At 69.9% G+C, this 56,556-nt stretch carries 51 protein-coding genes and 5 pseudogenes (2 of these 56 running past the window's edge); 24 read left to right on the plus strand and 32 right to left on the minus strand.

What is annotated here, in order from left to right; genetic code table 11:
* The 4 genes from OG878_RS10645 to OG878_RS10660 form a co-directional block, all read left to right on the plus strand.
* A protein-coding gene (locus OG878_RS10645; RefSeq protein WP_328886562.1) for an NAD-binding protein crosses the window boundary here: on the plus strand, positions 1-469 show its 3' end. Its footprint begins 1,442 nt before the window's first position; the window shows 469 of its 1,911 coding nt (coding positions 1,443-1,911); the start codon falls outside the window, past its left edge; it ends in the stop codon at positions 467-469.
* A gap of 229 nt (positions 470-698) precedes the next feature.
* Positions 699-1,391, plus strand: a complete 693-nt coding sequence (locus tag OG878_RS10650; protein ID WP_328886563.1) for a glycosyltransferase family 2 protein — start codon at positions 699-701, stop codon at positions 1,389-1,391.
* Complete coding sequence (locus tag OG878_RS10655; RefSeq protein ID WP_328886564.1) at positions 1,388-2,008, plus strand: TIGR04282 family arsenosugar biosynthesis glycosyltransferase; 621 nt, start codon at positions 1,388-1,390, stop codon at positions 2,006-2,008. Before OG878_RS10650 ends, OG878_RS10655 begins: the two co-directional genes overlap by 4 nt.
* Positions 2,005-2,745: a class I SAM-dependent methyltransferase gene (locus OG878_RS10660; RefSeq protein ID WP_328886565.1), complete on the plus strand. Its 741-nt coding sequence runs from the start codon at positions 2,005-2,007 to the stop codon at positions 2,743-2,745. The genes OG878_RS10655 and OG878_RS10660 overlap by 4 nt, the downstream gene beginning before the upstream one ends.
* 313 nt (positions 2,746-3,058) lie before the next feature.
* Here OG878_RS10660 and OG878_RS10665 read toward each other — a convergent pair whose 3' ends face one another.
* Positions 3,059-4,288: a molybdopterin-dependent oxidoreductase gene (locus tag OG878_RS10665; RefSeq protein ID WP_328886566.1), complete on the minus strand. Its 1,230-nt coding sequence runs from the start codon at positions 4,286-4,288 to the stop codon at positions 3,059-3,061.
* Positions 4,289-4,476: 188 nt separating this feature from the next.
* On the opposite strand from OG878_RS10665, the gene OG878_RS10670 reads away from it, so the two are divergent.
* Positions 4,477-5,817, plus strand: coding sequence for a hypothetical protein (locus tag OG878_RS10670; protein ID WP_328891203.1), 1,341 nt, complete (start codon positions 4,477-4,479; stop codon positions 5,815-5,817).
* Between the two features lie 311 nt (positions 5,818-6,128).
* Here the strand turns inward: OG878_RS10670 and OG878_RS10675 are convergent.
* Positions 6,129-6,353, minus strand: a pseudogene (locus OG878_RS10675) (VapC toxin family PIN domain ribonuclease); the annotation flags it as partial.
* A 31-nt stretch (positions 6,354-6,384) separates the two neighbouring features.
* On the opposite strand from OG878_RS10675, the gene OG878_RS42245 reads away from it, so the two are divergent.
* From OG878_RS42245 to OG878_RS10700, 4 genes are all read left to right on the plus strand, one after another.
* A complete protein-coding gene (locus OG878_RS42245; RefSeq protein ID WP_443049250.1) occupies positions 6,385-6,900 on the plus strand; it encodes a hypothetical protein in 516 nt (171 codons plus the stop codon).
* Between the two features lie 501 nt (positions 6,901-7,401).
* Positions 7,402-8,706, plus strand: coding sequence for a molybdopterin-dependent oxidoreductase (locus OG878_RS10690; protein ID WP_443049090.1), 1,305 nt, complete (start codon positions 7,402-7,404; stop codon positions 8,704-8,706).
* Entirely contained in the window at positions 8,703-9,356 is a 654-nt protein-coding gene (locus OG878_RS10695) for a hypothetical protein (RefSeq protein WP_328886568.1), read from the plus strand. Before OG878_RS10690 ends, OG878_RS10695 begins: the two co-directional genes overlap by 4 nt.
* 61 nt (positions 9,357-9,417) lie before the next feature.
* The gene (locus OG878_RS10700) at positions 9,418-11,271 is read left to right on the plus strand and encodes a glycoside hydrolase family 15 protein (protein ID WP_328886569.1); all 1,854 of its coding nucleotides are present in this window, start codon (positions 9,418-9,420) and stop codon (positions 11,269-11,271) included.
* An 899-nt stretch (positions 11,272-12,170) separates the two neighbouring features.
* Here OG878_RS10700 and OG878_RS10705 read toward each other — a convergent pair.
* The 3 genes from OG878_RS10705 to OG878_RS10715 form a co-directional block, all read right to left on the minus strand.
* Positions 12,171-13,262: an IS630 family transposase gene (locus OG878_RS10705; RefSeq protein ID WP_328885146.1), complete on the minus strand. Its 1,092-nt coding sequence runs from the start codon at positions 13,260-13,262 to the stop codon at positions 12,171-12,173.
* A gap of 291 nt (positions 13,263-13,553) precedes the next feature.
* Positions 13,554-13,844 (minus strand): hypothetical protein, encoded by a 291-nt coding sequence (locus OG878_RS10710; protein ID WP_328886570.1) that lies wholly within the window; start codon positions 13,842-13,844, stop codon positions 13,554-13,556.
* A 29-nt stretch (positions 13,845-13,873) separates the two neighbouring features.
* Positions 13,874-14,524, minus strand: a complete 651-nt coding sequence (locus tag OG878_RS10715; RefSeq protein WP_328886571.1) for a peroxiredoxin-like family protein — start codon at positions 14,522-14,524, stop codon at positions 13,874-13,876.
* Between the two features lie 106 nt (positions 14,525-14,630).
* Here OG878_RS10715 and OG878_RS10720 point away from each other — a divergent pair, with 106 nt between their 5' ends.
* Positions 14,631-15,218: a TetR/AcrR family transcriptional regulator gene (locus tag OG878_RS10720; protein ID WP_328886572.1), complete on the plus strand. Its 588-nt coding sequence runs from the start codon at positions 14,631-14,633 to the stop codon at positions 15,216-15,218.
* A gap of 107 nt (positions 15,219-15,325) precedes the next feature.
* A complete protein-coding gene (locus OG878_RS10725) occupies positions 15,326-15,481 on the plus strand; it encodes a hypothetical protein (RefSeq protein ID WP_328886573.1) in 156 nt (51 codons plus the stop codon).
* Between the two features lie 162 nt (positions 15,482-15,643).
* Here OG878_RS10725 and OG878_RS10730 read toward each other — a convergent pair whose 3' ends face one another.
* The 3 genes from OG878_RS10730 to OG878_RS10740 all read right to left on the minus strand — a co-directional run bounded on the left by OG878_RS10730 (position 15,644) and on the right by OG878_RS10740 (position 17,017).
* On the minus strand, positions 15,644-16,318 hold the full coding sequence (locus OG878_RS10730; RefSeq protein WP_328886574.1) for a hypothetical protein: 675 nt from the start codon (positions 16,316-16,318) through the stop codon (positions 15,644-15,646).
* Positions 16,319-16,433: 115 nt separating this feature from the next.
* Positions 16,434-16,826, minus strand: coding sequence for a type II toxin-antitoxin system death-on-curing family toxin (locus tag OG878_RS10735; RefSeq protein WP_328886575.1), 393 nt, complete (start codon positions 16,824-16,826; stop codon positions 16,434-16,436).
* Positions 16,823-17,017, minus strand: a complete 195-nt coding sequence (locus tag OG878_RS10740; protein WP_328886576.1) for a ribbon-helix-helix protein, CopG family — start codon at positions 17,015-17,017, stop codon at positions 16,823-16,825. The genes OG878_RS10735 and OG878_RS10740 overlap by 4 nt, the downstream gene beginning before the upstream one ends.
* A 757-nt stretch (positions 17,018-17,774) precedes the next feature.
* Between OG878_RS10740 and OG878_RS10745 the strand changes: the two genes are divergently transcribed.
* From OG878_RS10745 to OG878_RS10770, 6 genes and pseudogenes are all read left to right on the plus strand, one after another.
* A complete protein-coding gene (locus OG878_RS10745; protein WP_328886577.1) occupies positions 17,775-18,977 on the plus strand; it encodes an IS110 family transposase in 1,203 nt (400 codons plus the stop codon).
* A gap of 349 nt (positions 18,978-19,326) precedes the next feature.
* A pseudogene (locus OG878_RS10750) lies at positions 19,327-19,539 on the plus strand (cryptochrome/photolyase family protein); the annotation flags it as partial.
* Positions 19,540-19,675: 136 nt separating this feature from the next.
* Positions 19,676-20,818, plus strand: coding sequence for a polyprenyl synthetase family protein (locus OG878_RS10755; protein WP_328886578.1), 1,143 nt, complete (start codon positions 19,676-19,678; stop codon positions 20,816-20,818).
* Positions 20,815-22,386 carry a phytoene desaturase family protein gene (crtI, locus tag OG878_RS10760; RefSeq protein ID WP_328886579.1) on the plus strand — a complete coding sequence of 524 codons (1,572 nt, stop codon included), beginning with the start codon at positions 20,815-20,817 and terminating at the stop codon, positions 22,384-22,386. The genes OG878_RS10755 and crtI overlap by 4 nt, the downstream gene beginning before the upstream one ends.
* Complete coding sequence (locus OG878_RS10765; protein ID WP_328886580.1) at positions 22,373-23,368, plus strand: phytoene/squalene synthase family protein; 996 nt, start codon at positions 22,373-22,375, stop codon at positions 23,366-23,368. Before crtI ends, OG878_RS10765 begins: the two co-directional genes overlap by 14 nt.
* Positions 23,365-24,375 carry a DUF5914 domain-containing protein gene (locus OG878_RS10770; RefSeq protein WP_328886581.1) on the plus strand — a complete coding sequence of 337 codons (1,011 nt, stop codon included), beginning with the start codon at positions 23,365-23,367 and terminating at the stop codon, positions 24,373-24,375. The genes OG878_RS10765 and OG878_RS10770 overlap by 4 nt, the downstream gene beginning before the upstream one ends.
* A gap of 11 nt (positions 24,376-24,386) precedes the next feature.
* On the opposite strand, the gene OG878_RS10775 is transcribed toward OG878_RS10770, so the two are convergent.
* The 6 genes from OG878_RS10775 to OG878_RS10800 form a co-directional block, all read right to left on the minus strand.
* Complete coding sequence (locus OG878_RS10775) at positions 24,387-25,955, minus strand: FAD-dependent oxidoreductase (protein WP_328886582.1); 1,569 nt, start codon at positions 25,953-25,955, stop codon at positions 24,387-24,389.
* On the minus strand, positions 25,952-26,698 hold the full coding sequence (locus OG878_RS10780) for a methyltransferase domain-containing protein (RefSeq protein WP_328886583.1): 747 nt from the start codon (positions 26,696-26,698) through the stop codon (positions 25,952-25,954). The genes OG878_RS10775 and OG878_RS10780 overlap by 4 nt, the downstream gene beginning before the upstream one ends.
* The gene (locus OG878_RS10785) at positions 26,695-27,909 is read right to left on the minus strand and encodes a lycopene cyclase family protein (protein WP_328886584.1); all 1,215 of its coding nucleotides are present in this window, start codon (positions 27,907-27,909) and stop codon (positions 26,695-26,697) included. The genes OG878_RS10780 and OG878_RS10785 overlap by 4 nt, the downstream gene beginning before the upstream one ends.
* The gene (locus tag OG878_RS10790; protein WP_328886585.1) at positions 27,906-28,613 is read right to left on the minus strand and encodes an SDR family NAD(P)-dependent oxidoreductase; all 708 of its coding nucleotides are present in this window, start codon (positions 28,611-28,613) and stop codon (positions 27,906-27,908) included. Before OG878_RS10790 ends, OG878_RS10785 begins: the two co-directional genes overlap by 4 nt.
* Positions 28,614-28,699: 86 nt before the next feature.
* Entirely contained in the window at positions 28,700-29,962 is a 1,263-nt protein-coding gene (locus tag OG878_RS10795) for an NAD(P)/FAD-dependent oxidoreductase (RefSeq protein ID WP_328886586.1), read from the minus strand.
* A 232-nt stretch (positions 29,963-30,194) separates the two neighbouring features.
* Positions 30,195-31,211: a MerR family transcriptional regulator gene (locus OG878_RS10800; protein ID WP_328886587.1), complete on the minus strand. Its 1,017-nt coding sequence runs from the start codon at positions 31,209-31,211 to the stop codon at positions 30,195-30,197.
* A gap of 147 nt (positions 31,212-31,358) precedes the next feature.
* On the opposite strand from OG878_RS10800, the gene OG878_RS10805 reads away from it, so the two are divergent.
* Positions 31,359-31,967, plus strand: a complete 609-nt coding sequence (locus tag OG878_RS10805) for an RNA polymerase sigma factor (protein WP_328886588.1) — start codon at positions 31,359-31,361, stop codon at positions 31,965-31,967.
* A gap of 211 nt (positions 31,968-32,178) precedes the next feature.
* On the opposite strand, the pseudogene OG878_RS10810 reads toward OG878_RS10805, so the two are convergent.
* Positions 32,179-32,377: pseudogene (locus OG878_RS10810) on the minus strand (DNA starvation/stationary phase protection protein); the annotation flags it as partial.
* A 32-nt stretch (positions 32,378-32,409) separates the two neighbouring features.
* Between OG878_RS10810 and OG878_RS10815 the strand changes: the two are divergent.
* The gene (locus tag OG878_RS10815; protein ID WP_328886589.1) at positions 32,410-32,922 is read left to right on the plus strand and encodes a TspO/MBR family protein; all 513 of its coding nucleotides are present in this window, start codon (positions 32,410-32,412) and stop codon (positions 32,920-32,922) included.
* Between the two features lie 37 nt (positions 32,923-32,959).
* Positions 32,960-33,124, plus strand: coding sequence for a hypothetical protein (locus OG878_RS10820; protein ID WP_328886590.1), 165 nt, complete (start codon positions 32,960-32,962; stop codon positions 33,122-33,124).
* A 1,887-nt stretch (positions 33,125-35,011) separates the two neighbouring features.
* On the opposite strand, the gene OG878_RS10825 is transcribed toward OG878_RS10820, so the two are convergent.
* Together OG878_RS10825 and OG878_RS10830 are read right to left on the minus strand one after the other, a co-directional pair.
* The gene (locus OG878_RS10825) at positions 35,012-35,215 is read right to left on the minus strand and encodes a cold-shock protein (RefSeq protein ID WP_008734837.1); all 204 of its coding nucleotides are present in this window, start codon (positions 35,213-35,215) and stop codon (positions 35,012-35,014) included.
* A 244-nt stretch (positions 35,216-35,459) separates the two neighbouring features.
* Positions 35,460-35,798 carry a MerR family transcriptional regulator gene (locus tag OG878_RS10830; RefSeq protein ID WP_328886591.1) on the minus strand — a complete coding sequence of 113 codons (339 nt, stop codon included), beginning with the start codon at positions 35,796-35,798 and terminating at the stop codon, positions 35,460-35,462.
* A gap of 1,335 nt (positions 35,799-37,133) precedes the next feature.
* Here OG878_RS10830 and OG878_RS10835 point away from each other — a divergent pair.
* Positions 37,134-37,526 (plus strand): annotated as a pseudogene (locus OG878_RS10835) (ATP-binding protein).
* A gap of 46 nt (positions 37,527-37,572) precedes the next feature.
* Positions 37,573-37,932 (plus strand): hypothetical protein, encoded by a 360-nt coding sequence (locus OG878_RS10840; protein ID WP_328886592.1) that lies wholly within the window; start codon positions 37,573-37,575, stop codon positions 37,930-37,932.
* 103 nt (positions 37,933-38,035) lie between these two features.
* Here the strand turns inward: OG878_RS10840 and OG878_RS10845 are convergent, their stop codons facing one another.
* From OG878_RS10845 to OG878_RS10870, 6 genes and pseudogenes are all read right to left on the minus strand, one after another.
* Positions 38,036-38,344 (minus strand): SCO5918 family protein, encoded by a 309-nt coding sequence (locus tag OG878_RS10845; RefSeq protein WP_030980872.1) that lies wholly within the window; start codon positions 38,342-38,344, stop codon positions 38,036-38,038.
* Positions 38,345-38,394: 50 nt separating this feature from the next.
* On the minus strand, positions 38,395-38,799 hold the full coding sequence (locus OG878_RS10850) for a CBS domain-containing protein (RefSeq protein ID WP_328886593.1): 405 nt from the start codon (positions 38,797-38,799) through the stop codon (positions 38,395-38,397).
* Positions 38,800-38,845: 46 nt separating this feature from the next.
* Positions 38,846-40,366 (minus strand): DEAD/DEAH box helicase, encoded by a 1,521-nt coding sequence (locus tag OG878_RS10855; protein ID WP_328886594.1) that lies wholly within the window; start codon positions 40,364-40,366, stop codon positions 38,846-38,848.
* 320 nt (positions 40,367-40,686) lie between these two features.
* Positions 40,687-40,890: a cold-shock protein gene (locus OG878_RS10860; RefSeq protein ID WP_030980875.1), complete on the minus strand. Its 204-nt coding sequence runs from the start codon at positions 40,888-40,890 to the stop codon at positions 40,687-40,689.
* 496 nt (positions 40,891-41,386) lie between these two features.
* Positions 41,387-41,555 (minus strand): annotated as a pseudogene (locus OG878_RS10865) (cold-shock protein); the annotation flags it as partial.
* A gap of 238 nt (positions 41,556-41,793) precedes the next feature.
* Positions 41,794-42,132, minus strand: a complete 339-nt coding sequence (locus OG878_RS10870; protein ID WP_328886595.1) for a MerR family transcriptional regulator — start codon at positions 42,130-42,132, stop codon at positions 41,794-41,796.
* 713 nt (positions 42,133-42,845) lie between these two features.
* On the opposite strand from OG878_RS10870, the gene OG878_RS10875 reads away from it, so the two are divergent.
* Positions 42,846-43,385, plus strand: coding sequence for an HdeD family acid-resistance protein (locus tag OG878_RS10875; protein WP_328886596.1), 540 nt, complete (start codon positions 42,846-42,848; stop codon positions 43,383-43,385).
* Between the two features lie 232 nt (positions 43,386-43,617).
* Here OG878_RS10875 and OG878_RS42250 read toward each other — a convergent pair whose 3' ends face one another.
* Entirely contained in the window at positions 43,618-43,875 is a 258-nt protein-coding gene (locus OG878_RS42250) for a hypothetical protein (protein ID WP_443049091.1), read from the minus strand.
* A gap of 361 nt (positions 43,876-44,236) precedes the next feature.
* Between OG878_RS42250 and OG878_RS10885 the strand changes: the two genes are divergently transcribed.
* A complete protein-coding gene (locus OG878_RS10885; RefSeq protein ID WP_328886597.1) occupies positions 44,237-44,593 on the plus strand; it encodes a hypothetical protein in 357 nt (118 codons plus the stop codon).
* A gap of 183 nt (positions 44,594-44,776) precedes the next feature.
* On the opposite strand, the gene OG878_RS10890 is transcribed toward OG878_RS10885, so the two are convergent.
* From OG878_RS10890 to OG878_RS10925, 8 genes are all read right to left on the minus strand, one after another.
* Entirely contained in the window at positions 44,777-48,349 is a 3,573-nt protein-coding gene (locus OG878_RS10890; RefSeq protein ID WP_328886598.1) for a glycoside hydrolase family 32 protein, read from the minus strand.
* 82 nt (positions 48,350-48,431) lie between these two features.
* Entirely contained in the window at positions 48,432-49,943 is a 1,512-nt protein-coding gene (locus tag OG878_RS10895) for a glycoside hydrolase family 32 protein (protein ID WP_328886599.1), read from the minus strand.
* Positions 49,940-50,992, minus strand: coding sequence for an ATP-binding cassette domain-containing protein (locus OG878_RS10900; protein WP_328886600.1), 1,053 nt, complete (start codon positions 50,990-50,992; stop codon positions 49,940-49,942). The genes OG878_RS10895 and OG878_RS10900 overlap by 4 nt, the downstream gene beginning before the upstream one ends.
* Entirely contained in the window at positions 50,989-51,954 is a 966-nt protein-coding gene (locus tag OG878_RS10905) for an ABC transporter ATP-binding protein (protein ID WP_328886601.1), read from the minus strand. The genes OG878_RS10900 and OG878_RS10905 overlap by 4 nt, the downstream gene beginning before the upstream one ends.
* A gap of 3 nt (positions 51,955-51,957) precedes the next feature.
* Entirely contained in the window at positions 51,958-52,878 is a 921-nt protein-coding gene (locus tag OG878_RS10910; RefSeq protein WP_328886602.1) for an ABC transporter permease, read from the minus strand.
* 14 nt (positions 52,879-52,892) lie between these two features.
* Positions 52,893-53,870: an ABC transporter permease gene (locus tag OG878_RS10915; RefSeq protein ID WP_267006452.1), complete on the minus strand. Its 978-nt coding sequence runs from the start codon at positions 53,868-53,870 to the stop codon at positions 52,893-52,895.
* Positions 53,871-53,956: 86 nt separating this feature from the next.
* Complete coding sequence (locus OG878_RS10920) at positions 53,957-55,639, minus strand: ABC transporter substrate-binding protein (RefSeq protein WP_328886603.1); 1,683 nt, start codon at positions 55,637-55,639, stop codon at positions 53,957-53,959.
* Positions 55,640-55,714: 75 nt separating this feature from the next.
* Positions 55,715-56,556 carry the 3' portion of a LacI family DNA-binding transcriptional regulator gene (locus OG878_RS10925; RefSeq protein ID WP_328891204.1) on the minus strand. The gene runs 151 nt beyond the window's last position, so 842 of the gene's 993 nt are visible here — the last part of the coding sequence; the start codon falls outside the window, past its right edge; the stop codon is at positions 55,715-55,717.

Genomic DNA, 56,556 nt, shown 5'->3' on the forward strand with positions numbered 1-56,556 from the left:
CGTAGCACTGCGCCTGTACGACGACGACTTCGCGACCGCCGTCTACCGCACCCTGCGCACCGCGCACCCCGAGGCCCTCACCCGTAGCCGCAGCGTCACCCACCTCGCCGCGCCCGCCTTCGCCGGCGCCATGATGGGCCGCCAGATCCTCGGCGCCATCCCCGTCGAACGCAAGATCCTCGTTTTCGCGGCCCTCCCCGTTGCGGGCCACCCCCAGTTCGAAGGACGTACTGTCTCCGAAGCGTTCCGCCCCGGCGCCTGGCGCATCCTCGCTCTCGACACGTCCGCGCCCGCCGCTCGCCGCCCCGACCTTGCCTCCGCACACCGCGACGGCGAACACCCCCAGCTGCTGTGGGACCTCCACCCCGGCTACGCCCTGCGCCCCGAGGACCGCGTCGTCATCGCCGCGACGCGCGGCGGCCTCGCCGATCTTCTCGGCCGAGGAACCGCACCGAGGAGCACCTGCTAGTCACCGGATCTCGTGGGTCCCGCAAGGAGGCTGCGACGAGGACCTGCGAGGAGGCGGGTCCACCGAGCCCCGGCTTGTGCCCCCAGGGGCGCTCGTACGGCTGTTGCATGCCTCCAGCCCTGCACCACGCCGTTCCCGGTGCCGCCCCTCACCCTCGCCGACCCCGGCGTCCGCGTTTCGTAAGGACCGCATGCCCGAAATGCCTGATTAGCGCTCGTAGGGTGAAGACGTGACCTCACCACCAGACGTCGACGTCGTCCTCCCCTGCCTGAACGAGGCCGACGCACTGCCCTGGGTGCTCGCGCGGATCCCGGACGGCTGGCGTGCCCTGGTCGTCGACAACGGCTCCACCGACGGCTCGGCGGAGATCGCCCGCGCGCTCGGCGCCACCATCGTGCACGAGCCGCGCCGGGGCTTCGGCGCCGCCTGCCACAGCGGACTGGCCGCCGCCGGCGCCGACATCGTCTGCTTCTGCGACTGCGACGCCTCTCTCGACCCCGTGCTGCTCGTGCCCTTCGTAGACGAGATCCGCTCCGGCGAGGCCGACCTGGTTCTCGGGAGGCGCAGTCCCCGAACCCGGAGCGCCTGGCCCGCGCAGGCCCACGCGGGCAAGCTGGCACTCGCGCGCATGCTTCGCCGCCGCACCGGGCTGCGCCTGCACGACCTCGGCCCCTTGCGCGCCGCCCGCCGCGACCCGCTGCTCGCCCTCGGCCTCACCGACCGGCGCAGCGGCTACCCCCTACAGATGGTCGTTCGGGCCGCCGACGCCGGCTGGCGGATCGTCGAGCACGACGTGCCGTACCTGCCGCGCACCGGCGCCTCGAAGGTGACGGGCACCTGGCGCGGCACCTGGCAGGCGGTACGGGACATGAGCCGCGTCCTGCACGAGACCCCCACACCTGCGGGAGGAACCGCACGGTGACCACGCTTCTCGTCATCGCCAAGGAACCCCGGCCCGGGCGCGTCAAGACGCGGCTCACCCCGCCCTTCACCCCCGAGGAAGCCGCGGAACTCGCGGAGGCGGCCCTCGCCGACACTCTGTGCACCGTGGCCGCCGCGCCCGCGTCGCGGCGGATCCTCGTCCTCGACGGCGCCCCCGGCCCGTGGCTGCCGCCCGGCTTCGACGTCGTACCGCAGTGCTCGGGCGGGCTGGACGAGCGGCTGGCGGACGCGTTCGCGCGCTGCACCGGCCCGGCCCTGCTCATCGGCATGGACACCCCGCAGGTGACGCCGGAGATGCTGACCGTGGACTTCACGCGTTGCGACGGGTACTTCGGTTTGGCGGAGGACGGTGGATTCTGGGCGCTCGGCGTGGCCCGCCCCGATCCGGCCCTGTTGCGAGGCGTGCCCATGTCGACGCCGGTGACCGGGGCCGTGCAGCGGGAGCGGCTGGTCGCCGCCGGGCTGCGGGTGCGCGACCTGCCGTGCCTGCGGGACGTCGACACCGCTGCCGACGCCCACGCGGTCGCCGCCCTGGCCCCGCACGGCCGGTTCGCCGTGCGGCTGGCCCGGTGCGCGACGGCGGCGGGCTGCCGATGAGCACCACCGTGCCCCCGTGGGCGGGCGCCGACTCCTACGCCGCCGCCCTGCGCGCCGGACGAGGGCCGCTGTTCTTGCGGCGGGACGACGGCTGGCTGCTGCCGCTGGAAGTGGAACGCTGGTGCGCCCGGGCCGACCAGGTCGACCTGGACGTGCTGGACCGGTGCGAGGGCACCGTGCTGGACGTTGGCTGCGGACCGGGCCGGCTGGTGGCGGAGCTCGCCGCCCAGGGCCGGACCGCCCTCGGTATTGACGTCAGCGAGGCCGCCGTGGACCACACGGCGCGGCTCGGCGGACCGGCGCTACGACGCTCCGTCTTCGAGCCGCTGCCCGGCGAGGGTCGCTGGGGCACCGTGCTGCTCATGGACGGCAACGTCGGCATCGGCGGCGACCCACACGCCCTTCTCGAGCGGGTCGCCGTCCTGCTCGCTCCCGGCGGGTTGCTGATCACTGAGACCGCGCCGGTGGACGTCGACGAACGCGTTCACGTCCACATCACCGACGCTCACGCCACCGTCGGCGCCCCCTTCCCCTGGGCACGGCTCGGCACTCCGGCCCTGCACCGCTATGCGCAGGGCTGGGAGAGGGCCGCTCAGTGGGCAGCAGGCGGTCGGTGCTTCGCCGCCCTGCGCAAACGCAAAGCAAGCAGCAGCGCCGAGCCGCCGAACAGGACGGCGGTGATCAGCATCCAGCGGGCGAGGAAGCCGTCCGGCGACAGCCCCGTGGCGAGCCGGTAACGCCGGTCCACCATCCCGCTGATCAGTGGGAACCACACGAGCAGGAGCAGGCCGGACAGTGCGGCGGGCACGCGGACGTACATCGCCCACTTCCGGCGGCCAGCCGCGCCGAGACCGTGTACCGCTGCCCGGTCCGCCCCCGCGTACAGGGGCAGCAGCACGAGGTCGTGCAGCAGTGCAGCCCCCACGATCCACAGCGCCGCACCGAGCCAGTCGTCCGCAAGCAGCCGCACGCCCGCGTATCCGGCGAGGGCGAACGAGCAGCCGAGCAGCAGCAGTTGCAGAGGGCAGCCGACCGGAACACGCGGAAGCATCACAGGTCTCCGAACGTCATACGGGCCACCCACTTGGTGTTCAGCACGCCGGGCGCGGCGGGCACGATCACGCGGGCGGGATAGCCATGGTCTGGGGACAGCTCTTCGCCGTTGACGTACAGGGCGAGCAGGGAGCGCGGGTCGGCGACCTGGTTGGCACGCAGGGCCGCGTGACGGAAGACGCCGTGCAGTTGGAGGGACTCGACAAGCACATCCGGCGGGTCGCCGTCGTAGCCGACGAGAGCGGCGAGATCACGCAGCCGCACCCCGCGCCACCGCTGGTCGGACGTCGACCAGCCCTCGACGCAGGCGATCGGCAACGCCGAGCTGTGCAGAGGCAGTCGCAGGAGGTCGGCGCGGCCGAGGCGGACTGTGCCCGTGCGTCCCGTGACGACGAGGCGCCAGACGTCCTCCCCCGTCTCCGCCGCGTCGACGCCGGCGTACGCGGCCGTCTTGTTGATCTGGAAACCGTTCGGGCCGCCGCGGGGCTCGGCCCCTCCGTGCGGGGCGAGGAGGGCGGTGCGTCGAAGAGCGTCGAAGTTCTGCCCCACCGTCGTGGCGAACAGCAGTAGCGAGCCGCCCCCGACGAACCACAGCGCGCCGCGCCGGGAGACGGTCGGCTCGGCGGGGCGCGGGGACACCAGGTCGTTCCGCTCCTCCCGCACATGCCGCAGATTGCGCAACGCGGTGGGCATCTTCAACAGTGCGTGGGCCACGAAGGCCGCGAAGAACACCCAGGCCCCGTAGAAATGCAACGGGTAGAAGGAGCCCGGGAAGACGTAGTTCAGCTGGACGTTGAACACACCGGTCACGAACTCGAACAGCCCGCCCCCGACCAGCAGCAACAGGGAGATCCGCTCCAGCGCATGGGTGAGAGAGCGGACCGGCGGTATCGCGAACAGTTTCGGCACCACCGACCACAGCTTGGCCAGCAGGACCGGGACCAAGGTGATGCCAAGGGTCACGTGGAGGCCCTGGTTGAGCCGATACAGCCAGTGGGGATTCGTGGGCCAGGCGAAGAGGTAGAAGCCGAGGATCCCCTTGTCGGGCGTCTTGTCGTTCACCGGCGACAGGCCCGGGTTGTAGGCGGCGTACGAGACAAGGCCCGTCACGAACAGCACCGTGATGCCGACGAGCAGGACGACGCCGAGGACGGACGTGAACCAGGGGCCGCGCAGGGGGCTGCGCCAGAAGCCGGGGGAAGTAGGGAGCCATGGATCGTCTCGCATGGTCCGACCGTAGGCCGGGGCACCCCTGGTGGAGGGCGCGCGACCCATGACGAAACGCTGACGTCCGGCCCGGACGGCAGTGTGTGGACGTCCGCCCGGCCTAGCGTTCCGGATGTGACCCGCCCCCTGCCTTCCGCCGAGCCTCGCGCCCCCGCTCCGGCGGCCCGTCCCGCGACCTCCGCCTTGACCTGTACGCCGCCGGGGCCGCCGCCCTGCTGGTGACGGCGGCCGTGCTGATCGGCCGCCGCATCCAGGACACCCACCACACACTCATCGTCGGCTGGCCCCCGGTGCTGGGGTCCTGGGGACCGCACGTCGGCCCCGGCACCCCGGCGGCGGCACTCGTCGCAGCTGTCACCGTGGCCTACGGCCCCGCCCTCGCGGCCCGTCTACCCTGGCGCACCCTGCTCCCCCTGGCCTGCGGCACGTCCATGGCCTGGATATTCTCCCTCGCCCTGATCGACGGCTGGCACCGCGGCATCGCCGTCCGCCTCACTACGCGCAACGAATACCTCCAGGTCATCGACCGCTTCCACAGCATCCCGGCCGCCCTGCACGACTTCACCCACCACATCCTGCTCCACTCCCCCGACAACTGGCCCGCCCACATCGCCGGCCACCCCCCGGCCGCCACCCTCACATTCGTCATGCTCGACCGACTCGGCTTGGGCGGCGGCGGCTGGGCAGGAGTGTGGTGCATCACGGTCGGCGCGACGGCCTGCGTGGCCGTGCTGGTCACGATCCGCGCAGTGGCCGACGATCGCCTGGCACGACGGGCGGCCCCCTTCCTGGTCCTGGCACCCGCCGCGGTGTGGGTGGGCACCTCGGCCGACGCCTACTTCGCGGCGGTGGCGGCCTGGGCGGTGGCCCTGCTGACGCTCGCGGTCACCCGGGGTTCCCTCTGGGCAGCCGGGGCGTCCGGACTGTTGTTCGGCCTGACCTGCTACCTCTCTTACGGCCTCACGCTCGTCGCGCTCATCGGCGCGGCGGTGCTGATACTCGGTCGGCACCGGGTCCGGGAGCGCCCTGTACTGCTGGTGCTGTTGCTCGCCGGGGCGGCCGTCGTACCGATGGCGTTCACGCTCGCGGGATTCGACTGGTGGGAGGCGTACCACCTGCTGGTCACCCGCTACTACCAGGGCGCGGGCGGTATTCGCCCCTACGGCTACTGGGTGTGGGCAAACCTCGCCTGCACCGTGTTCATCACCGGGCTGGCGACCGCGGCCGGCCTGCGGCGGACGGGTGCGGTGCTCGTGCGGGGGCGCAGCGACGCCCTCGCCAGCCCGGACGGCGCGCACGACCGGGTCCCGGCCGACGCCCGCCTCGCTCTCCTCGTGGCCGCCGCCCTTCTCGCCCTGCTGGTCGCCGACCTGTCCGGGATGAGCAAGGCCGAGACGGAGCGCATCTGGCTCCCTTTCGCGATGTGGCTGCTCCCGGGCTGTGCCTTCCTCACCCGCCCCAGCGCCTGGCTCACCGCGCAGGCGGTGCTCGCGCTGCTCCTCAACCACCTGCTGATGACCGGCTGGTGATCCCGGCGGCGGTGCCTGGCCCCGACAGCGGCGGGGGGGGGTGATGTCGGGTGACGGGTACTGCCGCCGTTGTCGAAGGTGCCTGACACGCTGCGCGTCATGACCTCGAGCGATCGTTTCGTACCACGGCACCTTGCCCTCTGCGCGATCCCGACGCCCTGAGTGCCCGGCTGGGGCCCTCCGCACGGAACCCACCGCGCGTCCTTGAACGAGTGGGTGCAGCGGCTTGAAGCCGGGCTGCGTTGCAGCGGCAGGCCCTTGAGCGTCACCACCGACAGAAACAACGACACGACCGGACCCCGCCGACACCAGAGAGGAAGATCGTCGGGCAGCACCCGGAATGCCTTGCAAGGACCCAGCGGACCCACAGCGCGAAGGTCGCGGCGGTCAAGGGTGAGGACGGCGTCAGTGTCGTAGTCAACGGCGAGGGCTGCGTTCATCGCACCCGCCAGGTCCAAGTAGAGATCGCGGTAACGGGTACGCAATGACTGGGCGACCCCCAGGTGGTCTTCTGCGATCTCGGGCACAGCGATACGGCATCGACGCATCCCTATCAGCATCGCCTCGATCCAGGGCCGCGCCCGGGGCGGCAGTGACGAACTCACCCTCGCCTGCGACCTGCGCTACGTCGGCCGCGAGAGCGCCGTGTTCGGCCAGCCCGAGGTCGCCACCGGCATCCTCCCGGGCTGGCAGCACCGAACGCCTGCCTCGCCTGGCCGACCGCGACCGCGCCCTCGAAGTACTCCTGAGCAGCCAGGACTACGACGCCGACACCGCCGAACGGTGGGGCTGGATCAGCGGCCTCCCCCACGACGAACTCGACGGCGTCGTCGACGAACCGGCGGCCCGCCTCGCCTCCTTCGACAAGCCGGCCCGCCACCAGCTACGCCAACTACTTCGCCTCCCTCGGCCGGCCCGGTTTCCGGGTACACACCGCCCGCTTCGGCGTTCTCGCCGGCGCCGTACACGGAACGGGCCCGGTCGAGCAACCCGTCGCCGTACCAACCGGCGGGGCGCGACAGTCGGAGCGTCGGGCGGTCGTCGGCACGCTGCAGCGCGCTCAGGTCCGGCACGTTGCCGTGAAACAGAGTGCAGGTCAGCACAGGAGACCACAGACGGGCGGCTCAGCGATGCGGTCGACGTGACGGTCGTCTGCCGCTTCCTCGCCCGTATCTTTGGGGACTTCGATCAGAGGATTCCCCTTGTCGTCTTCGCCCACCTCGCCGCGTCACCTGACACTTCTAAGTGAAGATGCGGGCGATCTCCCGCCAGCCGCGAGGTGAATCCCGGCGCGGGAAGTAGGACCTGAGGTCAGCGAGCCTGCGACGGTCGGAAGGGCGGCGCTGCCGATCCCCACCCCGAGCAATACCGACGAGGAATCCAATGAGCGACACGCAGGGCAGGGATGAGACTCCCGATGAGGCCGGGTCGGTGGGGGGCGGGGACGGGGCGGCCCGCCGTGGCGCGGAGGGGGATGCCGTGGCGGGGCGGTCGGGTGCGTCGGCCGGGCGTGCGAATGGCGCGGCGCCATCCGGCGGAGAGCGGGAGCCGACGGCTTCGGCAGCGGGCGAGGCGCCGAGCGGGGTGGGGGTGAGGGTTGCTGGGTTGTTGCGGGAGGGGCCACCGGTGGGTCCGACGCGGCCGGAGTTCTGGCGCAGTCCGCTGCGCGGGCCGTGGCTGACGTCGGTTTTCGGTGCGGTGCTGCTCGTGGGCATTCCGGTTCTGTTCGTGACCGGGCTGCTTTCCTACGCAGCCTACAACCCGGATCTCGGTGGTAATGACAAGACGCCGGACAGGGGGTGGCTGGGCTTCTACCTGTTCGCGTGGCCCACACATCCCTACTGGCTCTACCGTCTCACCCAGGGCATCCATGTCACGCTCGGGATCGTGCTGATCCCGGTGCTGCTGGCGAAGCTGTGGTCGGTCATTCCCCGACTGTTCTCCTGGCCACCGGTGAAGTCGATCGCCCATGCGATCGAACGGCTGTCTCTACTGCTGCTCGTCGGCGGAGTGTTGTTCGAATTTGTCACCGGTGTCCTCAACATCCAGCTCGACTACATCTTTCCCGGTTCCTTCTATCCGCTCCACTTCTACGGTGCGTGGGTTTTCATCGGAGCGTTCGTCGTCCATGTCACCTTCCGTATCCCGCTGATGGTCCGGATGCTGCGCGGCGGCGGGCTCCGCGAGGAACTGCGCGGGCCGGCCGGCAACGGCACGGCAGGACCTCTCGACGAGGAGAGTCTGGTGACCCCGCGACCCGCGGCACCGACGATGTCCCGACGGGGTGCGCTGGGCACGGTGGGGGCGGGTTCCCTCCTGCTGCTCGCGATGACGGCCGGGCAGAGCATCGGTGGTTCGCTCAGAGTGACCGCGCTACTGGCTCCACGCGGTCAGAACCCCGGGCCGGGACAGAACGGGTTCCAGGTCAACAAGACCGCGGTCGGCGTCGGCATCCGGCCCGAGGACGTGGGGCCCGCATGGCGTCTTGTCGTGCGGGGCGTCGCCGGCCGCGAGAGAATCCTCACCCGCGCCGAGGTCCTGGCCCTGCCGCAGCACCGGGCAGCGCTACCCATCGCCTGCGTGGAGGGCTGGTCCACCGAAGATCAGGAATGGAGCGGGGTGCGCCTGGCCGACCTGGCTGCACTCGTAGGCTACGAAGGATCCCCGCCGGGGGTGTTCGTCCAGTCCGCCCAGCGAAGCGGGTCTTTCCGCTCCACCACCTTGCGCGACAACCAGGTCCGCGACCCCCGGGCCCTGCTGGCCCTGCGGGTCAACGGAGCCGATCTGTCACCGGACCACGGCTATCCGGCCCGGATCATCGTCCCCGCCAACCCTGGCGTCCACAACACGAAATGGGTCACCCGTCTCACCTTCGGAGACAGCACATGAACCGATTCAGGGAGCATTACGGGTCCTCACCGCTCCACCTGCTGCTCGTGCTGGCCTCCTTCGCCCTGACCGGCTACGCCGGAATCCGGCTACTTGGCGGCGGCGAACCACTGATGGTCGTTGTGTGGTTCATCGGCGCTGCTCTCCTGCACGACCTTGTCCTGCTCCCCCTGTACACCGTCACCGACCGCGCCGCCCAGACACTGTTGGGCGATCGCAGAGAACCCGAAACCCACCACAACACCCACCCCCCGACAAGGGGATGGATCAACTACCTCCGTGTCCCGGTGTTCCTCTCCGGCATCCTGCTCCTGACCTACTTCCCCCTGATCCTGGGCCGGGTAGATCGCTTCACGGCCTACACCACTCTTCCCGATGACGTATTCCTCGGCCGCTGGCTACTCATCACCGCCGTGCTTTTCGCGCTCTCCGCACTCGTCCTCCTCATCCGGATGACAAAATCCCGCCCGACACCGTCCGGACAGGCACCAGAGCCCGGGCCCGGGACCGGGACCAAACCCGGAACGGCACCTGGACCCGGACGTGGAACCGGACCCGAGCCGGCGCCCGAATCCGAGCCCAGTCCCAAACCTCCACCCGGAACCGAACCCGGCCAGGGACCTGGCCTCGGCCAGGATTCCGCGCCATGACAACGCCCCCTTCATCACCATGCTCACGGTGCGCGGCCCCCGATCACGCCGTACGGCTGCCATGAGCACTCGCCCGATCGGTGACTACGCGCTCCTGTCCGACTGTCGTTCGGCCGCCCTCGTCGGTAGGGACGGTTCGATCGACTGGCTTTGCCTGCCGCGTTTCGACAGTCCCGCGGTTTTCGGCCGTCTGCTCGACGAAGACGCCGGGCACTGGTGGATCCGTCCCCGCGGTCACGTCGAGGTCAGCCGTCGTTACCTCACAGACTCCATGGTGTTGGAGACCACTTTTCGTACCGCGACCGGCACAGTGGTTCTTCTCGACGCACTCGCCATGGGACAGAGGGAACGCGCACACGCACTGGGCACGTCGTCTCCCGGCATCCTGCTGCGTCAAGTCACCTGCACCGACGGCTCGGTGACCCTGGAGACCAGCTTTGCGCCGCGCCCGGAATTCGGGCTCATCCACCCCCTGATGACAGCTGTGCGTGGCGGCCTCTCCGCTTATGGAGGTGCGCGTCGCCTCGTGCTGTCGGCCCCGCCCTCGCTGGAAACACACGGGTCCACCGCGCGCGGTGAGTTTGCGATGCGGGCAGGGCAGCGGCTTGGCTTCGCCCTGCAGTCCGTGTCCACGTGGGGTGATGCCGAGCCCGTCCCTTGGCGAGCAGGGCAGATCCGCCGCCGTCTGAACGACACCGCCAAGTGTTGGCGCTCGTGGGCAGCAGCCCATCAGGGATACCGCGGCCCCTGGCAGGAACAGGTCGGTCACAGTGGACGCGTACTGCAGGCCCTGACCTTCGTCCCCACCGGCGCCATCGTCGCGGCAGCCACCACCTCGCTGCCAGAGAGCATCGGCGCGGACCGTAACTGGGACTACCGCTACACCTGGGTACGCGACGCCAGCTTCACCCTGCAAGCGCTGTCCATCGCCGCCTGCGCAAAGGAGAAGGCCGCATTCTTCGGGTTCCTCGCCCGAGCCGCGGCCACACAGTTGGAACGCGGCATGGACCTCCAGGTGATGTACGGCGTCGGCGGCGAGTGGGACCTCAGCGAACGCACCCTGCCCCATTTGAGCGGCTGGCGCGGCAGTGCACCAGTACGCACGGGTAACGACGCCTGGCACCAGCGTCAGCTCGATGTCTACGGCGAACTGCTTGACGCAGCCCACCGGACACTGCCTCAGGGCGGATGGCTCGATCCGCCCCTGCGGACGTTCCTGATTCAGGCCGCCGAGGCTGCCGCCCGCCGATGGAGGGAACCCGACCAGGGCATCTGGGAAATGCGCGGACCCAGCCGTCATTTCCTCTACTCGAAGCTCATGTGCTGGGTCGCACTCGACCGTGCCATCAGCCTCGCCCCCGCCCTCGGAGCAACCGCCACTGGCGTCGCTGCGTGGCAGGGCATCCGGAACGAGATCCGAACAGCCATCGAAACCCGCGGTTGGAGCGAGAGAATGGGCGCCTTCACCCAGTCGTTCGGCAACGACGAACTCGACGCCTCGGCCCTCATGGTGCCACTGGTCGGATTCCTACCCGGCGACGACCCTCGCGTCCGCTCCACCGTGGCCGCGGTCGCCACTCGACTCACCGACGCACGCGGACAGGTACGCCGCTATCTCACGGACGACTTCGCAGCCGAGGAAGGATCATTCCTCCTGTGTACCTTCTGGCTCGCCCACGCACTGGCGCTTACCGGCGACGTGACCCGAGCCCGCGAGGTCTTCGAAAGCGCGCTCGCCTGCGCCAACGATGTCGGACTTCTAGCGGAGGAGGTATGTGCAGCCACGGGAGAAGCACTGGGCAACTACCCGCAGGCATTCAGCCACATCGGCCTGATCAACGCCGCCGGGGCCATCGACCAAGCGGAACGTGGAGAAGCCACCCGAATTGCTGGTAGACATCCCAGCGGATGGTGACCCCGGCCGACGACGCCGACCGCATGGCAGCTCGTGGGATCCGGGTCTCCGGGCCTGACGCTCAAAGGCGGGCGCACCGGGCAAAGACTCGTCGACCGTAGGCATCCGTAGGATACGGATGAACCGATCCGGGTTCGGTGCAGGGCCCATTGGCTCCATCCGCCGGTTGCAGCCGGTGTCGAGCGTGAGAGTTGGACTCGTGCTCGGGACGTCGCCGATTGCGGTGCGGAGGCGCTGGTTGTTGAACCAGCGGCCCACTCCGCGGTGGCAAGTTCAACTCGCCGAGGCCGTACCAGGGCCTGCGGGGTTTGATCGACTCCGTTTCGTAGAGGCCGATCTGGGACTCCATGAGCGCCTTGTCCAGGGCGTCACCCGGTGGACAGAAGGCCAGGAAGCAGGTAGCCACATCGACACCTCCGCCGTGCTCACGTGTATAAACCCGCTTGGCAGGCGCCAGACCGCGGTACCTACAAGGTCAATTGCGGTCCGAAGCCTGAACTCTTCAGCCTGGCCCAGAACCGATCGCGGATTCCTACCAGCCACAGGGTTACTGTCGTCCCGTTCAGCCCGACGTAAAATCCGCCGTGGCCAGCTCCAGCAACGGCCCGCCACAGGAGCGGCCGCACAAGGGCCAGATAAACGCAGACTACTTCGAAGCGGAGCCATGCAGCGCGGGATCGCCGACTGGCAACCCCGGTGATCCCGCTGATCATTGAGGGTCCACCGCCACGACCAGCCCATACGTTGAGAGGCATCGCCGGGGCAACCATCAACTCGACGCCCCTCACCAGCGCTTCACGCCGCTGCGTAGCTCGTGCGGAGCAAGTCCCGAGCGCGCTCCAGATCTCCTGGGTACACAGCAGCCTTCTAGTGTCCCGAGTCTTAGGAGCACTACATATCTAGGATTTGGGGTTCGGCAGGCGGTTCAGGTAGCCGGCGAGGCGTTCGAAGATCTCGTCGGCGGATCTGGTCCAGGTGAACGGCTTGGGGTCTTCGTTCCAGTGGGCGATCCAGTCGCGGATGTCCTTCTCCAGCGCTTGTACGTTCTTGTGGACGCCGCGGCGTATCTGCTTGTCCGTCAGCAGTCCGAACCAGCGCTCGACTTGGTTGAGCCAGGACGAACTGGTGGGCGTGAAGTGCATGTGGAAGCGCGGGTGCGCGAGCAGCCATTTCTGGATGGCGGGGGTCTTGTGGGTGGCGTAGTTGTCGCAGATCAGGTGGACGTCGAGCTCGGCGGGGACCTCCTTGTCGAGCTTGGCGAGGAACTTCTTGAACTCGGCGGCGCGGTGGCGGCGGTGCAGGGAGCCGATGACCTCGCCGGTGGCGGTGTTGAGCGCCGCGAACAAGGTGGTGACGCCTCCGCGCAGGTAGTCGTGGGTGCGGCGCTCGGGCATGCCGGGCATCATCGGCAGCACCGGGGCCGAGCGGTCCAGCGCCTGGATTTGCGATTTCTCGTCGACGCAGAGCACGATGGCGCGCTCGGGCGGATCGAGGTACAGGCCCACAACGTCGCGGACCTTCTCGACGAACTGTGGGTCCTTGCTCAGCTTGAAGGTGTCGACCTGGTGCGGCTTGAGGCCGAAGGTGCGCCATATCCGTGAGACCGTCGACTGGCTCAGCCCGCTCTGCTTCGCCATCTCGCGCGTGGACCAGTGCGTGGCGCCCTTCGGCGTCGCCTCCAGGGTCCGCACGATCACGTCCTCGACCTGCTCGTCGGTCACCGTGCGCGCCGGGCCCGGCCGCTTCTCGTCGGCCAGGCCCTCCAGCCGGTTGGCCGCGAACCGCTTCCGCCATGTGGCCACCGTGGTCGGGTGGATCCCGAGGTCCGCGCCCACCGCAGTGTTCGACAACCCGTCAGCGCACGCGAGGACGATCCGGCAGCGCAAGGCCAGAGCCTGCGCGGACGTCGCCCGCCGTGACCAGCGCAGCAACGTCTCCCGCTCGTCATCCGTCAGGACCACTTCGACCGTCGGCCGACCCATGCGCGCCATGAGCCAAGCATACTTCTAAAGCTTTCCTAAGACTCGGGACACTAGGCGTCGCCACCGACATCGAGCGGCGCCTGGGCCACTGCCTCGGCGTCTTCAACCAGTAGGGCGTCGCGCCGGCCGACGCATGGGATGCACGCCGCGCGCATTCCTCGGTGAAGCGGCAACAGCAAACAAACGGGGCGAAGGCATGCAGTACTGCCACGACCACGGTCCTCGCAAGTGGTACGCCCGCGAACTGCCCGATCGCGAGGCGGTATTGGACGCGCTCTCCGGCCTGCACCCTGACGCAACCTATGGCCTGTAATGGTGGCGCCGAAGCAGTGGGGTGAGGCGTACACCGGGGACGGCGCAGAGGGGCCGGTCCTCGATCTTCGGCACGACAAGAGCGGGGCCCGGGTACGGGTGGCCGTCGAGTACGAGCAGGGGCATACGCTCCTGTCCCCCACCGATGGCGGGCAGCAGATCGAGCTTGTTCTGGAAGTGGTGGACCAGGACCCCCGGGGCTCCTACATGCTGAGCATGTGTCCCGCGAGGCCGGTGGACCGCTTCCTTGACCGCTTCGCCGAGCGTCCCTGTAGGCACGAGACGCCCCGAAAAGGCCGATCGCCCTGTCAGCGCCCCAGGGCGTCGAGCGCGGCCAGGATGTCGGAGGGTTCGGCGCGGGTGGTGTAGTCGGTATTGACGAAGGCCCAACGGATGACGCCGTTCTGGTCGATGACATAGGTCGCCGGGAGGGGCAGGGTGCGGGCGTGGCCGCCGTTGGCGTGCTGGAGGTCGATGCCGAAGCCCCGGTAGACCTCGGCAAGGTCGTCGGGGAGGTCGAAGGCGAGGCCGTACTGCTTGGCGACGTCGGAGCCGAGGTCACTGAGGACGTCGAAGGCGAGGCCGTGCTTCTCAGTCAGGGACAGGGACTCGTCCGGGATCTGCGGGGAGACAGCGACGAGGCGGGCGCCGCGAGCCGTGATGTCGCCATGGTGCTGCTGGAGGGCGCGCAGGGCGAGGTTGCAGTATGGGCACCAGGCACCCCGGTAGAAGGTGAGCACGACCGGCCCGGACGCGAGGAGGGTGCGCAGGGCGACCGGGTCTCCGGTGGCGGCAGGGAGGGTGAAGTCGGGCGCCGCGTCGCCGGTGTTGAGGGCATGCTCGGCCTGGCCGGAGTCGGCAATGTCCCGGCCGGCCCGGTTCATGATCTCGCGAATGCGGGCCGGGATCTGCTCCTGCCGGCTCTCGTAGAAGGCGCGCAGTTCGGCGTTGAGACTCATGAGTGCTCCCTGACGGAATCTTGAAACGTCCATTCCAGGTTAGCGCCGCACTCGCTCCCCGGCCAGAGGTATCTTGGAACTGTCGTTACAACTTGAGGGGCGCGCGATGGCGGACATCAAGCACTTCGATCCCGACACGGTCCTGGACACGGTCGTCCGGCTCTTCTGGAAGCAGGGGATGGCCACGACCGGCATCCAGGACATCGTGAACGTGACCGGGCTCAACCGCTCCAGCCTCTACGCAACGTTCGGCGGCAAGCAGCAGCTCTACATGGCCGCCCTGGAACGCTACGTGGACGAGAGGTCGCGTCCGAATCTCGGACGCCTTGCAGAGGACGAACGGGGACTGCCCGCCGTCGAGGAGTTCTTCGAGAACCTGATCGCGACGCGCTGCACCGGCGAGTACGCGGGCTGGGGCTGCATGGTCTCCAACGCCCACGCCGGCGCCGAGAACAGCGAGGCGGACGTCCGCACGATCCTGGACCATCAGCACCACCGACTCCGCGCCGCCCTGCGTGACGCGCTCACGGCGGCGAAGTCGAAGGGGCAACTCGGCCCAGGTGCAGAGCCCGAGTCAGCGGCCGAAGTCCTGGCCCTCCTCGCCCATGGCGTGAACCTCCGCTCGCGCGCCGGGGCCGATGAGGGCCAGCTGCGCAGGACTATAGGTGCAGCGCTCACGGCCCTCACTGCCTGAGGGATCGACCTGGCGCCCCTTGATGCGGCCAGGCATTCAGCTTCAGCCAGACTTGCCCTCCTTGACCGGCGCATCGCTCAACCAGACCCGCAGAGGGGCCGTCGCTCGTGTCCAGCCCTTCGATGCGCAAGGTGCAGGTGCCGTCCGGGAGACGGACGCCGGTCGCCGACCTTCTCAGGCGAGGGCAGAGCGACGGCGCGCTCTCGTCGGCCCTGGACGCAGCAGTGGAGGCCGCCCGCCTGCTCGTCCTCTCCCCGGGTTGAGCACCAGCGTCCTGGTCGGGCAGCGGGCGAGGCGATGGACGTCCTGGGCTACCACCTCGACCGGCTCTTCGGCCGCCTCTGACACCGGCCGACGTCGCGTGGCGGCGCCTATCGAAGCGCGGACGGCAAGTCGCGATGGACCGACCCGGTCGCCGTTGACTGTCAGGCTCGGGCGTGATCGTCTTCGCTCAGACGCTCACACAGAGCGTGGCCGAACTCTTCGGCTCGACCCAACTGCTTGCGCAGGTCGGCGACGCGCTCGGCGGCCGCCTGCTCGAAGTGGCGTACGCGCTCGAGGAGTTCCTCGCGCTCGTCGCCCTCCGGCGGCGGAGTCGCGTCCAGGCGGTCGGTGGCGTCCAGCAGGTCCCGCATCTGGTCCAGGGTGAAGCCGAGCCCGCGTGCGCGATGTGTGAGCAGACGGTCAGCACCAGGCGGCACGATCAGGAACCGGCACCCGAGCCGCACGACGCTGAACAGGAAGAACAGGACCGCGCCGCACCGTCTGGCACCACCCGGCAGGGCTCGATCCCACCCCCAGTGCCGGTGTCGCAGGATCGAACCCTGCCGGGACCACCAGGCAAATGCCCCCGGATCGATCATGGTCCGGGGCATCTGACACTGCCGCGCTTGTGCAGAAGGTTCCGAATCACGCGGGCGCCTTGTCAGCGAGGCCCACGTCCGGCCTGGTGCGGTGCCGTCCTCACAGTCGGCGAACGCGCAGGCGGGCCGCGACATCGGCAGAGGCAGGAGCGTCGCCACCTCCTCACGGTTGCTGTCACCACCGGACAGGCCGGGCCGGCAGCGGGCATCAGCCGCAAGATGAATCTTGATGGTCACCCCGCCGCGGGACCGACCGACGGCAGGGTCGGCCCCGTCGACCGGCTGATCCAAACGAAACTGCCAGGTGCGTGAGGCTGGGCACGCGCGTGCCCAGCCCATCCGTCGTCGTACGTCAGGAGACGGGGAACCAGGCCGACAGGCGCTTGGCGATGGCCGGTACATCGACGTTGTCCTGCGCGACTTCCTCGACGAACGGGCCGGCAACAGAGACGGGTGGCGGGACGGCACTGGCGCTGACGCCGTTGAACCGCAGGAAGACACGCATGGCAAGCCAGGCGGTGCGCTTGTTGCCGTCGATCAGCGCGTGATTGCGGGCAACAGAGTGCAGCAGCGCCGCAGCCTTCTCGTGCAGCGTGGGATACAACTCGGCTCCGAACACGTTGGTCCGGGGCCGTTCGATCGCTGACACCAGAAGCCCCATGTCGCGCACGCTGTGCTCCGTACCGTTGACCTTGCGAGCGATGGCCAGGATCTCGTCGATCTGGATGTAGCGCACCTCGGTCACTTCAGGTAGTCCAGGATCTCCGCATCACTGTCCATGAGCTCGGCCAGGACGTCACCGACCTTGAGCTCGGCCCGGTTCTGGGCGTCCCGGATAGCCTCGATGGCGAGTTCCTGCTTGCTGCGGCCCTCGCGACGGGCACGCTCGGTGAGCTTCGCGTCAAGGTCGTCTGGGAGTCGGAGTGTCATCGCCATACAGCCATGATACCGGGCTGGTATCTAGGTGGCGAGGTGGTACCAACCGCTCAAGACCTCGGACTACGGCGCCACGTTCCGTGGCTCTGACGGGCCGCGCTCCCGGCTCCAGGCCGGGATCGGCTCGCGCCACTGCTGGAAAGGTGCAGCGGGACGCCCGTGCCGGAGTCCCCCCGTGCGGATGGTCCGGTCGGCACAGCCGCGGCCGAAGAGGTCCGGGAGGTTGAGCCTTCCGCTTCGAGCGTCATCCGAGCGTCAAGAATTTCCGAATGAGACCCTGAGGACGTCGCCGCTGCCGTCCCATCCCTCATAAATTCGCAGGTCAGGTGGCCTACAAGGGTCAATCCGTCCGCTCGACCCGCTGCACAGAGGGAAACAGGTCGAGCAACCCACCCACTCCACAAAACCGCAGGTCAGGCACCCTTGTCCGCAGGCTCAAGAGTCGCCACGCACTCCACGTGCGACGTCATCGGAAAGATGTCGGCATGAGTGATCTCCAGGAAAGCGCAGGTCAGAGACCCGTTACCGTTTTCGTGGTCCCGCAATGGGACTCCCGGCCTTCGAGCCCGGCATGACTTGAGCCCCTTGTCGATCATGGTCGAAAAAGTGGTGTCACCGGCCTCGGAGGCATTGGCAGACCGCTGATCAGGGGCATGACCGCTCATTCCGTACCGGGATGAAGCAGGCCTTCGTAACGTGGATGCCGGCACGCTGATGCCACAGGTGAGGCCGGGGAAAACGCCGCTGGGGAGGGTACGTGAACGGCTCGGGCGAGATCGATGTCTACCTCGGTCTGGATGTCGGGAAGGGCGAGCATCACGGCACCGCCCTCACTCCAGCAGGCAAGAGAGTCTTCGACAGGCCACTGCCCAACAACGAGCCGCGGCTACGCGAGCTGTTCACGAAGCTGCAGGCCAAACACGGCACAGTGCTTGTAGTTGTGGATCAGCCGGCCTCGATCGGCGCGCTGCCGCTGGCCGTGGCTCGCGATGCGGGCTGCCGCGTTGCCTATCTGCCGGGTCTGACGATGCGGCGGATAGCTGATCTCTATCCGGGTGAGTCCAAGACCGACGCGCGTGACGCGGCGGTCATCGCGGACGCCGCCCGCACCATGCCGCACACCCTGCGCGATCTCGCGCCGAACGACGAGACGATCGCAGAGCTGGAGATGATTGTCGGCTTCGACGACGACCTCGCCGGCGAGGTGACACGCACCAAGAACCGCCTGCGCGGACTCCTCACCCAGATTCACCCCTCACTCGAGCGGGTCCTGGGCTCGCGGCTCGACCACCCGGCCGTGCTGGTTCTCCTTGAACGCTATGGCTCACCAGCCCAGTTGAGGAAGGCCGGCCGACGACGGCTGGTATCCCTGCTGCGACCCGCGGCTCCGCGCATGGCCGAACGTCTCGTCGAAGACATCTTCGCCGCACTGGACGAGCAGACCGTGGTCGTTCCGGGCACCGACGCTGCCGCACTGATCGTGCCCAGCCTCACCGGCTCCCTCCGGACCGTGCTCGACCAGCGGAAAGTCCTCGCTACCAAGATCGAGGAACTGCTGGAGGCCCACCCTCTTTCCCAGGTCCTGATCTCGATGCCCGGCATCGGTGTCAGGACCGCAGCCCGGATCCTCATCGACGTCGGCGACGGCAGCAACTTCAAGACCGCCGCACACTTGGCCGCCTACGCTGGCCTGGCTCCTGCCACCCGCAGATCCGGCTCGTCCATCCGGGGTGAACACCCCTCCCGACGAGGCAACAAACAACTCAAGAGAGCCTTCTACCTAGCCGCCTTCGCATCGCTGTCGCAGCCGGACTCACGCGCCTACTACGACAAGAAACGCCGAGAAGGCAAGCACCACGTCGCAGCCATCATCTGCCTGGCCCGGCGCCGCATCGACGTGCTCTTCGCGATGCTCCGAGACGGCACGTTCTACGCGCCCGCACCCATCGCCGCAGCTTGACGAAAACCATAGGGGCACTTTTTGGGCTGCTCACCCTGCGCGCGGGCACCCGGAGCGTCGCACGAGCGTCACGGCCGACAGTCGAAGAACCTCTGACAAGGCTGACCGAGGTGCGCTCCCGCAGCGCCCGCTGGGCCACCGCTACCACGCCCCTGCCGAACTCCTCACCCTCCCCGCTGTCGACAACGGCGCCAAGCACACCCAACAGATCGCAGCTGTCCGCACCGGTGGCCCTGCCCACCTACATGCCTTGCGAACGGTCTCGAACTCGGCCGTTCCGCCGTCGACGCCGGCCTCACCCTCCCGCACCACAATGGCCGCGCCGAAGACGTCGGCACCCGCGCCAAAAGACCTGTGCGCCCCGTGCGTCTACCGGCCGGGCGACCGCACCGGCGAGCACGCGTGCCCGTACACCGCCGGCTACTGGGCCTTCCTCGACCGGCACCGGGACCTGCTGGCCGGCAACCAGCGCGTCGCCCGGCCGGTGCGGCAGTTGGACCGGCTCGCCGACCTCGCGGACGTACGCGAACAGGAACGCGCGCGGGGCGACGCACCACCATGAGATCCCGCCCGTTGCGCCGCTGAGGTGAGTTCGGTCGGCGTCGGGTGCCGGACGGGCAAGGAATCAGTGCATCCGTAACAGGGCACCCGGCGGAAACAGTGCCGTGCGGATAACCAAGAGTGAGAAGGGGTTGCGCATGCCTGGACTGCCGCCGATGGTGGCCCCACCGGCCGAACTCGTCGACGAGCCTCTCACCGCGATCGACGCAGCGGACGCCGTCGGCACAGTCCTCGAGCAGGTACTCGACGAACGACTGCGTCACTCCCGTACCGTCGACGCCGTCTTCGCCCGGGAGCTGGCCGACCGCCTCGCCACGCTGGCCGTGCGGGGAGGCAAACGCCTGCGCACCGCGTTCGCCCACTGCGGCTGGCGCGCCGCGGGTGGCTCGGGAGACGCCACAGCCGTCCTGCGCACGGGAGCCGCCCTCGAACTGCTCCAGGCATGCGCCCTCGTACACGACGACGTAATGGACGGATCCGCACAGCGACGAGGCGCACCGGCCCTGCACGTACATTTCGCGCGCGTTCACTGGGCGATGGGCATGCACGGCCAAGCGGAGTCGTTCGGCACGTCGGCCGCCGTGCTCGCCGGTGACCTGGCGCTGGCGTGGGCGGACGACCTGCTGACGGAGACGGCACTCGGCACGCCGCACGGCTCGCGCCTGCACGAGGAGTGGCGGGCGATGCGCACCGAGATGGTCGCCGGACAGTACCGCGACCTGCACGCCCAGGCCGCCCGGTCCTCCGGTGCCGACGAGGCGCTGACCATCGCCACCCTGAAGAGCGCCCTGTACACCGTCGCCCGACCGCTCACGCTGGGCGCTTCGCTGGCCGGCGCCGACGAACACGTACTGGACGCGCTGCGGGCGGCCGGCCGGTGCGCCGGGCTGGCCTTCCAGCTCCGTGACGACCTCCTCGGCGCCTTCGGCGACCCGGCGCTGACCGGCAAGCCGGCCGACGACGACCTGCGCTCCCGCAAGCTCACCTACCTCCTCGCCGTCGCCGTCCGGCTCGCCGACGCCGCCGGTGATCACCAGGCTGCCACGGCGCTGGCTCCGGACGCGGACCCGAAGTCCGAGAAGGCCGTACGGCAGGTGCGGTCCGCGCTGCAGCGCACCGGCGCCCGGGACCTGGTGGAGGCGAAGATCGAGGAGCTGACCAACATGAGCCTCGCGCACTTCGAGCGCGCCGGTGCACGCCCTGCCGTGCGGCACGAGTTCGCCGCGCTGGTCTCGCGCGCGACGGGTGTGGCCCAGCGCCGTGCCGAGGAGGTCGCGTGAAGAGGGTGCCGGGGCCGACCGACCATGTCGTCGTGGTGGGTGCCGGGCTGTCCGGGCTGGCCTGTGCCCTGCACCTGCTGGGTGCGGGCCGCCGGGTCACCGTCGTCGAACGGGACGCCGGTCCCGGCGGCCGGGCAGGCCGGGTGCGACTGGGCGGCTACGAGCTGGACACCGGCCCCACGGTGCTGACCATGCCGCACCTGGCCGACGAGGCGTTCGCCGCCGTCGGGGACAGCCTCCACCGCCGCGTCGGGCTGACGGCTCTGGACCCGGCCTACCGGGCGTGCTTCGCGGACGGTTCCTCGCTCGACGTGCACACCGACGGCGAGGCGATGGAGGCGGAGGTACGGCGCTTCGCCGGACCGGCGCAGGCGGCCGGATACCGCGACCTGCGGCAGTGGCTGGAACGTCTGTACCGGGTCCAGATGCGCCGTTTCATCGACACGAACTTCGACTCGCCCTTCCAACTGCTGCACCCGGATCTGGCCCGGCTGGTGGCGCTGGGCGGTTTCGGACGGCTGGACGGCCGCATCGGCCGCTTCCTCTCCGACGAGCGCCTGCGCCGGGTCTTCTCCTTCCAGGCGCTGTACGCCGGGGTGGCCCCGGCCCGAGCACTCGCGGCCTACGCCGTGATCGCTTACATGGACACCGTGGCCGGCGTCTGGTTCCCCAAGGGCGGAATGCACGCACTCCCCCGCGCCATGGCCGACGCGGCGGCGGAAGCCGGTGCCGATCTGCGCTGGACTGCCGAAGTACGCACGCTGGAGCGCTCCGCGGACCGAGTACGGGCCGTCCACCTGGCCTCCGGCGAGCGCATCCCCTGCGACGCGGTGGTGCTCACGTGCGAACTGCCCGCCGCCTACGGGCTGCTGGGGCGGGCGCCCCGGCGGCCGGCACGGCTGCGTCACTCACCGTCCGCCGTGATCCTGCACGCGGGAACCGACCGCACCTGGCCGCACCTCGCTCACCACACCATCTCCTTCGGCGCCGCGTGGCAGCGCACCTTCGACGAGCTGACCCGCACGGGCGAGCTGATGAGCGACCCCTCTCTGCTCATCACCCGCCCCACCGCACACGATCCCGCCCTGGCACCGCCGGGACGCCACCTCCACTACGTCCTCGCCCCCTGTCCGAACACAGCGGTCGGTCCCACAGCCGCCGCGTGGCGGGGCCTCGGCCCGCGCTACCGCGACCGCCTGGTGGGTGAACTGGAGCGCCGGGGCCTGGACGGGTTCGCGGACAGCATCCAGGAAGAGCTTCTGGTGACGCCGCTCGACTGGGCGAGGCAGGGCCACGCCGCCGGCAGCCCCTTCTCCGTCTCCCACACCTTCGCCCAGACCGGACCGTTCCGCCCGCGCAACCTCGTACGGGGGCTGGACAACGTGGTGCTCGGCGGCTGCGGTACCACTCCGGGCGTCGGCGTACCGACCGTACTCATCAGCGGCAAACTCGCCGCCACGCGCGTCACCGGCGGCACCGGTACCCGGCCCGCACGGACGGCGCCGTCCTCGACCGCGACCGACGCATCCTCCGTCCCGGCCCCGGCAGGTGCTGATGACCCGTCGTGAACTGGACGCCGCCGGGATCACCGATCCCGCACTGCGCGCCGCCTACACCCAGTGCCGACGGCTCAACGCCCGCCACGGCAGGACCTACTTCCTGGCCACCCGCCTGCTGCCCCTCGAACGCCGCTCCGCCGTGCACGCCCTGTACGGCTTCGCCCGCTGGGCGGACGACATCGTGGACGACCACGACCGCCATCGCGCGCCCGAGGAGCGCGACCGGCTGCTGCGACGCCTGGAGAGCGACCTGGCCGACGGGCTGCGCGCCGGAGCAGGCGACGAACCGGTGGTCCGGGCCGTCGCGGACACCGCCGACCGCTACGACATCGATCATGCCCTCTTCGCCGACTTCCTGTCCTCGATGCGTGCCGACCTGACCGTCACCCACTACCCCACCTACGCCGATCTGCAGGGGTACGTGCACGGTTCGGCGGCGGTGATCGGCCTGCAGATGCTGCCGGTCCTCGGTACGGTCACGGCCCGGGAGGAGGCGGCACCGCACGCGGCGGCGCTCGGTGTGGCGTTCCAGCTCACCAACTTCCTGCGCGACGTGGGTGAGGATCTCGACCGGGGCCGCGTCTACCTGCCCGACGATCTGCTGGCCGCGCACGGTGTGGACCGGCCCCTGCTGGAGTGGAGCCGGCGCACCGGGCGGCGCGATTCTCGGATCCGCGCCGCTCTGGTCGCGGCGGAGGCCATGACGCGGGGCGTGTACCGGACGGCGGAGCCGGGCATCGCGATGCTCGATCCGCGGGTGCGTCCCTGTATCCGTGCCGCGTTCACCCTCTACGGCGGGATTCTCGACGCGATCGCCGAGCAGGACTACACCGTGCTGCATCGCCGTGCGGTGGTGTCGCGCCGGCGTCGGGCGGCAACGGCCGCGGCCGGTGCGCTGCGCGTGGCCGGTGCCCGGTGGCTCACTCGCGCCGCGCACCGAGCGGCCCCGGCGGGTGGTCCGGCAGTCGAGTGGAAGGGGCCGGTGCGGTGAGTGGTCGAAGGGACGGCAAGCGCTGGTCGCCGCCGTTGCGGCGGCGGAGGTCCGGCCCGGACTGGGCGGCGCAGACACCGACTTGGCGCCAGGCGCGGCCGGCGCTCGTCGCCGACGCACTCGAGCGGGCGTCCGCCCGTCCGTCCGGCAACTGGTTCGTGGTCGGTGCCTCCCGGAACGTGCGCGCGGACGATCGCCCGTACGGCCGGACGGTCGGTGGTGTGGAGGTCGTGCTGTGGCGCTCGGAGGACGGCGAGCCCCATGCCGGTTCGGGCGTCTGCCCGCACCTGGGCGCTCCCCTGCGCGACAGCCGGGTGGTGTGCGGCACGCTGGTCTGCCACTGGCACGGGCTCGCCCTGGACGGTTCTCCGTCCGCCGGCTGGCAGCCGTTTCCCGTGCACGACGACGGCGTACTCGTCTGGGTGCGGCTGGACGCGGTGGGTGGCGAGGAGCCCACCGAGCGGCCTGTCGTGCCCGCTCGACCGGCGAGGGGCCGTGGGGTGGACGCGGTGTTCACGGCGGTAGGACGGTGCGAACCGCAGGACGTGGTGGCCAACCGGCTCGATCCGTGGCACGGCTCGTGGTTCCACCCGTACTCGTTCGTCGACCTGTCGGTGGCGCGGGAGCCGCGGGGGGACGAGGACGACGCCTTCGTCGTCGATGTCTCCTTCCGGGTGGCCGGGCGGCTCGTGGTTCCGGTACGGGCCGAGTTCACGGCGCCGGAGCCGCGCACGGTCGTCATGCGCATCACCGACGGCGAGGGCGCCACGTCCGTGGTCGAGACACACGCGACGCCGCTGACCGGGCCCGACCACGAGCGTCCGCGCACCGCCGTGGTCGAGGCGGTCGTCGCCGCGTCGGACCGGCCCGGCTTCGCCCTGGCGCGGGCCGCCGCCCCCGTACTGCGCCCGCTGATGCGCCGTACGGCCGGCCGCCTGTGGCGCGACGACCTGGCCTACGCCGAACGGCGCTGGACGCTGCGCAGCACCGGACGGTTCCCCGGCTGACCGGGCACCGGTCAGCGAGACGAGTGGCGCCCTGCGACGGCTCCGAGCGCCCGGAGCAAGGGTGAACGGCCCGACCGGGGTACCGTCCACAGGACCTGGCCGCGCACCCCCCGGTCGGCGAGCAGGGCGTTCGCGGCCAGGAAGCCCGTGGTGGCGGCCCGTTCCATGAGGGCGACGGGCAGGTTGCAGCGGATCCCGTCGCCGGCCAGGGTCAGCCACGGATGAGGGGTGCGCACGGTGGGTCGCCGGCGGTGGGAGCCGGCCTCGAAGAGCGGGCAGTCCGAGCGCCACTCGTGCCGGGCGTCGACGATGCGCGCCTCGCGGGTCTCCGGGTACACCTGGTGCAGCCGGTCGACGAGCATGTCCTGCACCTCCTTCGGTTCGGCCGCCGGGTCCACGGCGTAGGCGTGCAGTTCCACGACCGAGCCACCGGTCCGTGCGGCCCGGCGAGCGGCCTCGCCCTCGTACCGCTCCAGGACGCTGATGTTGTCGAGCCCGCTGTAGCCGCTGGTGCCGAGGAATCCGGGCCGGTCGGCGCGGACCGGCCGGTCGAGCCAGAGCCGGGAGACGAGGAACGGCGGTGCGGTGCGCAGGGCCGCGATGTCCTCGCACCAGTCGGACGTGCCCAGGCCGGGTGACGCGCCGACGATCCGGCGCAGGCTCCCGGGGTCGAGGGCGAGCACCACGGCTTGGTGGCGCCCGGCGCCGGTGTCGGTGTGCACGTGCGCTCCACCGTCGCCGAGGGGGAGCACGCCGTGGACGGGGGTGCCGGTGCGGATGTCCACCCCGAGGCGCTGGAGGTAGTCGCCAAGCGGGTCCCAGAGCGCCTGGGGGAAGGGTTCGCCCGGTACGTCGAAGAGCAGTCCCTCGGCCGATCCGAGGAAGTAGATGTGGAACATCAGCAGCAGTTCGGCGGCGGACAGTTCGCACGGGTCGGCGAAGAAGCTGCGTGAGAACACCTCGAACGCCAGGTGGTGCGCAGCTTCCGGGAAACTCACGCTGTCCAGGAAGCCGGTTGCGGTGACCTCGTCGAAGCGTTCGTACACCTCGGGCACCCGCACGTCGAGCAGAGGCAGTGCCGCCCGGGCGTCCATGGCGGCGAGGTCCCGCCAGCCGAAGCTCGGGCTGAGGGCGACGAAGCCGAGCGCGCTGAAAGGCGGCGTTCTCGGAACTCGGGCGAAGCTGTCGGTCAGGCCGCCACTGTGCCGCAGGGGGTAGTCGGGCAGCGGGGTGAGCCGCGAAAGGGCAGGGTCGGTACGGCGGAGGAGCCCGCGCAGGTTGTAGTACTGGCGGAAGAAGGCGTGGAACCCGCGGGTCATGGTCACGGAGGAGCCGTCCGCCAGCCTGGTGGGCCAACCGGAGAGCCGGCCGCCCAGTGCATCCTCTTTCTCGTACAGGGTCACGCGGGCACCCCGCTCGGCCAGCAGGGTGGCCGCGGCGAGACCGGCGATCCCTCCACCGATCACCGCGACGGACGGCTCGACCCCGCGCTGGAACCGGTCCCTGCCGGGTGGCGGCGCCAGAACCTCGGCCTTGCGGTCGCGGCCTCGTCGGGCGGCAGCGGTACGGCGGGCCGTCACCGGGCTCGCTCCCTTGCCGTGGTCGGGCGTGCCGGGCTCGGGCCGTTGCGGGCGAGGAAGGTGTGCACGATGCCCGTCTGCCATCCGGCGACCGGGGCGACGCGCACTCCGGTCAAGCCGGCTCGCGTCAGCCGGTCGGCGAAGGCGGGGGCGGTGTCGAAGGCGATGACGCTGTGCCAGAGGTGGCGGTACAGGGCCCGGTCGCCGGTGAGCGTGCCCGCCGGGATGACGACGCCGTGGCACACCGCCGTCCACAACGCCCGGTGCAGCCGCCGGCCGCTCAGGGTGTACTCGTGGGCGCTGATACGTCCGCCCGGCCGCAGCAGGGTCCGGACGCTGCCCAGGACCGCGTCCGGGTCGGTGACGTTGCGGAACAAGTAGGCGGCGAAGACCGCGTCGAAGGGGCCCTCGCCGGCCGCCGTGACCTCCTCGGCTGTCAGGTGCAGGAACCGCACGCGTGCGGGCCACGGCTTGGCCAGGGCGCGGCGCAGCATGCCCGCCGACGCGTCCACAGCCGTGATCCGGGCCCGGGGCGCGGCCCTGAGCAGGGCCCGGGTGGAGGCGCCGGTACCGCAGCCGAGGTCGAGAACGTGCAGTCCGGCGCCGTCGTTGGGGAGCCGGAGCCGGCGGGCCGAGCGCAGGAGGTCGGTGTGGTAGCCGGGGTTGAGAGAGGTGAGGCTGTCGTAGGTGCAGGCGGCGTGGTCGAAGGCGCGGGCCAGGTCGTGCTCGCGCAGGAGGCTCATCGGTGATTGTCTCCGGTTCTTGCGAAGGGCTGGGAGCGTCGGGGCACAAAGGGCAGTTCGGCGGCCGTACGAAGCATCGGCAGGACAGGGGTGCGCAGCCCGATGCCCCACTCCTCCCGCAGGGAGGTGGCGCCGTCGAGGAAGCGCAACAGGCGCTCCGCCGGGATCCGGCGGAACAGGTCGGTGAAGAATCGCGGGCCGTCGATGCGCCCGGTGTCCAGGGCACGCAGCAGGACCGCGTCCATGGCCGACGCCCTCCGCCCGTGGGGTGCGGGGATGGTGGTGCGCCCGTCGCGCAGGGCGGCGGCGATGGCTCTGCTCTGTCGCTGCACCGCCGCGAAGGTGTAGCCGGTGGCCGCACGAGTGGCGCCCCCCGCGGTTCCGACACGGAAGTGGGCGGGACCGGCCCGTCGCGGAAAGCGGGCGTCGGTCATGGGAATGATCCCCTGCTCCGCCCGTTCCACGGTGAGCGCGCCGAGCCCGAGGACGTCTCGGCAGTAGTGACCGAGAGCCGATTCGTACGCCTCGGTGGTCAGCGCGTTGCCGGAGAACTCGGTGTATTCCACGAGCGCCCGGTCCGGCGCCAGCGGCAGGACGTAGCCGAAGGCGAGTCCGTGCGCCGGCTGAGGAACCCGGAAGTCCATCAGATCCGCGACCGAGGGGTCGAACCGGTCGGTGTCGGTACGTACGAACCAGCCGCGGAAGTGCTGCAGCAACCGCGTGCGCGCCGGCGGCAGGACAGGCAGCGGCCGCGAGTCGAACACCCGCCGGGCGCGCAGCGTCAGGGACCAGCCCCCGGGCAGCGTGCACCGGACCTCCGCGCCTCCGGGCACACCGCGGACCGATTCCACCGTCGCGCGCAGGAGACGCCCGCCGTCCGAGCGGGCCAGCCGGCCGTGGACCAGCCGCTCGAAGTCGGCGGAGCGCACCATGCGGTAGGTGAACGGGGCAGGTCCGACAACGACCGGCCGGCGATCGGCGCCGTGCAGACGCAGCACGGACCAGGACGCGCTGACCGCCTCTTCCAGGCCGTCGACGCCCGCGTCCCAGTAGCACCAGGTCCGTTCCGCGGGGCGGAGCGGACCGTCCGGCGGCTCGACCACGGTCACAGTGGCGGCGCCCTTCTCCGTCAGCCGGTGGGCGAGGCTGAGGCCGGCCGCACCACCACCGATGACGATCACGTCGGAGTCCTCGGCGGGGCGGGGTGTCACCGGGCTCGCCGTTCGACGACGGGGCTTTTGTCGGGGCCCGAGCGCAGCAGCTCGGCGCCGGCCTCCAGCGCGTCCGCGACGGCGCCGGCGACGTGACGCGGGTCGCCGCCCTCCGGCAGGGGTGGGGCGGTGCCCGCCACGGGGCGAGTCGCGATGCCTGTGTCGAGATGACCCGGCCGGATCTCCAGTACCGCGACACCGGCGCTCCGTGCTTCGCGGCGGACGGCGTCCAGCCATGCGGCGAGCGCGGCTTTGGAGGCGCTGTAGTCGGCCATCCGGGGCTGCGGGCGCTCGGCCACCACGCCGGTGACGGCGGCGATCGCCGAACCGCGTCGCAGGATGCCGAGCGCGGCGCGGAAGAACGCGGCGGGCGCGAGGTGGTTGACCGCCATCAGGTGCTCCGCGACCTCGTCACCGATCTCCTCGGCCGCACCGAAGGCCACCGGCCCGAACGCGACGACGACGTCCAGTCCTTGGAGGGCTGCCGCCGCTTCGTGCACGGCCCGAGCACACGACCCGGGATCGTAGGCGTCGAAGCCGGCGGTCGGGGCACTGGGATACGCCCGCGCGGTGTGGGCCAGGCGGCCGCGGTCGCGTCCGGCGAGGGCCACGCGGGCGCCCCGGTCGGCCAGTTCGGCGGTGATCGCACCGCCCAGCGCTCCCGTGGCACCGGCCACCAGGACACGGGCACCGCTCAGTTCCACGCTTCACCCCTCGATACGACCAACGGGTTCATCCGATCGTCACTGCTTCGCGTCCAGGGCTGTCCGCGGATGCGGCCGGACACCGTTCACACCCCGGCGTCACCTCCTGGCCCCCGGTCGGCGACCACCTCGCGCGCGGCGCGCGCCCCCGACGCCATGGCGCCCTGCACCGATCCGGTCGCCCGGTGGTCCCCGCACACGTACCTGCCTGGGCGAAGGCGGGTGGTGCGGCTCAGCGGCCAGGGGGGAAGCATCGCGGGCAGCGCACCCTCGACCGTGCAGGCGGCGACCTGCTGCCAGCCGCTCGTGTCGGTACCGTACAGCTCGGCCAGACGGCATAGCACCGCCTGTGCCCTGCCGGGGAGGTCGGTTCCCAGTACGGAGGTGGAGATCAGCGCAGTGCCGCGGGGCGCGTACGTGGGGGCGACCTCGCTGAGTACGCAGGTGTTCAGGATCGCTCCGGTGCTGTCCACCATCAGGGTCGGTTCGGCCATCGGTGTCCTGCCGATGGCGTGGTAGTAGGTGGTGACGGTGCGTGTGTCCGGCACGGTCAGGTCCGGCAGCAGGCGGGTGGCGGTCGCCGGGTCCGTCGCCACCACCACCGTCCGGGCCGGCACCTCGCTCCCGTCCTCCAGCAGCACTCCGGTGTCGGTGACCTCGGCGACGGGGGTGCCGAGCCGCAGTACGCCGCCGGGCAGGCCGTCGGCGAGTTGGGCCGGGACGGCGCCGATGCCCTGTGCCGGCAGGCACAGAGACCCTCGGACCATGCTCCGCCAGACCAGGTGGAAGAAGCGTGCGGAGGTCTCCAGCCGGTCCTCCAGGAAGACGCCGGACAGGAACGGCCGCAGGATGTCGGCGACCGCGGCGTCCGACACTCCCGCCCGGGCCAGGGCCGCCGAGGTGGAGCCGTCTTCGCGCCGTCTGGCGGCGGAAGCGGGCAGAACGGCGTCCCGCACGGTGAGAGCCGCCAGCGCGGCCAGGTCGCGCGGCGAGACAACCCGCCCCGTCAGCAGAGCCCCCGCCGCACTGGGCTCCCTCGTCGGGTCGGCGAGGCGGACCGGCCCCTTCGACGTATGCGCGACGACGCCCGCGGTGAACGGCCGCAGCCGCAGGCTCCTCAGATCCATGCGCCGCTTCACCTGCGGATACGAGGTGTTGAACACTTGGAAACCACGATCCAGCAGGAACCCGTCCCGCCGGTCCGTGCGCATGCGCCCGCCCACGCCTTCGGACGCCTCCAGCAGAATCACCCGCCATCCCGCACGGCACAGGTCCAGCGCGCACACCAGGCCGGACAGGCCCGCACCGACGACGACCACGTCCGGTGCCCGGCGATGTTCCTCGCTCATGCTTCTCCTCGGTCGACGTCGTACCCGTGGCACCCGCACATCAGGGCCGTCCGCTCGGCCCCTTCCTCGGCCGGTACCCGTGAACCAGCGGGCACAGACCCGTGCCGGAACGTGGCGCGAAAGCAACGCTCGCCCGTGGACGAACGACGCGGCCGCGACCACTGGTCCAGCGGACCATGTTCCGCGGCCGCTGCCCAGGCGCCACGACCAAGTGCCGTCGGACGGCAACACGTCACCAGGAGGCCGACGACTCCAGAGCGGCGACCGCCTCGGCGAGTCCCGACGGACGCGCCAGGCCCGCCACCGCCTGCCCCGCCCAGCCGGGTCCCAGCGTCAGCACGACCGGCCTGCGACGGGCACCGCGCACTCCCCACTCCATGACTGCGACGTGCTGGGCCAACGGCCGGCTGGCGGTGGTACGGGACTGCGCCCACAGCCCGACCGCGGCCGGCCCGGTCCTGCGCACGGCCGCGACGAGCGACTCGACGGGCAGGGCACCGCCGAACATACGCACCGGAACGCCGCGCTCCGTCAATGCCGCGGCCAGCACTTCCAACGGCAGGGTGTGGTTCTCCCCCGGGACGCAGGCGAGCACCGTGGTGGCGCCGGCACGGGCGGCGACCGTGTGGGGCGTGGCGCGCCGCAGCGCGCCGGAGACGTGCCAGGACAGGAAGTGCTCGACCTCGACGTACTTCTCGCCCGACGTCTCCCACTTGCGGCCGACCGCCTGGAGCGTCGGCACGATCACCTCGGTCCAAGCGGCGACCAGTCCGTGCTCGGTGATCGCGGTGAGCAGCAGTTCGTCGAGCGCGGCGGCGTCGAGGCGCAGGGCGGCCCGGGCGATTCCCCTGCACTCCTGACGTACGTCTCCGAGCCGCAGGCCGCTCCCCGCCCGGCTGCGGGCCCGAGCCGAAGCCCGCTGTGGCCCGGCGGTCCGTCGAGGCCGGGCCGCCACCGGTGATTCCCCGCTTCGCGCGAGCCGTGCGGCCTCGGCCGGGGGCAGCCCTGTCGCCGTCAACGCGCACATCCGCTCCAGCCGCGCCACGTCCCTGGCGGTCCAGCGCCGGTGCCGGCCGCCCGTGTGCGCGTCGGGCCCGAGGCCGTACCGGCGGTCCCACGTGCGGACCGTGGTGGGCGCCACCCCCAGGCGCCGGGCCACCTCGCCGGTGGTCAGTCCGCCGTCCGGCGGACCACCCTCGCCGTACCGGCCGTCGTGGTCCTCACCGTTTTCCTCATCAGGCTCACTCATGCCTCCACTGTACGACGCACAAACGACGCACGTTGCTTGCGTCGTTTCCGCGTCCCACACTGCAAGCACGCGCACGGCGGACCGGCGGACTTGCCGTCCGGACACGCTCTTTCGTCCCCGGACGGCGCACGGCAGGAGGAACGTGCCATGAACACGACCACGCGACCGAGTACCGCTCTGGTCCCGCCCGTGGCGGAGACGCGGCACGAGGAGGACCTCGCCCGCGGCCTCGTCGCCGCTGACGAGGAGGTGTTCGCGGCCATCTACCGGCGCTGGGGACCACTCGTCCACACCATGGCCACCCGGTCCCTCGGCGACGCTGACGAGGCCGAAGACGTGACTCAGCAGGTCTTCATCGGCGCCTGGGGCGGGCGGCACGGCTTCCGCCCGGAGCGGGGCGCACTCGGTGCCTGGCTGGTCGGCATCGCACGCCGCAAGATCATTGACGCGCTGGCCGCCAGGACGAGGCGTCTGGCCCTCGTCGACTCGGCCGCCCACGAAGCCACGCCCACCCGGTTCGTCCAGGAGATACCGGGCGAGGTGCTCGACCGCGTGTTGCTGGTCGAGGCCCTGTCCCGGTTGCCGCACGCTCAGCGCGAGGTGCTCTGCATGGCCTTCTATGAGGACCTGACGCAGGTCCAGATCGCTCAACGCACCGGTGTGCCCCTGGGAACGGTGAAGAGTCACGCCCGCCGCGGCCTGCACCGGCTGCGTCTGGCCGTCGACCTCGGCGACGCGCACGGAACGGGCATCTGACCGAGCCGAAGAAGCGACGGCGCGGGTGCTTCCGGGACACCGCCCACCCGCGCGACCCTTTCGAGACCCGGCAGCAGGCACGGACTGCGTACGAAGGGACGACCCCCATGGTTTCCGGAATCGACAACGCGGCCCACGGGGGGCGACAGCGGCGCCGCCGTCACCCCGAACTCCTCCGCCCAGTGGCCGGCCCGGGCCGCCAGGTTGTGGGTCATGGCTGGTCGCGGGCCTGATCAGCGGCCTGCCCGGCAGCTCCGGTCTCCGTGGTGGCACGGCGCGTGCTGAGCCTGCCGCCGCTGGACTCGAGGTGGGCGCGGACGAACCACTGGAACAGTTCCAACCCGCGCAGCTGCTCGATGAGCATGCTGGGTGACGGGGTCGGAGGTCTCGGTGGCCTGCATGGCCTCGCGGCCCAGGCCCGGGGACCGATCGGAGGAAGAACATGGCCGAACTGTCGGGCGACGAGGGCCGCGAGCCGACCGGCCGGCCACCCGCGGGCTGGCCGACGTTGCTGCTCCTGCTGGCGGTGTGTTACGCGGTGGCCGCGCTGGGTGGCTTCGCCGCCGCCGACGCCGGCCAGACCTACAAGGCGCTCACGAGGCCGTCCTGGGCTGCACCGGGATGGCTCTTCGGCCCTGTATGGACCGTGCTCTACGGCACGATCGCCGTAGCCGCCTGGCTCGTACTGCGCCACAGCGGGGCCAGGAGCGCGGTGACGATGGGCTGGTGGTCCGCCCAGCTCGCTCTGAACCTCGCCTGGACTCCGCTGTTCTTCGCCGCCGACGCCTACGGATGGGCTTTCGTCGACATCTGTCTCCTGCTGATCGCGCTGGCCGCCACCATCAACGCGTTCAGCCGGCGGCGCCGGGCCGCCGCCGCGCTGCTCCTGCCGTACGCGGCCTGGGTCACGTTCGCCGCCACTCTCAACCTGTCCATCTGGTTGCTCAACACCTGATGCAGCGCGTGCCCGTCGGCCGGCCGACGGGCACGCGATGCGGGAGACCCTTCAGGGACTCGCTCGCGTGCAGGGTGCCGGCCAGGGCGGATCCCACGTCCGCGAGAGCGTCGTCCTGGGCGGTTTCCGCATGGACGATGACACGGCCGCGTTCCATCCGGGCAAGGCCCGCACCGAGTTCCTGCGAGGGCACACGGGTTGACCACACGGTTCTTGGCGGTGCAGTACCGTTCCCCCGGCCCGACGTCCCCTTCCAGCGCGACCGCCGCAGGGGCGCACGTCGTCCCACGCGGGGTGAGAGAACGGCAGTCCTGCACCTTGCGGTCGGCTGACTGGCCCTCCCACCATGTGCGCTCGCCCGACACGGCTCCCTGCGGTCGAACCCGGTGGGCGCCGTGACAACATCAGTGAGCCCCGCCGCCCCTGGCGAGGGCAGATCGGGCCTCCCGGCGGAGCGTCACGTGAGCGTCGAAGGCATCGGGATCACGACTTTGCACTGGTCGTCACACCGATCCGGTTCGCACCGAAACCGCAGGTCAGACGTCGAGTACCGCGAATCCGTCCCCTCGACCCGGTGCACCTACGGAAACATGTCGGCACGCGCCGCCCGTAACCGGAGGAATGATGAAATCAGCAGGTCAGAGGCCCTTTGCTGCGGGCTCAAGAATCGCCACGCACTCCACGTGCGACGTCATCGAAACCATGTCGCAAGATGCGAGACCTTGCATAGTCCCAGGTCAGCAGCGGTTTCCGCCTTCCCGGAGGGGCCTTGCGGACGCTCGGAGCGTCAAATGGGCGTCATCTCCGGCTGGCGCGGCACTCCCTCGCGCCCATGCAGACAAGAGTGCTTCCTCAGGAGCGTCCCGCTCAGCTTTCACACCACCCGTGTCACCCGGCCGGTCTACGTCTGCCAAGTCGTGCAGCGGGACGGCGGCCACCGACTCCTGCACCACAGCAGTACCGTGCCCGGTCATTGCACGGACCAGCTGGGGCTCCAGGACGCTCGTCAGTCAACTGCGGATCCCGGTGCCGTTCTTGAACACGACCCCCAGGAGTTGCTACAACCGACCTCGGGTCTGCGCGGGCATCAACTCCGCCTCGATGGGCCCTGTCTGTGGTCGGCCGCCGCCCGGATGCCGAGCTCCGCCGCCCTCAGCTCCTCGAGCGGAGCGAGGTCGCCGAGTCCGGTACAAACACCACGTCGCCCCCGTCAGCGCGGCGAGCGAGGCATCGATCACCTGGGGCACCCAATTCGCCCTCGTCGCGGACCGACGGTTCACACCCCCGCCGCAGGACCCTCATTTTGTCGCCGCTGGCGACGGAGCGTGCCCGCTGCGTGGGCTGTGACCACTTTTCTCCACTGGCGTCACAGTCGCTCGGCATGAGCCGGCCCGCATCGCGCCTGCGACCTCCGGGCGTCAACGAGCATCCTGGAGCGCAACACCAGCAAGCACCATGGGTCGCTGCCTGTGCCGGTGTGACACGAACTCTGGTGAGCCGGGCGACTGCGGGGGCCGGGCGTTCGACACGCCGGTGCCGGGCCGTTCGACGGGCGGTTGGCCGACGGGCGCATCCGTTCAGGGGCTCTGTGGTGCAATGACATCTGACCGGCACCGGGGCTTGGCCGGCCCCTCGCCCACGCGGGACGGAGCCCTGAGCGCCAGCGAGGAGTGACCGTGACCGTATGCGGGCCTGACGGGGACGGTGTCTCCGAGATCTCGAGCTCACCGCCTGGCGCGTCCTGCATGCGGACCGCAGATGGGACGATCCGGCTGGACGGAAAACTTTTGTCGATGCCTGGACTGGCGTCTGACCGTCTGCTCCTCCAAGCTGCACGACAGCCGTGCAGGGCATGCGGCGCCCGAGCCCGACGACGCTTGAAGCGACTGAGGTCAGGAAGTTCCGGGCCGAGGTCGCACCGGCCCCGCGCCTCAACCAATCAGGGCCGCACAGCAATGGCTGCGCGGCCCTGATCCTGTGCACGCCCGGCACGAGAGCAGGCGCCTTCGTCCGGGTGAGCGGCACGGCCCACACGGGCCGCGCGGTCACCGGACACGGTGTGCATGACCCCTCGGGCAAGGCTGAGAGGTCAGGCCGGGTTGATGTTCTCGGCCTGCGGGCCCTTCTGACCCTGGGTAACGTCGAACGTCACGATCTGGCCCTCCTGGAGCTCACGGAAGCCCGAGGAGTTAATCGCGGAGTAGTGCGCGAAGACATCCGGGCCGCCGCCGTCCTGCGCGATGAAACCGAAGCCCTTCTCCGCGTTGAACCACTTCACAGTTCCCGTTGCCATGTCTTATGCCTTCCAGTCGATGAACGCCTCCCACTCCATGTGGAAGGCAGAGGTGATCGCCCTGGTTCCTGCGGCACAGCACAGCAAAGCGCCCACACCAAAGGCGTGGGCAAGGGAGAATTCCGAACCACGACAGCTGACGCAGACGCTACACGCCCACACACCGCGTCACCATAGGAAACGATCACGCCTCACACCGAGATCGTGCGCGCGGTGCCCGCCGACGCTGACGGGCACGCTCGCCTCACGTCGCAGCCGGGGGGTTCGCTGATTCGGCGGCGTGGCGGTATTCGGCGTTGATGCGCTGGGCTTCTTCGAGCTGGTCTTCGAGGATGACGATGCGGCAGGCAGCCTCGATGGGGGTGCCCTGGTCGACGAGTTCCCGGGCGCGGGCGGCGATGCGCAGCTGGTAGCGGGAGTAGCGGCGGTGGCCGCCCGCGGATCGGAGCGGGGTGATCAGCCGGGCTTCGCCGATGGCACGGAGGAAGCCCTGGGTGGTGCCGAGCATCTCGGCGGCCCGGCCCATGGTGTAGGCGGGGTAGTCGTCGTCGTCGAGACGGCCGAACGAGTCGTCTGCTGTCATTGCACCTCTCTGTGGAACGCGTGGAGGGGCCCTGGTGCCGTACGGCACCAGGACCCCGAAGGAACTGCTACACCATCTGCCGGCTCTGGTACTGCGCCGGCCTTCTGTGTCCGCAGACCCGACCGGAATGCTGTCGGGGGTGCGGGGATCGCGGTTGCTTGACCGGAGACCACCTCACTATCGATGTCCTGCGGTACCCGGGTGCAAGACTTCCGCCCGGGCGATCCTGATGGCGCCTGGCTCCTCCGTTCTTCCCTCTGGGATCAACTACTTACCTATTGCTGGTACTGCTCTTGCGTACTGCTCAGTGGCCTGCGACAGCGCCACTCTTCGGCAGCCAGCCCCGTCGCCCGTCCTGCATCTGCTCTGGCTTAGAACCCCACTGCCGAACCTCCCAGTGCGCGCGCCCGCAGCCGACGCCTTCACCGAGGAACTACCAACCTACTGAACTACTACTGCGCTCCTGCTCACGGCGGCCCCTGATCACTGCGGGCCACCCGGTCCGGCCGTCAGCCCCGTCACCAACAGCCCTGGCTTCGGAACTCCACCACCGCACCGCCCTGCAAACTGCAACTGCGTGTACTACTGCCCGCCAGTTCGTCTCTGCCGGGCCTTGCTGATCTCGGCTACGAGAGAAACCATAACCACGCCGCCACCCAATGTCTACTCCAGCGGACATAGATTTCTGCGCACACGAAGATGAGGTAATCCGCGTCGACCAATCTATGGATGGTTCAAGCAGCTCCGAAGCTCAGTCCGGCGCCCGGAGTGACCCACAGCCGCGCAGCACGCCGGGCTGAGCGTGACGTCGCCGACTGCGCGCGGCTACCGTCGGCGGGCACCGGCCAACACTGGGCAGTGACTGACACACCGACCGGGGACGGACGTTTCCGGCCGTATCACCCCACGGTCTAGCGTTGACGGGCGTGGCACAAGGACCTGCGCCGCCCTCGACGATCCCGGCCCGATGATCGAGCAGCTCGTGGAAGCGTGCGTGCAGGTGCCGCGATCCGCAGCCTGGCGCTCCTGCTGCCGCGTCAGTGCCTTGTCGAGGATCTGTTTACTGTCCCGCGGTCACTCTCGTGCTCGCCCGGCCGGTGGCATCGCCGTGGATGGGTCGCCTGCTCGAATCGGCGCGAGCCCACGACTCGGGCAGGCCGTGGGCCGGCATCGTGACACGGGCGCACGGCAGCGTGCGGCCAAGCGTCGACTGTGGTCCTCAGTCCGCTTCGGCAAGCACTGTGGCTCTGCCGGGTTGGCGGGTGGAGGGGCGGGGCACGAGGGTCGGGTAAGCGAAGGCCGGGCATGGACCATCCACGGACCAGGGTGACCCTGATGAACATGATGACCGTCAATGCCACAAGCGCCCGTTCCACGGGAGCCGTTGCCGACGCGCGTGATGCGGCTCGGGCCTTCCTCGAAGGCTTGCGGCAGCCGGCCGTGGCCCCTGATGCCGCGGACACCGTGGTCCTGGTCGTGTCCGAGCTCGTCACCAACGCCCTGCCGCTACGACGGGGGCACCTGCACATTGGAACTGACCGCGCACCCCGACACCATCGAGGTGACCGTCCACGACCCCAGCCGGCATGCGCCGCGCATGCGCACCCTGACCTGAACGGCGGCACCGGGGGCTTCGGCTGGCCCATGGTCAACCGACTCGCCCGCGCCACCGCGGTCACCCGCCGGGCCTCCGGCGGCAAGACCGTGAGCGCGCATCTTGCCTGGTAGCGCCACCGCTCAAGCAGCCGGATGGCCGGTGAATATAATCTGCCTCATGTCGAAGCCTGACGAGCTGCTCATTGACGTCGCCGCCCTGGTGGAGTCCGGGCAGAGCAATCAGATGTCCCTGACCGTAGTCACCGGTGGTGCTGTCATCACCGGTCGGCTGGCTCCCGAAGCTGTGTGGAGGCTGAGGGTGTCGGAGGTGCTGACGGACTCCGACCGCCTGGGAGAGTTCTCCTCCATCTTCGACGCCCCCACGAAAAAGGACGGGCCGCCCACGCATCTGCACTTCCATGTCGCCCGGATCCTGCAGGGCACGGTGGGCATCCCGGAGACGGGCGGGATGTACCGGGTCGCGATCGAGGACGTCAGCGCCTGGACCGTGGGCGACTTCAGCTATTCCGACCTCTGAGCAACCAGTGCGGCGGGAACCCGTCGCACGCAGTGGGGGTCCGACCGGCGCGCCGGTCGGACCCGCTGCCGTTTCAGGTGTCGACTCGTGCCTGTTCCGTCGGTCAGACGGATACGGGGGTGCCGAGCATCGCGGAAGCTCGCTGGAGCGAGCTGAGGATGCGCACGGGTGCGGCCTCGGGGAGGGTGCGGCAAGTGAAGCCGAGCTGAGTCATGGCCCGGAGGACCTCGGCGGCGCTGAAGTCACGGCGGTCCTGGCGGGTGACGACCTGGCCGACTTGCTTGACGGGGTAGCGGCGGCGGCCGATCGTCACGGATTCGCCGGTGCCCGGTTCGGGCTTGATGCCCTTCATCGATTCCAGCACGCCGCTCTTGGTGAGCTCGAAGGGGAAGCGGGCGATAACGCAGCGCATGTGGCCTCACAGGGAGAAGAGGGAAAACGGTCCGACCAGGGTGAGGCGCTTCAGAGGGAGAGGGCGAGGATGCCCAGGGCGCTGCCTTGCTCCTCGACCACCGGTAGGGCACCGAGCCGGAGGTAGTGCATCGCGTGCTCGGCTTCGGCCGCAGCGGTCACGGGTGAGGTGAACGCGCCGTGGTCGCCGAGGATGTCACGCAGGCGGACACGGTCCGTGTAAGCGGAGCTGTCACAAACGGCGGCCAGTTCGGTCTGGGTGACCAGGCCGGTGCACTGGCCGTCCTGGTCGCAGACGACCAGCCGGGCCGTGCCGGCGGCGGCCATGACGGCCAGCGCCACCTCGACGCTCATGTCGTCACAGACCTGCGGTCCGGCCGCGTCCATGGTGTCGGCCACCGTCCTGTGCACGGAAGTGGCGCCCGTCGGGCGGGGTTGCATCTGAACCAGCGTCAAAATGTGCCTCCTGCAGAGACGGGTCAGCTTCCTGATCATGAACGTTCTAGGCCGCCGCGTCGAAGGAGGACTGCCGTACGGTCACGCGCCGGGCCGCCGAAGCGGGGCTGCGTCGGCCGCGGGAGGCCGCGCTGCGGCTGCGCGGACGCCGCTCGGCCACCGGCGCGGTGGTCGTCACGGGAATGCCGGAGGGGGGCTGGGCGCCGGTAATACGGCTGAGTGCCTCTTCGCCGGAGCGGACCTGGGTGGTCTGGGGGACGATGCCGGCGGCCTTCATGAGGCGGGTCATGTCCCGGCGCTGGCTGGGGGTGACCAGGGTGACGACGCTGCCGGACTCGCCGGCCCGCGCGGTGCGGCCGCCACGGTGCAGGTAGTCCTTGTGGTCGCTCGGCGGGTCCACATTGACGACGAGGTCGAGGTTGTCGACGTGGATACCGCGCGCCGCGACGTTCGTCGCCACGAGCACGGTGACGTGCCCGGTCTTGAACTGGGACAGGGTCCGGGTGCGCTGCGGCTGCGACTTCCCGCCGTGCAGGGCGGCGGCCCGCACCCCGCTGTTCAGCAGGTCCTGCGTCAGCCGGTCGACGGCGTGCTTGGTGTCCAGGAACATGATCACCCGGCCTTCGCGCGCCGCGATCTCCGTCGTCGTCCGGTGCTTGTCGGCGCCGTGGACGTGCAGCACGTGGTGCTCCATCGTGGTGACCGCACCTGCGGACGGGTCGACGGAGTGGACCACCGGGTCGGTGAGGTAGCGGCGGACCAGGAGGTCGACGTTGCGGTCGAGAGTGGCGGAGAACAGCATCCGCTGGCCCTCGGGGCGGACCTGGTCCAGAAGGGCGGTGACCTGGGGCATGAAGCCCATGTCGGCCATCTGGTCGGCCTCGTCGAGGACGGTGATCGCGACCTGGTTCAGCCGGCAGTCACCCCGGTCGATGAGGTCCTTGAGGCGGCCCGGCGTCGCGACGACGACTTCGGCGCCACCGCGCAGCGCACTGGCCTGCCTGCCGATCGGCATTCCGCCGACGACGGTGGCCAGGCGCAGCCTCACGGAGCGGGCGTAGGGGGTGAGGGCGTCGGTCACCTGCTGCGCCAGCTCACGCGTCGGTACGAGGATCAGGGCCAGCGGCTGGCGGGGTTCGGCGCGTTGTCCGGCGGTGCGGGCCAGCAGGGCCAGGCCGAAGGCGAGAGTCTTGCCGGAGCCGGTGCGCCCGCGACCGAGGACGTCGCGGCCCGCGAGGGTGTTGGGCAGGGTCGCGCCCTGGATCGGGAACGGGATGCGCATGCCTTGTGCGGTGAGCGAGGCCAGCAGCCGCGCGGGCATGTCGAGGTCGGCGAACGCCTCGACGGCGGGCAGCGCTGGAGTGATCGTCTTGGGCAGGGCGAACTCGCCCTGGGCCGCCGCGGGCCGCCGACCCTGGCCGCCCATGCGGCTCGGCCCTCCGGAACGGCGCGGGGCGGGCGAGCCGAAGCGGGTGCCCCGGGGCGAACCGGCGCCGGAGCCAACAGCGGGACCGCCGGTCCGGCTGCGGGTACGGGAGGAGCGGTTGTTCGTACGTGAGGGGTTCATTCAGAACCTTCCTTGATACGGCACGTATCAAGGAATTCTCGCAGCAGAGGAACAGCGCGGGGAATCACAAGAACGGGCCGAACGAAATGCGAAAGCAGATCTGGCCTGCGGTGACTCCGGCGCAAATGCAGGCAATGAAACGGGTAACGTCCTGCGGACGTTAAATCCCGGACGGCTACGGGCACATCTTTAAAGAGGTCCGCATTCTTGGAAAAAGGTCCACAGGCGTCGTTGCCGCACAAGGGAAGCCCCGGGGAATGACCGTAGCTGGGGCCCGGCCCGCACCCCGAGGGGCCCCCGCTACGGAGTGCGCGCCAGCGTCAGGCGGGAACGATGTTCTCGGCCGTCGGGCCCTTCTGGCCCGGCGCGATGTCGAAGGTGACCTTCTGACCTTCGAGCAGCTCACGGAAGCCCTCAGCCGCGATGTTCGAGAAGTGGGCGAACACGTCAGCGCCGCCACCGTCCTGCTCGATGAAGCCGAAACCCTTGGCCGCGTTGAACCACTTCACAGTGCCAGATGCCATGTCATATCTCCTTGTGGGGCAGTACGCCGAGACCCGCAATCCACGGATACCGGGTCGCCGCGATGATGCCCCGCCCGGAAAATAACCGGAAATACAAAACGCTTCCCGCGGCCGAAAAGTCCGGCGGAGGCGTTGAAGTTTTTGGGAACCACGACTGCAACTAGGAGCGACAGTAGCATGCGGTAGTGACCTGTGTACGGTTAATAATTCCGCTCTGTTCGTTGCAGCAAACACACTGTCCGCGCGGCGCATTAAACTCTCGTCTCGCGGTCATAGATATTGGCCCACCCAAGATGCAGCTTTCCGGAAAGAGCGGTCGCTGTTTACGGCTCGGAAGGCACAATTATTGCGGGTGGCACCGCCCTGCAACATCACCCCTATCAGCCCGTACGCCGGTCCCGACGCAGATCAGCGCCGCGCAGCGCTGCTGCTGCGCGGCGCTCTCACAAGTGCCCCAGATCCCACCACCGTCGACTGAGACTGAAGGGGGCGATGCCTCGGCCCGGGGCCTCTTCTGGCCCCGGTTGACGTCGAACGTCACGGCCTGGCCTTCCTGGAACTCACGTAAGCCCGCGGGCTGATCGCCCTACGGTGGGCGAACATGTCCGAGCCGCCGCTGTCCGGGCGATGAAGCCGCAGCCCCTCTGCGCGTTAAACCACTTCACAGTTCCCGCGGCCGTTGCCTCACGCCCTCCTGTCGATGAATGCGTCCTACGACATGCGGTAGACGAAGGCGGCGACCCTGGCCCCTCCGCCACAGCAGAACGCCCACGACGAAGGTGTGAGCGAAGGGAACTTCCTGGTCAAGGCAGTTGGCACAGAAGCCACGCGTCCGCACGGCCTGTCACTACATGACGCACCACACTCCCGACAGGCGTGCGGTACCGGCGGACACGCACCACCTCAGCCCGCGGTCGTCGGGTTCTCAGATTCGGCGGCGTGGCGGTATTCGGCGTTGATGCGCTGGGCTTCTTCGAGCTGGTCTTCCAGGATCACGATGCGACAGGCGGCCTCGATGGGGGTGCCCTGGTCGACGAGTTCCCGGGCGCGGGCGGCGATGCGCAGTTGGTAGCGGGAGTAGCGGCGGTGGCCGCCCGCGGATCGGAGCGGGGTGATGAGGCGGGCTTCGCCGATGGCGCGGAGGAAGCCCTGGGTGGTGCCGAGCATCTCGGCGGCCCGGCCCATGGTGTAGGCGGGGTAGTCGTCGTCGTCGAGACGGCCGAACGAGTCGTCTGCTGTCATTGCACCTCTCTGTGGAACGCGTGGAGGGGCCCTGGCGCCATACCGGCACCAGGGCCCCGAAGGAACTGCTACACCATCTGCCGACCCTGATACTGCGCCGGCCCTCTGTTTCCGCAGACCCGACCGGAATGCTGTCGGGGGTGCGGGGATCGCGGTTGCTTGACCGGAGACCACCTCACTATCGATGTCCTGCGGTACCCGGGTCCAAGACTTCCGCCCGGGCGATCCTGATGGTGCCTGGCTCCTCCGTTCTTCCCTCTGGGATCAATCACTTACCAAGCGGGGTACTGCGCACTGCTGGTGATGCGAACTACCCAGTGGCCTGCGACAGCGCCACTCTTCGGCAGCCAGCCCCGTCGCCCGTCCTGCATCTGCTCTGGCTTAGAACCCCACTGCCGAACCTCCCGGTGCGCGCGCCCGCAGCCGACGCCTTCACCGAGGTGCTACTCACTGACTTCACTGCTGAGTACTGCGACCTGCACTTGCGGGTACTGCCATTGCGGTACTGCTCATGGCGGCCCCTGATCAGATCACTGCGGGCCACCCGGTCCGATCGTCAGTCCCGTCGCCATCCTGCAACAGCCCTGGCTTCGGAACTCCACCACCGCACCGCCCTGCAAACTGCAACTGCGTGTACTACTGCCCGCCAGTTCGTCTCTGCCGGGCCTTGCTGATCTCGGCTACGAGAGAAACCATAGCCACACCACCACCCAATGTCTACTCCAGCCGACATAGATTTTCGTGCGCTAGTCAGAGAGATAGTCGACCTCGACCTCTTCGGCGTCTATCTGCTGGCAACCGGCGTCTTCGAGCTGGCCGGCGCCTTCGGCACCCACGTGCCCCGGCATCTTCGGGTGATGCATTTCCTCACAGGCTCGCTCTCCATCCTGCTGGGGTTGATCTGCTTCCGAGGCGGCCTGGAGTCGATCCTGCTGCTCGCCCTGTGGATCGGCTTCAGCTGGCTGCTGCGCGGCACCATGGAGACGGCCGCGGCTGCCTCCGCCCAGGACATGCCGGCCCGAGGCTGGCATGTGGCTTTCGGGATCATCAGCGCTCTGGCGGGCATCGTGCTGATCGTCTCGCCGTTCGCCTCGATCGCGGCACTCACCCTGGTAGTGGGCATCATGGCCATAGTCCTGGGCCTGACCGAGGTGGTCCGCGCCGTCATGATGCGCGTCAAAATGGGCCGTCTTGCTCCGGCCCCCGCCGCCCAGCGGCGCCCCCTGTTCTACCGTCCGCACCCCCAGCACTGATCACCGGAGCCGGATCGGCCGGCCACCGGCGAACAGCGAAAAGCCGCACGGCCGCCCGGCGATCTTCGAGGCTCGCGCGCTCCCGCATTGCCCGTTCTGTCTGGAACCTGCTGCGCGACTCGTCGCCAGCCAGGGCCGCGCCTGGACGGTGAAGCCGTCACCCTGCCGGCTCCCGTGCGGTGCCGGATCAGTTCCGGGACGCTACGGGTACGGCTGCGCCCTACCGACCGCCCTATGGCCCGAGTGGACCTTGCGGCTTTCCCCAAGTCACCCCAGCGGCAAACCCGTTGCTCAACGCATCGACGAACTCCTCACCGTCGCCCGCCTGTTGGCTGGCAAAACCACCTCGATCCGCGCCGCGGTCCACCTGACCGGCACCACCGTCAGTAGCCACAACGTGTCCACGTTCCTCGCCGGCCTCACCCGCCACCAGGACGGCGCCGATGTCCTGCACACGTTGATCCTGCTCGCCGACCACCTCGATGTGCACGGCGCCCCGATCGACTATGCACGCCGTCGTGCGCTGTTCGCCGCGCGCTCACGTTTCATCGACGTGCAGACCTGGCTGGATCTGCAACGGCGGCTGCGATCCAACCCCAGCCTCGACCCCGTACACGCACAACGCTGGCTATTCCACACCCTGACCGGATCACCCGCGCACCTCGCCCACCCGGACATCGCGCCCCGCCACCCCCGTTCAACGCCAGCAATACCAGCGCTTTCGCTGGCGGATCCTGCCCCCCGAGGCCGAACTGCTCGACCGCACCGCACAGAACCTCCTCGAGGAGCACACCATCGACGAGCCCGTCCAATGGGCACCGCGGCTCCCCGCCCGCGCACTGCACGACCTCGTGCTCCCCGGGCCCGACACGGACAGCATCAGCGTCGCCCAGCTCCACCAGGCCGTTCCCGGAGGCGACTTCTCCATCGCCCAGCTCGCGCACACCTTGAACACCACCACCGCCCACGTCACCTACCTGCTGTCGAAGCACCCCGACGACTGGAGCCCACCGCGGTTTCGGCGCACCCAGCACACCGCCACCCGCGTCGGGCAGTGGCGCATCTGGTACGAACACGACCGCCTATCGCTGCAAGCCATCGCCGATCGAGAGGAGGCCAGCCTCGCCACCGTCCGCCTCGCACTGCTGAAGAACGGCACCGAGCTCCGCCCTGCCGGGTCTCAGCAGGGCCGCCAGCGAAGGCGGTGAGCTTTCCGGGAGCGGAGACAAGTGGGCCCTTCCGCGGGGCGTCGCCGAGGGCCGATCTCGCCAATTCGGGAAGGGGTTCCGAACCCACTCACAGCGGACTGTCCTTCCAGCGCGCAGAGGCTCCGCCCCGTTACTCGGGGGTGGAGCCTCGCGGGCATTGCCGTAGGTCGGCCTGGTCGGTGGTTACAGCTGCTTCACGTACGTGTCCTGGTAGGCCGCCCTCCCTCCGAACACGTTGAGGCCGATGTGTCCGCTCGTGTACGTCGTGTCCGTCACGTCGATGATCCGCTCGCCGTTGAGGAACACCTGGATGCGGTCGCCCTCGGTGAGGATGCGGACAGGGTAGGTCGTGCCGCGGCGGAGCAGGGCCGGGACGCGGGCGAGGGCGGCGCCGTCGTCGAAGAAGCCGTTGGCCTTGGCGACCAGGCGGATCACGCGTAGGTCGGGGTCGATGTTGAGGCAGTAGGCATCGGTGCCGTCGGAGGAGGCGCGCCAGAGGAGGGAGAGGGCGCCGCCCGTGTCCGGGTCGGGGCCGCCGAGCCGGACCAGGGTGGTGAGGTCCAAGTCCGTCGCCGTGAGGGACGAGATCGCGTTGGAGTCCTTGTCGAAGCTTCCGGCGCGGCCCGCGCTGTCCGTCGACCAGCGACCCGCGGGGGTGATCGTCAAGTTGCCGAGGTCCGAGCGGAATTCACCGCCGGTCGGGGCGGCCACCAGCGGCTTCACCCGATCCACCAGGCGGAAGGTGCTGTCCAGCCTGTGCACCTTGAGCGACTCGATGTGTGCGGTGCCGCCCTTGGCGTAGAAGGCCATGCCGTCGGCGTCCGGGCCGGGGAAGATCAGGCTGGTCACGGCGGCCTGTCCGTCCCCGCCGAATGCCTCGAGCGAGGACGAGTCAACGTACACGCGCAGGGTCACGCGGCCGTCGGTCGTCTTCATCGGCGCGACCGTGCGGCCCGTGAAGTACTGCGTGAAGTCACTCAGGCCCGATGCCGAGCGGTCCACGAACAGCTCCTGCGCCTCCGCGTGGTATCCGACCGTCGTGTGCTGGTCGTCGTCGGTCCGGAGCCGGAAGCCGATCTCTGTGGCGGTGCCAAGGGTGATCTCGGCCTCGATCTCGTAGGCGATACCCGTGACACGTGTGAGCGGATTCGCCGAGTCGGGGCCGACGGAGAGGTTCTTGCGGGTCGTGGCAGAGGAGCGCAGGGCGGTCAGCTCGCGGACCGGGCGCTGCACCAGGCGTACGCCGTCGGCGGTGTTCGTGAGTGTCAGTTCGCGGGGGGTGCTCAGCTGGCCGTTCCAGCCGCCGGTCGGGGCGCTGAAGGGGTAGTCCCAGTTGCTCATCCAGCCGAGCCAGACGCGGCGGTCGTCGGGCAGGCCGTAGAAGGACATGGCGGCGTAGTAGTCACGGCCGGAGTCGGCGCGCAGGACCGTGCCGGCCTTCTGGTCGGGAGTGAAACCGGTGCCGTTCCAGTCACCCGTGAAGTACTGGGCGGCCGAGCCGTTCGTGGCGCGTACGGCACCGGTGCTCAGGGTGAGGACCCACTTCACCTTGTCCTTGTCGCCGTCGACCGGCAGCGGGAAGAAGTCGGGGCACTCCCAGACGCCGGGCGTGGCCCAGTCGCCGTAGCCGAAGGAGCTGACCTGGGTCCAGGTGAGTAGGTCGGTGGAGGTGAAGAAGCGGATGTGGTCGCCGCCGGAGACGACCATCAGCCACTGGTCGTGAACCTCGTCGCGGATGACCTTCGGGTCGCGGAAGGTCCAGCCGGCGTCGAGGCCGCCCGGGTTCTGCACGGCCGGGGTCGAGCCGCCGTGCAGCTGCCAGGAGCGGCCGTTGTCCCTGCTGTACGCGATGCGCACGCTGGCGTTCCCGCCCATCTTGTCCGGGTGGTAGCTCGTGTAATAGGCGATCAGGCCCGAGCCGCCGTCGAAGAGACCGGAGGTGTCGTCGGCGTCCACGACCGCGCAGCCGGTCCAGCAGTGGCCATAGGCGTTCCAGGGCAGGGCGATCGGCAGGGGCTGCCAGTGGACGAGGTCGGTGCTGACCGCGTGCGCCCAGCGGCCCTCGTCCTGGTGGAAGAGGTGGTACTCGCCGTCGTAGTGCAGCAGGCCGCAGGGGTCGCTGGTGGAGCCGGTGAGCTGGGAGTAGTGGTACGTGGGGCGGTACGGCTCGGTGAAGTAGTCGGCGGTGCTGTGGACCTCGACGTTCTGGAAGTACGACGTCCCGTGCGCGGCGGCGGTGCCGAAGGTGGCGCCCTTGGTGCGGGACACGCGGGTCTTGAGCGCCCGTACGCCGTCCACGTACACCTCGATGGTTCTGCCCATCGCGCGGGCCTCGACGCGGTACGTGCTTCCGGCCGTGATGCGCCGGACCGGGCCGGAGGCGGAGGCGAGGCGGGCGCTGGAGGAGCGGTCCAGCAGGACGACGGCGTTGCGGCCGGCTTCCAGGCGGGCTTCGTAGCCGCCGGAGCCGTTCGCGGACGCGCGCAGGACGAGGCCGGCCGAGGAGGAGCGGTCGCCGGGGGTGATGTCGGCTCTCGCCACCAGGTCGCCGTCGGTGGAGGGGGCCGTGCGCAGGCCGTTCTCGCCGCGGATGCCGCGCAGGTCGGGGGTCCAGGTGCCGGAGCGGGCCGTCCAGCCCTGGAGGCCGGTGGCGAGGTCGGCGGCGGCGATGTTCTCGAAGGACACCTCGCCGGCCAATGCCGAGACGGCGAGTCGGCCCTTGGTGTGGGTGGAGTCCTGGGCGGTGATGACGGGGCTGTAGCCGTCGGGAGAGAAGAAGTTGGTCTGCCAGTGCACGCGCAGTTCGTCGTGTTCGGCTTCGATGCGCAGGCGGTAGACCGTGTCGGCCTTGATGGTGGTCGCGTAGGTGCCGAGGGTGACGTTGCCGTCGATGCGGTAGAGCCTCAGCCTGCCCTGGTCCGCGTCGACTTGGACGCCGTATCCGTGCGTGGCCGTGGCGTCGGTGCGCACCAGCAGTGAGGCGATGGCGGAGGCGTCGTGCAGGAGCAGGTCGGCCTGAAGCGCGGTGTCGTACGTCTGGGTCGTGCTGATGGCGCGGGCGGTGGCTCCCTGGGTTGTGGCCGCGCGCCAGCCCAGCGGACTCGCCGTCCAAGTGCCGCCGCTCGTGGTCCAGCCGGTGAGGTTGGTGGTGACTGAGGAGAGGGAGGGCGGGCCGAAGGTGACCTTGCCGTCCTGGGCGAGCAGGCCCACCGAGCCGGTGTCGTGGCGGTGGTCCTCGGCGTGGAGGAGCCGCTGGCCGTCGACATGTACCGTCAGCTCGGGTCCGTCGACTGCCACTTCGAGGTCATGAGGTCTTGCGGTCCGCGCTCCTGGAAGTGGAGCGGTGGCGAGTGTGTCGCCGCCGGCCAGGTCGTAGAGCCGTATGCGGGAGCGGCCGGGGTCGAGGGCGATCGCGTATCCGGTCGAGCCGTCGAGGGCGGCCCGGAACACCAACGCACCTACGGAGGAAGAGGATTGGGGCGTTATGCGGGCCGTGTACGTGCCCTTGGCCGCGAGTTGCTGCTCGGACAGGGCGAGGGCGGGCCCGCGACGGCCGGCTGTCGCCTTCTGGCCGCCGTCGGAGGTGCGGGTCCAGGTGCCGGTGACGGGGATGGGGTCGGGAATCGGGGTGGCGGCGGGGGTCGCTCCAGCGGCGCTCGGGGCGGCGGCCTGTGCTGCGGGGAGGATGCCTCCGAGAGGGAGCAGGGTGGCGGCGGTTCCTCCGGCGAGCAGGAGGGTACGGCGGGACACGCTCATGACGGCTCCTGAGGGAGAACAGGGAGGGGGCCACGGCCCGGGGGGACGTCCACCCCGCGGGCCGTGGTCGTGTGTAAGACGGTCACGGCCACAGCGGCCGGGGTCCGTCGGTGAAGGCCGACGCCATTTGCCAGGCGTCGAACCGCTCCAGGGCCACGTCGCCGTCGGCACCGATACCGACGCCGACGGCCTCGTCCGGGCGGGTGGGGTAGATGCGGGCAGTCAGGGCACGCCCGTTGGCGAAGATCTCCAGTGCGGAGTGGTCGACGAGGACGCGCAGGTCGACCCGCCCGTCGGGGTCCAACGGCAGTTCGCCGTACCGGGGTTCGGTGTCGACCGTCGGGTCGAGGCTGCTGCTCTCGCGGTGCAGTCGGAGCGTGCCCGCTCCGTCGTGCGACCGGCTCACCTCCACGACCGTGCGTTCCGCGCCGTCCGGTGTCTCCCGGACCACGAGCCGGGCGGTCGCTCCGGTGCCCAGGCGCAGGGTCGTCTCGATATCCAGCTGCTCCCCGCGCACGGCGGGCAGCCGGCTGTACGGGTCGGCCAGCCGGCCTGGAGCCACCTCTACGCGCTCCCGCCGCAGCTCGGTCAGCTCCGGCACCGGGGCCTGGTGCAGGCCGCCGTCCGTGGCGGGCGTGACGACCCTCGGCAGGGACATCACACCGCACCAGCCAGCCTGCGCGTTCGCCTCGTCCGTCCGGCCCTCCTGGAGCCAGCCGAACATGATGCGGCGGCCGTGCTCGTCGCCGGTGGACTGGGGGGCGTAGAAGTAGCGGCCGCCGTAGTCGAGCCGGTGGAGGCCGGTCGGGGTGAAGGTGTCGCCCTGGTAGCGGCCGGTCCAGTACAGGGAGTGGTGGGTGGTGCCCTCATCCCAGGCGGAGAAGACCAGGACGTCGGCGCCGTCGATGCCGAAGAGGTCGACGCACTCCCACATCGTGCCCGTCCAGTCGAGCTCGCCCCGGTTCTGCGAGGCGTCACCCGTCAGCAGCGGGCCGACGTACCGCCAGCTGCGCAGGTCGTCGGATTCGTACAGGAAGGCCGTTCCGCCGGCGCCCCGGATGCCCGAGCCCACCAGCTGGCGCCACACCTGGCCCTCCTGCCAGACGCAGTGGTCGCGGAAGGCCGTGATGTCGGTGCCCTCGGGCGGGGCGGTGATGACCGGGTTGGCCGGGTCCTTGGTCCAGTACCGCAGGTCGGCCGATCCCCTGGCCACGCAGGGGAGTTCATGCTCGCCGTGCCTGCCGGAGTAGACGAGTGTGGGCACTCCCCCGTCGTCCACCAGGACACCGGACCAACAGCCGTCACGGTCCGGGCCGTCCGAGCCTGGCACCAGGGCGACTGGCTCATCGGCCCAGTGCACGAGGTCGATACTGGTGGCGTGGCCCCAGTGGATGCGGTGGTGGGCGGCGGCGAGCGGGTTGTACTGGTAGAAGAGGTGGTAGACGCCGTTCCAGTGACTCAGCCCGTTGGGGTCGTTGAGCCAGCCGCCGGGCGAGGTGAAGTGGAAGCGGGGGCGGTGGGGGTCGCGCAGGGCGCGTTCGGCCAGCCCCTCGGCGGTGGGGGTGCCGGAGGGGAGGGTGAGGTCGTGGGTCATGCGGCGGTGGTCTCCGCTTTCTCGGTGTCGTCGGTGGCCTCGCCGTCCGGCCGGTCGGTGGCCTTGAGGACGCGGCGGGCGATGTCGGAGGTGGGTGCGCGCAGGTGGCAGCGCACCCAGTGGGGTTGTCCGTCGTTCTCGCCGACGATGTGGCGGACGGGGTCGGTGCGGCTGCACGCGCCGTCGTCGCCGTAGGGGCAGGACGTGGGGTTGAGGATCGCCTCGCGGAGCCTGGCGCGCTCGACGGGGTCGTAGCTGCCGGCCCGTTCGGGGTCGGGTACGGCGGACAGCAGTAGGCGGGTGTAGGGGTGGGCGGGGGCGTCCATGACGGCCAGTGCGTCGCCGCCCTCAACGAGTTCGCCGGCGAACATGACCATCGTGGTGTCCGCGAGGTAGCGGGCGGAGCCCAGGTCGTGGGTGATGTAGAGCATGGCGATGTTCCGCTCGTCGCGCAGGCGCCGCATCAGGTTGAGCACGCCGACGCGCACGGAGACGTCCAGCATCGACGTCGGTTCGTCGGCCAGGATCAGGCGCGGCTCCACTGCCAGCGCACGGGCGATGGAGACGCGCTGACGCTGGCCGCCGGAGAGTTCGTGCGGGTAGGACTGGAGCATGTCCTCTGTCAGGCCGACCGTCGCCATCAGCTCGCACAGCGCCTCGCGGGTGGCGGGGCGGCCGTGCACCACGAGGGCCCGGGTGAGGAAGTGCTCGATGCGGTGGACCGGGTTGAGCGAGCCGAAGGGGTCCTGGAACACCATCTGGACCTTGCGGCGGTACGCCCGTGACACCCGGCGCCGCTCGGTGCGCAGGACGTCCTCGCCGTCGAGCAGCACCTGTCCGGCCGAGGGCTGTTCGAGGCGGGCGAGGCAGCGGGCGATGGTGGACTTGCCGCTACCGGACTCGCCGACCAGGGCGGTGATCCGGCCGGCCGGGAGATCGAAGGAGACGTCGTTGACGGCACGGACGCGGCGCCGGGAGAAGACGGTGCCGACCTGGAAGTCCTTGGTCAGGCCGCGTACGGAGAGCAGGGGTTCGGTCGGTTCGGTCATCGGGAGGCTCCTTCCGGACTGGGGGCCACACTGCGGGCCACCCAGCGGCCGGGCGCGACCTCGCGCAGGTCGGGGATGGTCATGGAGCAGTCCGAGCGGTCCTCGGGACAGCGGACGTGGAAGCCACAGCTGTCGGCAGTGCGCGGGGCGTCGAAAAGGCCGGTGAGTTCGCGGCGCGGGCCGGTAAGCGGCGGGAAGGCGTTCATCAGCGCCTCGGTGTACGGGTGGAGGGGCCCCGCGAACAGGTCCTTGGCGGCGGCGAGTTCCACGATCCGTCCGCCGTACATCACGCCCATGCGGTCCGACAGCTCGACCATCAGGGACATGTCGTGAGTGATGAAGAGGATGGAGAAGCCCAGCTCCCGCTGAAGGTCGCGGATCTGCGCCATGATCTCCTGCTGCACGACCACGTCGAGCGCGGTCGTCGGCTCGTCCATGATCAGCAGTCGGGGGCGGAGCGCGACGGCCATGGCGATGACCACGCGCTGGCGCATACCGCCGGACAGCTGGTGCGGGTACGCCTTCAGCCGCCCCGGGTCGATGCCCACCAGCTCCAGGAGCTCTCCCGCCCGCTCCCGCGCGACCCGCTTCTTCAGCTTCTCGTGGGTGGTGAAGATGTCGACGAACTGCTCGCCGATGGTCAGAACGGGGTTGAGGGAGTTCATCGCCGACTGGAAGACCATCGCGATCTCCCGCCATCGGAAGGCGCGCAGCTCACGCGCGTCCAGGGCGAGGACGTCCCGCCCCTGGAAGCGGATGCTGCCCGCGGTGATCTCCGCCGGGGGCTTCAGCAGCCGCATGACCGCGTTGGCGATGGTCGACTTGCCGCAGCCGGACTCTCCGGCGAGGCCGAAGATCTCTCCGGCGCCGATGGAGAAGGAGACGTCGTCGGCGCCGACCACGGTGCGCCCGTCGCCGCGGTATTCGACGCGCAGGCCGCTCAGTTCAAGTACGGGTTCCATGGCTCAGCCCCTCCTCTCGCGGCGGGCACGGCGGTTGCGCAGCCTCGGGTTGGTGATCTCGTCGACCGCATAGTTGACCAGCGCGAGCGCGAACGCGACGAGCGCGATGCACAGTCCGGAGGGGACGAAGGCCCACCAGGCGCCGGTCATCAACGCGCCGTCGTTGCTGGCCCAGTACAGGTTGGTACCCCAGCTGACGACGCTGCTGTCGCCGAGCCCGAGGAATTCCAGGCCGGCCTGGGCGCCGATGCCGAAGATCACGCAGCCGAGCAGCGTGGTCATCACCACGGACGCCATGTTGGGCAGGATCTCGCGGAACATGATCCGCAGCGGGCGCTCCCCGGTGACGACCGCGGCGGCCACGAAGTCCTTGCCCCGGATCGACTTGGCCTGCGCGCGCAGGACCCGGGCCGAGCCCGCCCAGCCGGTGACGACGAGGACCAGGATCACGGTGGAGGTCCCGGGCGGCAGGAACGCGGCCAGGATGATGAGCAGCGGCAGTCCGGGCAGCAGCAGGAAGATGTTGGTGACCAGGGTCATCGCGTCGTCCACAATGCGGCCGAAGTAGGCGGCCGCGAGGCCGACGACGATGGCGACCGCGGTCGCCACCAGCCCCACCGTGAACCCGACGAAGAGCGAGCTGCGCGCGCCCCACAGGGTGAGGGCGAGCACGTCCTGTCCCTTGGCGGTCGTACCGAGCCAGTGTGCGGCCGAAGGGACCTGGCTGCCCGTGGAGTTGATGAGCGACGGTTCACCCGGGACGAGGACGGGAGCGAGCAGAGCAAGGAGAGCGAAGAGAGCGAGCAGCATCAGCCCGGTCATCGCCTTCTTGCTGTCGGTGAGCTGGCGTAGCAGTCCGCGCCGGCGGGAAGGGCGCGCGGGGACTGTCGGCGTGGTGGCCGTTGCGATTTCGATGGCGGTCATGTCGGCAGCCCCCTTCAGCGGACGCGGACGCGCGGGTCGAGGCGGACATAGACGAGGTCGACGAGGAAGTTCGCAATCAGTACCGCCGCCGTGATCGTCAGGAAGATGCCCTGCATCAGCGGGTAGTCCAGGCCCTGGACGGCCATCAGCAGCTGATAGCCGATGCCGGGGTAGGCGAACACGACCTCGGTGAGCAGGGCGCCGCCGACGACGAAGCCGAGTGCCATGCCGAAGTTGGTAACGGAGGGGAGCAGGGCGTTGCGGGCGGCGTAGCGGAACATGATTCGCGAGGGGCTGAGCCCCTTGGCCTCGGCCATGGTGATGTAGTCCTCGGCCGTCGTGGCGATCATGGTGTTGCGCATGCCGAGCATCCAGCCGCCGATGGAGACCAGCACGATGGTCAGCGCCGGCAGCACCAGGTGGGTGGCGACGTTGGAGAGGAATTCGCCGTTGAAGCCGGGGGTCAGGCCGACGTCGTAGGCGTGCCGCATCGGGAACCAGCCCAGGCTCACCCCGAACAGGTACAGCGCGCCCATCGCCAGCCAGAAGTACGGGAAGGAGCCGACGAAGATCAGCAGGGGCGGGAAGGCGGAGTCGAGGACGCCGCCGCGCCGCCAGGCGGCGACGATGCCGAGCAGGTTGCCGAGCACGGCGGCGATGACGAGCGCGACGCCACCGAGGAGCAGGGTCCAGCCGATCTGCGAGCCGATCACGTCGGTGACCGGGGTGGGGAAGCGGGTGATGGAGATGCCGAGGTCGCCGGTGAAGACGCTCTTGACGTAGGAGACGTACTGCTCCCAGAGGGGGCGGTTGTCGAGGCCGAAGAGTTTGCGCAGCTGGGCTATCTGGTCGGGCTGCATGGTGCCCTGGGCCTGCGCGAACATCCGTGAGACCGGGTCGCCCGGCATGAAGCGCGGGAGAACGAAGTTCAGGGTGATGGAGGCCCAGAAGGCGAGCAGATAGAACCCCAGATTGCGCAGGATGAGACGCACGGGTCGTGCTCCTGTCGGTGGGGGTGCGGGAAGTCGGTGGCGGGGCGGCCGTCCGGGGAGGAGGACGGCCGTCGGTTCGCCAGGCGTCAGCCCTTGACGGGCTTCAGCGACGTGAGCACGAGGATCGTGCTGCCGTTGCGGTTGCCGAGGGTGGCGTACGGGTTCTCTTCGGTGGGCCAGCCGGTGAAGCGGGCGTCCGTGTACGCGCCCCACTCGGGGCCGGTGAACAGCGGGACGACGGGCGCGTCCTTGTTGTACAGCGCCTGCAGACCATTCATCTGCTCGCGCTGCGCACTCTCGTCCGTGGCAGCGGCGAAGGCGTCGATGAGCTTGTCGGCCTTCTTGTCGCCGAAGCGGTGGTAGTTTTCCGTGGCCTGCTTGCCGACCGGCTGCACCATCTTGGTCGACATCACGCCGCGGAAGTACTCGTACGGCGTGGCGCCGTTGTTGCTCCACACGATGCCGGTCTCGAACGTGCCGGTGTTGTACGACGACGAGACCGCCGACCAGTCGGGCGTCTTCACGATGGCGGTGATGCCGACCTTCGCCAGGTCCTGCTTGATGATGTTGGCGACCGAGATCCAGTCGGAGGAGGCCGAGCCGACGGAGATGTCGAGCGTGAAGTTCTTGCCGTTCTTCAGCTTGCGCTTGCCTCCGCTCTCCTTGTAGCCAGCCGCATCCAGGGCCTTGGCCGCCGCGTCGGTGTCGTACTTCGTCCAGGTGCAGGAGGCGGCCAGCGACGTGTCACGCCACTTGTCGTAAGTGCGGGCCATACCCGTGCAGTCGGCGGGTTCGGCGTAGCCGTTCATCGCGACCTTGGTGACCTGGTCACGGTCTACCGCCATGCTGAGCGCCTTGCGCACGGCCGGGTCGTCGAAGGGGGCCTTGGTGGTGTTCAGCTGCCAGTTGATCATGGCGCCGGTGGCCGGGAACCAGTAGTGGTTGTGCTTCTTGTCCTTGACGACGAAGGACTTCTCGATGTCCGGGATGAACGACTGCGTCCAGTCCACCTCGCCGTTGGTGAAGGCGATGTTGGCGCTGTCGTTGCCGGAGAAGGCCAGCATCTGGATGCCGGCGATCTGCTGCTTCGCCGGCTGCCAGTAGTCGGGGTTCTTGCGCAGCTCGTACGACTGACTCTGGAACTTCTCGACCTTGGTGTACGGGCCGGTGCCGACCGGGTTCGGGTTGGTGAACTTCGCCGGGTCCTTCACCTTGGACCAGATGTGCTTCGGCAGGATGTAGTGGCCGCTGATCTCGAAGAAGGCGGTCGAGAACGCCTTGTTGAAGGAGAACTTCACCGTGTGGGCGTCGACCGCGGTGACCTTGTCCAGGTAGTCGAAGCCGCCCAGCACCTTCTTCTGGAGCTCGAAGGTGTAGACGACGTCGTCGGCGGTGAGAGCCTGGCCGTCCGACCACTTGACGCCGTCGCGCAATGTGAAGGTGAGGGACTTGCCGTCCTTGGCCTGCTCCCACTTGGTGGCCAGCCACGGCGTGTCCTTGGCATCCGCCATGCTGTGCACCGCCAGCGGCTCGTAGACCGCCTGCAGGGTCATAGGGGCGGCCTGCGGGGAGAGCGGGTTGAAGTTGCGCGTGAACGTCGCCAGATCCTCGCGCGGGATGGTGAGCAGCTGGTCGCCGGAGGTGTCACCGGCGCCGGCAGTGCCCGAGCCACCCGTACAGGCGGACAGGACCAGGGCTGCGGCGGCGGTCGCGGTGACCGCTCTCAGGACGGCTCGGGGCCGCCGTGAAGGTATGCGGGAAGGTGCCATAATGGAGACTCTTTTCCTCTCTTCAACACACAGGGCGAAGACTGGGATGGGATTCCTCGGCGGGCTGATTAGCGGTCAGACCGACGAGCGTTCGAGCAGCGGGCAGTCGATCGTCACCCGGTGGGTGTCGAGCGGCTGCCCGGCTGCGAGAGCGGCGAGCATGTCAATGCCCTTGGTGCCCATGGCCTCGAAGGGCAGGGCGAGCGTCGTCAGCTTCGGCCGCAGATAGGCGGCGATGAGTTCCTGGTTGTCGAACCCCACCACGGCCACGTCGTGCGGGATGCGCAGTCCACGTTCCTTGATCGCGTCGTACGCGCCCATCGCCATCCGGTCGTTTCCGCAGAACAGCGCGGTCGGCCGGTCGCCGGCCGGGCGGTCCAGCAGTTCGCAGGCGGCGGTATAGGCGCTGTCGGCGGTCGCCCAGCCGGGGACGACGAGGGAGGTGTCGGGGGTGATCCCGGCCTCGCGCAGGGCACGTTCGTACCCTTCGCGCCTGCCGATGGCGGCCGGGATCGCCGGGTCGAGGTTGATGAACCCGATGCGGGTGTGACCGGCATCCAGGAGCCGGCGGGTCGCCTTGTATCCGCCCGACACCTCGTCGGGCAGGATGCACGGCAGCTCACCGTCCGCGTCGTAGCAGTTGACGAGCACCGTCGGCACCTCCCGGGCGGCCTTGGGGAGCGTGACGGCGCGGTGCCAGGTCGTGGCGTACAGCAGCCCTTCCACCCGGTGCTCCAGCATCTGGTCGAGCGCGGCGGCCTCCTGGGCGGGATCGCCCTCGCTCGCGGCGATCAGCAGGAACCTCCGGTCACCCCAGGCGCGGCTCTGCGCGCCCGTGATCACCTCCCCCGCGAACGGGCCGGTCACGATCTCGGTGATCAGCCCGAACCACCCGCTGCGGTTCGCGGCCAGCGCCC

The sequence above is a fragment of the Streptomyces sp. NBC_00316 genome (assembly GCF_036158715.1).
Classification (GTDB): Bacteria; Actinomycetota; Actinomycetes; order Streptomycetales; family Streptomycetaceae; genus Streptomyces.

Excerpts from the sequence above, each read along its gene's own strand:
- OG878_RS10800 (WP_328886587.1), bottom strand. The coding sequence starts at position 31,211 with ATGAGTGAGCCTGATGAGGAAAACGGTGAGGACCACGACGGCCGGTAC.
- OG878_RS10780 (WP_328886583.1), bottom strand. The coding sequence starts at position 26,698 with ATGAGCCTCCTGCGCGAGCACGACCTGGCCCGCGCCTTCGACCACGCC.
- OG878_RS10855 (WP_328886594.1), bottom strand. The coding sequence starts at position 40,366 with ATGAACCCCTCACGTACGAACAACCGCTCCTCCCGTACCCGCAGCCGG.
- OG878_RS10920 (WP_328886603.1), bottom strand. The coding sequence starts at position 55,639 with ATGGCACCTTCCCGCATACCTTCACGGCGGCCCCGAGCCGTCCTGAGA.
- OG878_RS10740 (WP_328886576.1), bottom strand. The coding sequence starts at position 17,017 with ATGGCGATGACACTCCGACTCCCAGACGACCTTGACGCGAAGCTCACC.
- OG878_RS10795 (WP_328886586.1), bottom strand. The coding sequence starts at position 29,962 with ATGAGCGAGGAACATCGCCGGGCACCGGACGTGGTCGTCGTCGGTGCG.
- OG878_RS10895 (WP_328886599.1), bottom strand. The coding sequence starts at position 49,943 with ATGACCCACGACCTCACCCTCCCCTCCGGCACCCCCACCGCCGAGGGG.
- OG878_RS10890 (WP_328886598.1), bottom strand. The coding sequence starts at position 48,349 with ATGAGCGTGTCCCGCCGTACCCTCCTGCTCGCCGGAGGAACCGCCGCC.
- OG878_RS10695 (WP_328886568.1), top strand. The coding sequence starts at position 8,703 with ATGAACCGATTCAGGGAGCATTACGGGTCCTCACCGCTCCACCTGCTG.
- OG878_RS10860 (WP_030980875.1), bottom strand. The coding sequence starts at position 40,890 with ATGGCATCTGGCACTGTGAAGTGGTTCAACGCGGCCAAGGGTTTCGGC.
- OG878_RS10820 (WP_328886590.1), top strand. The coding sequence starts at position 32,960 with ATGCGGGAGACCCTTCAGGGACTCGCTCGCGTGCAGGGTGCCGGCCAG.
- OG878_RS10840 (WP_328886592.1), top strand. The coding sequence starts at position 37,573 with ATGTCGAAGCCTGACGAGCTGCTCATTGACGTCGCCGCCCTGGTGGAG.
- OG878_RS10805 (WP_328886588.1), top strand. The coding sequence starts at position 31,359 with ATGAACACGACCACGCGACCGAGTACCGCTCTGGTCCCGCCCGTGGCG.
- OG878_RS10700 (WP_328886569.1), top strand. The coding sequence starts at position 9,418 with ATGAGCACTCGCCCGATCGGTGACTACGCGCTCCTGTCCGACTGTCGT.
- OG878_RS10900 (WP_328886600.1), bottom strand. The coding sequence starts at position 50,992 with ATGACCGAACCGACCGAACCCCTGCTCTCCGTACGCGGCCTGACCAAG.
- OG878_RS10660 (WP_328886565.1), top strand. The coding sequence starts at position 2,005 with ATGAGCACCACCGTGCCCCCGTGGGCGGGCGCCGACTCCTACGCCGCC.
- OG878_RS10870 (WP_328886595.1), bottom strand. The coding sequence starts at position 42,132 with ATGACAGCAGACGACTCGTTCGGCCGTCTCGACGACGACGACTACCCC.
- OG878_RS10910 (WP_328886602.1), bottom strand. The coding sequence starts at position 52,878 with ATGACCGCCATCGAAATCGCAACGGCCACCACGCCGACAGTCCCCGCG.
- OG878_RS10715 (WP_328886571.1), bottom strand. The coding sequence starts at position 14,524 with ATGAGTCTCAACGCCGAACTGCGCGCCTTCTACGAGAGCCGGCAGGAG.
- OG878_RS10875 (WP_328886596.1), top strand. The coding sequence starts at position 42,846 with ATGTCTACTCCAGCCGACATAGATTTTCGTGCGCTAGTCAGAGAGATA.
- OG878_RS10720 (WP_328886572.1), top strand. The coding sequence starts at position 14,631 with ATGGCGGACATCAAGCACTTCGATCCCGACACGGTCCTGGACACGGTC.
- OG878_RS10845 (WP_030980872.1), bottom strand. The coding sequence starts at position 38,344 with ATGCGCTGCGTTATCGCCCGCTTCCCCTTCGAGCTCACCAAGAGCGGC.
- OG878_RS10825 (WP_008734837.1), bottom strand. The coding sequence starts at position 35,215 with ATGGCAACGGGAACTGTGAAGTGGTTCAACGCGGAGAAGGGCTTCGGT.
- OG878_RS10755 (WP_328886578.1), top strand. The coding sequence starts at position 19,676 with ATGCCTGGACTGCCGCCGATGGTGGCCCCACCGGCCGAACTCGTCGAC.
- OG878_RS10665 (WP_328886566.1), bottom strand. The coding sequence starts at position 4,288 with ATGCGAGACGATCCATGGCTCCCTACTTCCCCCGGCTTCTGGCGCAGC.
- OG878_RS10815 (WP_328886589.1), top strand. The coding sequence starts at position 32,410 with ATGGCCGAACTGTCGGGCGACGAGGGCCGCGAGCCGACCGGCCGGCCA.
- OG878_RS10705 (WP_328885146.1), bottom strand. The coding sequence starts at position 13,262 with ATGGCGCGCATGGGTCGGCCGACGGTCGAAGTGGTCCTGACGGATGAC.
- OG878_RS10905 (WP_328886601.1), bottom strand. The coding sequence starts at position 51,954 with ATGGAACCCGTACTTGAACTGAGCGGCCTGCGCGTCGAATACCGCGGC.
- OG878_RS10830 (WP_328886591.1), bottom strand. The coding sequence starts at position 35,798 with ATGACAGCAGACGACTCGTTCGGCCGTCTCGACGACGACGACTACCCC.
- OG878_RS10765 (WP_328886580.1), top strand. The coding sequence starts at position 22,373 with ATGACCCGTCGTGAACTGGACGCCGCCGGGATCACCGATCCCGCACTG.